The organism is Agrobacterium tumefaciens, assembly GCF_013337285.1.
Taxonomy (GTDB): Bacteria; Pseudomonadota; Alphaproteobacteria; order Rhizobiales; family Rhizobiaceae; genus Agrobacterium; species Agrobacterium burrii.
In genome coordinates, this window is the sequence record NZ_SUPW01000008.1 from 1 (window position 1) to 57671 (window position 57671).

The following is a 57671-nucleotide window of genomic DNA, read 5'->3' on the forward strand; positions in this document are numbered from 1 at the left end:
AGACGGATCGATGAGTTTTCCGGTCTGGTCGGCGAGGTTTCCGTAAAGGCCGTTATCGAGGCGATAGACCTTTTCGAACCAGCTCAAGCCATGCAGGAGCGCGTCTTTCCATGGCCCCTGCCAGCCATGCTGGCCGGCAGCGGCGAAACAATAGGCCTGGCGTGGCTGAACGCGGGCGCGGCGGTCATCGGAAAAAACCGGTTTGGCATCCTGGCCAAGGCGCTCGTAAAAGCCGCCATCCGGACGGGCGGAACCCGCCTCCCACCACAAGGGCAGGGCATCTTCATCCAGCCATTTCCGTAATGTTCCGACCTCTTCGGCAAGCGCCTGAGCGGCACTCGGAAATTGCACTGTCATACGTCAACTCTCTGTTTTTACAGGTTAATAAAAGATAGATCAATAAAATACGTGATTATAGAAGCAAGTAGACCATGGGACATATTGCGCTGCAACCGTAAAATCATCGACCTCACGCTGAGCCAACCCGTGCCAATGCGATTGGTTCCACCGTCTTGTATGGCAAATAACGCGTCCAAGGTGATTCGGAATCCATAAAGTGTCAGAAATTACAACGAAAATTTGAGATTGCTTATTCGTAGTCCTCACGTATTTCGTAGCAATGGTCTCGTCACTAGTGATTCGGCCTCTTTTTAATCTGGGCGGCGTTGGGGCAATAGAGGGGCACAAGGCAGTGAAATTTTCTGCCTATACTTCATTGCTGTTCTCGATTGCGGTTCTTTCGGGCTGCAATACTCCCGCGGGCGTTCGTTCGTTCGGGGGCGCGCAGATGTTGTCTCCGTCGCAGGCGCTGGTTTTCCCGCCACCCGGTGGTCCGGAAGTCGTCACCGTGGTCAATCACACCTATTCCAATGCGGTGGCGCAGCAGATCATATTGCGCTCCGAGGCCGCGACACCCGGACAGAATTATATCAAGGCAGAGTTTTTCGGCCCGCAGCAGGCCGGCGATACCGATCGCGATGCTCTTGGTTTCAGCGGTTTTAGGGCAGCCTCCGTCGCGCGGGAAATCCGCACGGAGTTTCCGGGTCAAAACATCGCCATGTCGGCAAATTACCTGCAGAACGGCTATGGCGCGTTTTCTTATGCCGCCGGCAGCGGCCGGGGCGACGATACCTGCCTTTATGGCTGGCAGGATATACGCTCACCGGAAAGCATGCGGCAGGATTTCCGCAATCTCGGCCGCATCAAGGTGCGGCTGCGCCTTTGCCAATCCGGCGCGAGTGTCGAGCGGCTTCTGGCGGTCATGTATAATTACACGATCACCGGCACCTATGCCTCGGAAAGCTGGAACCCTTACGGCACGCCGCAGGGGGTGAACGCAAATCTCGGCCGCCCGGGTAATCCGGTCTATCCCCTGAAGACAAACGAGGTGCCGATGCGGCCCGGCGGCGAAGTGACCGGGAGCGTGCCGACAACGCCGCCGGTCCGTCGCGCTGTCGCCGTCGCACCGGCTCAGCCGGAACCGCAGCCGCTGCCTCCGGTCGCGGCGGTCAGCATTCCGTCGCCCTCGTCAGTCGGATCACCCGTCCAGTCCGCAAGGCCGACGATGGCAGGCAGGCGGGCCGGTAACACACCGGTGGAGGGCGGTCAGCCGCCATCGCAGGTTCCGCAGGTCGCCATTCCGTCGCCCGCATGCCTGTCCGGTTCGGGAGGGGTTCAGGGATGCTGATGATCTGTGGAGCCGCAGCGAAAGAAGATGTCGAGGCGCAGGTCGCCCACATTCCGGGCGTTAATGCCGGGTGGGGAAGAGAACGGAAAGTTGTCGGATGAACAAGGCCATCACAGTCATTGTCTGGTTGCTTGTGTCGCTTTGCGTTCTGGCCATCGTCACGATGCCCGTCAGCCTGCAGACGCATCTGGTCGCCACCGCGATCTCGCTCGTTCTTCTGGCGACCATCAAAGGATTTAACGGGCAGGGGGCCTGGCGTCTGGTGGCCCTGGGTTTCGGCACGGCCATCGTTCTGCGTTACGTCTACTGGCGGACCACCAGCACGCTGCCGCCCATCAACCAGCTCGAAAACTTCATTCCCGGCTTTCTGCTTTATCTCGCGGAAATGTACAGCGTCGTCATGCTGGGCCTCAGCCTCGTCATCGTCTCCATGCCGCTGCCGTCGCGCAAGACGCGGCCCGGCTCGCCGGACTATCGGCCGACTGTCGACGTCTTCGTGCCGAGTTATAATGAAGATGCGGAGCTTCTGGCCAACACGCTGGCGGCAGCCAAGAACATGGATTATCCGGCCGACCGGTTCACCGTCTGGCTGCTGGATGATGGCGGCTCGGTGCAGAAGCGCAATGCCAGTAACATCGTTGAGGCGCAGGCGGCGCAGCGCCGCCACGATGAGCTGAAGAAGCTTTGCGAGGATCTCGACGTGCGTTACCTGACGCGCGAGCGCAACGTCCACGCCAAGGCCGGCAATCTCAATAACGGTCTTGCCCATTCGACCGGCGAACTCGTCACGGTGTTTGACGCCGACCATGCGCCTGCCCGCGATTTCCTTCTGGAGACGGTTGGTTATTTCGAGGAAGACCCCCGGCTCTTTCTGGTGCAGACGCCGCATTTCTTCGTCAATCCCGATCCCATCGAGCGCAACCTGCGCACCTTCGAGACGATGCCGAGCGAAAACGAGATGTTTTACGGCATCATCCAGCGCGGTCTCGACAAGTGGAACGGGGCATTTTTCTGCGGTTCCGCCGCCGTGCTGCGGCGCGAGGCGCTGCAGGATTCCGATGGCTTCAGCGGCGTCAGCATCACCGAGGATTGCGAAACGGCGCTGGCGCTGCATTCGCGCGGCTGGAACAGCATTTATGTCGACAAGCCGCTGATCGCCGGTCTGCAACCGGCCACATTCGCGAGCTTCATCGGCCAGCGCAGCCGCTGGGCGCAGGGCATGATGCAGATCCTGATCTTTCGCCAGCCCTTGTTCAAGCGCGGCCTCTCCTTCACGCAGCGCCTTTGTTACATGTCTTCGACGCTGTTCTGGCTTTTCCCGTTCCCGCGCACGATCTTCCTGTTCGCGCCGTTGTTCTACCTGTTCTTCGATCTTCAGATTTTCGTGGCCTCGGGCGGGGAGTTCCTCGCCTATACGGCCGCTTATATGCTCGTGAACCTGATGATGCAGAACTATCTCTATGGCAGCTTCCGCTGGCCGTGGATTTCCGAACTTTACGAATATGTGCAGACGGTTCACTTGCTGCCCGCCGTCGTTTCGGTGATCTTCAATCCCGGCAAACCGACCTTCAAGGTGACGGCGAAAGACGAATCCATTGCCGAGGCGCGGCTTTCCGAGATCAGCCGCCCGTTCTTCGTCATCTTCGCGCTTCTGGTAGTGGCGATGGCTTTTGCGATCTGGCGCATCTATAGCGAGCCGTACAAGGCCGATGTGACGCTCGTCGTCGGCGGCTGGAACCTGCTCAACCTCATCTTCGCAGGCTGCGCACTCGGTGTCGTCTCCGAGCGCGGCGACAAGTCGGCATCGCGGCGCATCACCGTCAAGCGGCGCTGCGAGGTGAAGCTCGAAGGCAGCGATGCATGGCTGCCGGCCTCCATCGATAACGTCTCGGTGCATGGCCTGCTGATCAATCTGTTCGATGGCGCAACCGCTGTTGCCAAGGACACGACGGCGATCGTCCGGGTCAAGCCGCATAGCGAAGGCGTGCCGGACACCATGCCCGTCAACGTGGTCCGGACGGTTCGTGGCGAAGGGTTGGTTTCCATCGGCTGCACCTTCTCGCCGCAGCGCGCCATTGATCACCGCCTGATTGCCGACCTGATCTTCGCCAATTCCGAACAATGGAGCGAGTTCCAGCGCGTGCGCCGCAAGAACCCCGGACTCATCCGCGGCACGGCGATCTTTCTGGCGATATCGCTGTTTCAGACGCAGCGCGGGCTCTTTTATCTGGCCAAGGCGCTGCGACCTGCCGCCAAAAGCGTCAAACCTGCCGGAGCTGTAAAATGACCGGCGGCAGAAAGATCAGGGGTTCGCTTATAGCATTGATGTGGAGCGCCGCCGCAACCGGTGCGATGGCGCAGTCCTCACCCTTTGATATGTCGCCGGAAAGGCCCGCGCAGACTGCGCCTGCGCCGGTGCCGCCGCCCGTTGTCGTTCCTCCCGCTGCGCCCAGCCAGCCGTCGCCGGTCCAGCCTCCGGCGATACCACCGGCGCAGCCGCCCTTTGTGGTTCAGCCGGCGCCAATGCCGCAACCGCCGCAGCGGACCGCCGTTCCGCCTGCATCGGTTCCGCCCGTTCCCGTTCCTCCGCGTCAGGAGGGAGCAAGACCAGCCACGGCGCAGGCCCCCTTATCAGCTGCTGATAGCCGCCGACGTTATATATTGCCCTATGAGAAGCTCAGCCTTTCCGGCGAGATGGCCCGGCGGCAATGGGGTATCTATCTGACGCCCGAACAGGCCAATGCCGCCGTTTCGCTTAATATCGGTTATCAGAACGCCATTGTGGTCGCGCCTGAAAGCTCGAATTTTCAGGTCAGCCTGAACAATGTTCCACTGGATGTGGCGCGCATTGAAGCGCCTGACGGTGAGGGCAATGTCTCCCTGAAAATACCTCCCGGCGTGTTGCAGGTCGGCTCAAACGTCGTGACGCTCGGCGTGCAGCAGCGGCACAGGACGGATTGCACGATCCAGTCCACCTACGATCTGTGGACTGACATCAACCCGGCGAATACCTACATCGGCTTCAACGCCGATGTTGCCGGCGCTTTCGCCAATATAGACGACATTCAGGCGACTGGACCGGACGGCAAGGCGGCGACTTCGATCGAGATCGTTGCGCCGTCGCTCGGTAATCCGGCATTTGCGGATTCACTCCTGCGCCTTTCGCAGGCGCTGGCGCTCAGAACCCAGATGCCCAACCAGACCATCCGCTTCGTGACGGCCCCTTCCTCCGAGCGCAAGCCCGGAACACTGACGGTTCTGGCAGGCACCGCCCGTGAGATTGCGGGTATAGCCGGGGCGTTGCCGCCGGAAGCATCGGCGGGCGCCTTTGCCGGTTTTGGCAGCGTCGCGCCAGGCGGCTTCTCGCCGCTTTTCGTCAGCGGCCCCACTCCGCAGGCGGTGCAGGCGGCCATAGAGACGCTGTTTTCGTCAATATCGCGTGCGCCCGGCGCCCAGCGAACGGCTTTTTCGACCCGCAGCTGGCATGCGCCGGATGTTCCGCTCATCACCTCGGACCGCCGTATCGCGCTGTCCGAACTCGGTCTCGAAAGCAGCGAATTTAGCGGACGCCGTTTCCGCAACGAGTTTTATATCGGCATGCCCGCCGATTTTTATGCCTCGGCCTATGGCGAGGCATCGCTGCTGCTCGACGCGGCCTATTCCTCGCAGGTCTTGCCTGGCAGCCATATCGACATCTACGTCAATGACGAGATCGCTTCGACGGTGCCGATCTCCAACAATGGCGGCGGTATTTTCCGGCATCTACCCATCAACGTCACGATGCGCCACCTGAAGCCGGGACCGAACAAGATAACAATCGAGGCGGTGTTGATGACGGCGCAGGATCAAGCCTGCGCGCCGGGTGCGCCGGCCAGCACGACCCCGCGTTTTGCCCTGTTCGACACCACCGAAATCCATATTCCGGATTATGCCCGGATCGGTCGCAAGCCGGATCTCGCGGCGATGGCCGGGGCTGGCCAGCCCTACAGGGCTGCCGGAAGCCCGGTTGCGCTCTCGCTGGACCGGTTTGATACCGACACCATGTCGGCGGCGGCAACCCTCGTCAGCCGGCTTGCGAGTGTTGCCGGACATCCGATCAATGTTGAGACCGTCGCCTCGCCGCTGGTGATCGGTGATCGGGATGCGCTGTTTGTCGGAACGATTTCGCAATTTCCGCAGGCGCTGATCAGCCAGTTCAATCTCGTTCCCTCCAGCCAGATATCCTGGAAAGTCGGAACCGGTGTTCAGCCGCCCGCGCAGAGCAGCGAAACCTTGTTCAACGACTGGCGGGAGAGGGTCGATGGCGGCGTCTGGGAGGGGCAGGTCTCGTCCTTCGAGGATTGGATGAAGCGGAATTTCGACCTGAGTTCGGAGACGCTACGCTTCCTGCCGGCGGCCGAGCAACCGTATGCCCCGCCCGCCAATGTCTCCTTCATGCTGGCGCAGGGGCTTAGCCCTTCCGGCGAAGGCGTCTGGACGCTTGCCACCGCGCCGACGTCGGCCGAACTTCTCGACGGCATGTCGGCGATAACGCGCGAGAACCGCTGGGGCGACGTCACCGGACGGGTTGCCGCTTACGATGCGACTGCGGAAAAGGTCGAAACAGTCGAGGTGGAGCGGCCGTATTTTTATATCACCGGAGCGTTTTCGCTCTCCAACTGGAGACTGATCGCTGCCAACTGGCTGTCCTCCAATGTGCTTTCCTATTCGCTGGCATTCATCGGTTTCGTGTCGCTTCTGGGTTTCGCCACCTTCGTGATGCTGCGGCTGATGGGACGACATCGATGACGGGCGGGATTTCGAAACTTGCCCGCATTATCTGCCTGTCCGTGATGGCATTGGTCGCCAGCATCTCCATCGGCCACGCCGCATCGGTGTCACCGGAAGCGTGGTCTGCGTATAAAAACGCCTTTCTCGATCCCGGCGGGCGCATCATCGATACCGGCAACGGCAATATCAGCCACAGCGAAGGGCAGGGTTACGGCATGTGGCTTGCCGTGCTCTCCGACAACCTTGCCGATTTCGAACTGATCTGGAGCTTCACCCGCACGGAGCTGCTGGTGCGTGACGACGGGCTTTCCGCCTGGAAATGGGATCCGCGCACCCGGCCGCACGTCACTGACATCAATAACGCGACCGATGGCGATATCCTGATCGCCTATGCGCTGGCGCTCGCCGCCGGCCAGTGGAACCGGCAGGATTATGCCGAAGCGTCCGCAGCCATCGCAAACGCCATCCTCAAAAAAACAGTGGTGCAGCGTGGTGGTAGAACGCTGCTTTTGCCGGCTGGCAGCGGGTTTGGTGAAAATGACAGGGCCGATGGCCCGGTGGTCAATCCATCCTATCTGATTTTCGAAGCCTTTCCGGTGCTCGACCTGGTTGCGCCATCACCGCTCTGGAAGGCGCTTGCCGATGATGGCGTGGCGCAGGTCGGCGCATTCGCCTTCGGCGACAGAAAATTGCCGGCCGACTGGGTATCGGTGAAAACGAAGCCGCAGCCGGCGGCGGGTTTTCCTGCGGAATTCGGTTATAATGCGGTGCGCATACCGCTTTACCTCTCAAGGGCGAAAATGGGAGTACCGGAACTGCTGGCGCGGCTGAAAGACGGCATGGCGCTGGAAAGCGGTGCGGCCGGAACCTTCGATCTGAAGAGCGGAGCGGTCAAGGACGTGCTGTCGGACCCCGGCTACCGCATCATTCCGGCACTGGCGGCCTGCGTTGCCGGCGGTCCGGCCATTCCCGCCGAACTTAAAAGCTTCCAGCCAACACTTTATTATCCTTCCACATTGCATCTTCTGGCATTGTCGTTTCTGGCGAGGAATAACGGGGAATGCCGATGAACAAGCCACTGTCGACTTCGGCTCTCATCCTGCTTCTGATTGCGCTTGCCGCCTTCCACTGGCGCGACAGCATTCTTGGACGAGTGTCTGATGTGCACACCTCGGCGGTGGGCGACAACCGCGCGGTGCCACGTATGTCTCCGACAGCGGCCAATCCGGCGCAGATCAACGCCTTCGTCAAAAATCGCGAGATGGCGCAGGTGACGCCGCCTGTCACGGTGCCGGCCGCAACGCCGCCGGTAACGGTGCCGGCGATGGACCGCCCGCCGCAGGCCGGCTGGCAATCACCACAGCCGCAAATGGCGCAGGCTCCCACTCCCCGCGCGGCTGAGCCGGCTGCGGCCAATATGCCCGAGGTCGATCTCAGCGCGCTGCGTTATTTCGCTGCGAGGGGCGATACCCAGCGCCTTCAGGCCGAGATTGCCCGGCTACGCACGCTTTATCCGAACTGGACGCCACCGGCCGATCCGCTCGCCATTCCAGAAAATGGCGATCCCAAACTCGATGCCATGTGGCAGCTTTATACCGATGGCCGCTACGCCGAAGTGCGAAAGGCGATTGCCGACCGCCAGCAGGCGGAACCCGGCTGGCAGCCGCCAGACAATCTGACCGGCATGCTTTCGCTTGCCGAGGCCCGCCAGCGGCTCGTCAATGCGTCTGATCTCAAGCAATATGCGACGGTGGTTGATGCGGCCGCCAACAACCCCGGTCTGCTGACCTGCAGCGAAGTCGATGTTTTGTGGCGGGTGGCGGATGCCTTCGCCAATACCGACCGCATGGGGCGGGCGCGGGACGCCTATCTCTATATTCTCAACAATTGCACGATGCCAAGCGACAGGCTTGCGACGGTGCAGAAGGCGTCGGCGCTTTTGCCGGCGGAGATGATGAGCGAGCTGCTGACCAAGGAAAAACCCGGCGCCGATGGCCAACTGGAATTCGAACCGGTCAAGAACGATCTCGCCCGCCAGTTCGTGGCGAAGGCGGGGGAGAAGGAGGGCATTTCCGTCCCTTCCGCTTACCTGATGCGGCTTGAAAGACTTGCCGAAACTGACAAGCTGGCCAGCGACGCCCTGCTGCTCGGCTGGTACAATATTCGCCAGAAGAACATGGCGGAGGCGGAAAAATGGTTCCGCAAGGCGCGGGAAGAAGAAGACAGCGCTTCTGCTTCGCAAGGCTTGGCGCTGGCCTTGATCGACCGCAACGAGCCGCGTGAGGCCGAAGACGTCATGCATAAATGGCGCACCTCCTCCGATGACGCGCTCGCCACCTATCTTGCCGCAACGGCCAATCTTCTGGCGCTTGAACCGCCTGTCGTGCTGCCGCCGGATGTGCTGCAACGCATCGCTGCCGAAACGGTGGCGCGCAAGGATGCGGCGACGGCGCAGCAATTCGGCTGGTATTCGCTCGCCTTCCGGCAGACGCCGCTTGCCTTGCAATGGTTCAGTACCGCGCTTGGCTGGAAACCGGATGACGAGCCTTCGGCCTATGGCGTGGCGCTCAGCTATCATGACCTGCGCAATCTGGCCGGTCTGCGCGGCATCCAGCAGCAATGGGCAAGCCGCTCGCAGCGCATTGCCGATGTGGGAACCGCACGCATGGTGGATCAGTCCGGGCAACCGCTGACGCCGGTAACCGCACCGCCTGTTGCCGCAGTCTCTCCGACGACAGCACCGGCACCCTATGCGCCGCAGGCGGAGACAGCGGTGGTGTACAGTCAACCAACCGTTCAGCAATCGGCTCCGGAGCCTTCGCGCAAGCAGGCACGCCGCCCGACGCAAGCGCAACGGGAAGCCAGCGCCGCATCGCGCCCCCGTTCCTGCGCAGCCTATCCCGATCCGCAGCGACTGCCGCCGCAGCAGGCGCTCGATCTTGGCTGGTGCCTGATGGAGACCAACCGGCCGGCGGAGGCCCTGAAAGCCTTCGAATCCGCCATTGAAGGCGGCCAGTCGACGGTAAAAAGCGATGCGGCCTATGGCCAGAGCCTTGCCTATCTGCGCATGGGGCTGACGGACCATGCGGCCGTTTCGGCGACGAAATCGGGCATGGATCGCCCGCGCGCGACCGAGTTGCAGGTCTCGATCCTAGCGGACAGGGCGGTTTCCGCCTTCCAGTCGAAACGCTATGCGGAAACGCTGCTGCTGCTCGATCAGCGTTCACGGCTTGCTGATGAGCGCGCCGATCTGATGGTGCTGCGCGGTTATTCCTATCTTGCCATGCGCCGTTACGGTGACGCCGCGCAGATTTTCGAAAGCCTGACGTCGATCGGCAATAAGGACGGCATCCGCGGACTGGCCGCGGTGCGCGCCGCCCGGCCGAGCAACGGTCCGCAAGGGGGCTAAGTTACGGCGGCCAGAGAATGGCCGCTTCTATCCCGCATCCGTCAGGTTGCGGATGATGCGCATGAAGATGCCAGCGCCGATGCCGATCAACGCGTCCGGAAAATCATAGTCGGGATTGTGCAGGTTGGGGTAGTCCTTGCCCGCGCCCAAAAAGAACATGGCCGATGACGAGACGGCACGGAAGCGGCCGAAATCTTCGGAAGCGCGCATGGGCAGCCCTTCCGAATTGTGGGAAATTTTCTCCTCATCCAGCGCCCTCAGGATGTGATCGACTGCGTCAGGCGCATTTTCGCAATGCAGGAAGATATCGTCGTAAGTGATATCGAGCGCCAGTTTCTGTTCGTCCGCCAGCTTTTTCGCGAGCGCTTCCGCAGCCGTGCAGAGCTTTTCCATCCGGTCGTCGGTGAGCGTGCGGAGCGTCGCCCAGACTTCCGCGTCGGCCGGGGAAATGCCGAAGGCCGCTTCGCCCATCACCGCATGGGTGATCGTCACCATCGAAAAATCGGGTTCTGGCGGAAAGCCGGAGCCAAGATCGGTCAAGGCCGGCATCAACTGCGATATCGCCCGCATCGGCGAAACGCCGTGTTCCGGCGAAGAAGCATGCGCCGTCTTGCCGGAAAGGCGAATCTTGATGCCGCGGGAGGCGCAATTGACCGGGCCTTCCACCACGCTGACATGGCCGAATGGCAGACCGGGAAGATTATGCAGCGAGAAGGCGTAATCCGGCGCTATCTCCTCAAAGCGCGGATCGGCGATGACGGCGGCGGCACCCGAGCCGGTTTCTTCCGCCGGCTGATAAAGGAGGATGACGCTGCCGGTTTGCGGTCGGTTGCGGGAAAGGCCAAGCGCCAGCGCCGTCAGAATGGTCGAGTGGCCGTCATGGCCGCAAAGATGGCCCTTGCCGTCGGTGCCGGAGCGGTATTCGGCCTCGCTTTTTTCGTGAATGGGCAGCGCATCGAGTTCGGACCGGATCAGGATCGCCGGGCCGCTTTTGCCGCTGTCATAGACCGCTGCGACGCCATGGCCACCCAGATCGGCAAGAAGCTTGTCAGGTTTTGCCTGTTCGAGGAAAACGCGGATGCGTCGGGCTGTTTCCTTTTCTTCGCCGGAGATTTCCGGATGCCGGTGCAGATCATGGCGAAGCTCGACGAGGTCTAGCATGTCCTTATTGGTCAGAAACATAAAAATCCCTGCAGGTTGCGGCCGGTTTTTCCTGCCGCAACTTACAGATCATTGCCTTCAATGCAAAACCTTTGGCGGGTGCCAGCGTTTGCCCGTTGTCTTGGTTTTGGCGGCAAGCGTGATGACATCGGCAGGCAAAGCGACCTTTGGTTTGGCCAGTTCCAGCCGTGCAAGGGCCGCGCGCGCTTTCTCGGCATATTCCAGATGCGCGGCGTCGTCCGAATGATAGTGCTGCAGCCTGTCGAGGATTTCTGCCCCTTCCACCGCCCTTTCGGCGGCGATGAGGGCGACGGCGCATTTATAAAGCGCCTCGCGGTGGAAGGGCGCGCGATTGGTCACCTGCCGGAAAGCCTCTGACGCCTCGTGATAATGTTGTTGCGCCAGCCGCGCCTCACCGATGCGCATCCAGAGCAGCACCGGGTCCTGACCGCTGGCAAGAAGCGCCAGAAAGGCGATTTCCGCCTCCCGAAACTCACCCCGGTCGAAAGACAGGTTGGCGAGACCAAATTGCGCGCCGGAATGGTCGGGTGCTGCCGCCAGCACCTGGGCAAAGGCGATGTTGGCGGCCGGTTTCTTGCCGGTCTTGTAAAATTTGAGACCCTGCTCATAGACGAAGCGGACGCTGCGCGGGTTGAGCGTGCCGCCGAGATTTTCGCCCGAGCGGGTGCGGAACAGTGTGCAGCTGAGTTTCTGCTCCTCCGGTCCGAAGAAATACTTATACGGCTCGTTGCCGCGCAGGAAGTCATAGGTTTTTAAACCCTGGTCGATGGCCCGGCGGATGCAGTGCCCGTGCAGCACGAGGCCGGGCGAGGGGGTCTTCCAGTTTTCATCGCGGCCGGTGATGTAGAAAAGCACCGACTTTTTTTGCCGGTCGATGATGTTGGCCAGCGCCCCCAGCGGCTGGTCGCCAAACCACAGGACAGGCACTTCCAGATCGCCTCGGATATAGACATCCATCAGCATCTGCCGCGTCGCGCCGATCAAAAGTTCCGTGCGCTCCTTGCCTTTGTGGGGCGCCCAGCGAATACGCCAGAAATCGAACAGGATATCCATGTCCCGCTTGATCGTTTCCCGCGTTGCAAAGGTGATGCGATATTCATCGCCGCCCTCCACTTTCCGCAGGAAGCGCCTGAGCTTCTGGCGGGTCTGGCTGCTCATATGGCTGTCGAGATAGCCATCGAAAGTGTCGGGCAGGGTGACAACCGGGCAGATGCAATTGTTGATGTTATAGGGGTTGGTCGGCATGTTGTCGCGGAACATGACGAGCGGTCCCTGAAGTGCGCGGACCATCGCACTGTGCCGTTCCGGCGGGCCGGAGAGGTAGTCGAGCTTGAGTTCGGTCCAGTTCTGCTGGCGAATGAAGGAGCAGAAACCGGCGACGGCGTGATTTTCATAGTCCGGCAGGGTGATGAAGCCGGTGTAATCGGCGGCCGCATTGCCGGCCATGACGATGCTGTCGTGGAAGCGGCCGGTTTTCTTGTCCGGCTCGGTGACGAGGCGCAGCGGGAAAAACGCCACATAGGGTGAGCCTTCCGGGCGTTCACGCAGAGCCAGAATGAACCAGCGCTGGCGGTGCGGCATATAATCCCTGAGCCAGCCCCAGGAGAGGAAATGCCGGGCATGGGGATCAGCGATGTACACAGCTTCCCAGTTTTGCCGGATCGCCTCGAAGCCGGCCTCGGTGTCGATGATGTCGATACGCATTCTTGCCCCCTCCCAATACAGATCACACATTCGGGAGGTTTCATTTTATGGGCAAATGGCCGGCTTCAAATATTCCCTTCGGGTGAAAGGCGCCCATCAAATGGGATTAGCCCGTGGCGCGTTTCCCGCCGGTACGCCGCGACAAAAAAGCCCTTGTCCACCTGTTGTAACTCTCTAACATGCGGGCTGAATGTTCGATCGGCTCAACGGTCCGCATGGCACGGGAGTTCTTATATGGCAGTTCCTTTTATGCTTCTGACCGGCGCAAGCCGTGGAATAGGACATGCCACCGTCAAGCTGTTTCAGGAGAAGGGCTGGAGGATTCTCACCGTATCGCGGCAACCTTTCTCAGAGGAATGCCGCTGGCCCTCGGCGCGGGAGAGCCATATCCAGGCGGATATTGAGGATTTGTCCAGCATCGAAGATCTGGCGGCTGAGGTGCGTTCGCGCCTGCCGGAAGGAAAGCTTGCCGCCCTTGTCAACAATGCCGGTATCTCGCCAAAGGGCGAAGGCGGCAGCCGTCTCGGTGTCGCCGACACCACGGCTGACATCTGGACCCGGGTGCTCAACGTCAACCTCGTCTCCACGGCGCTGCTCGCCCGCGCACTGTTGCCGGAACTGGAGGAGGCGAAAGGCTGCATCGTCAACGTCACCTCCATTGTCGGCTCGCGGGTGCATCCTTTTGCCGGCGTGGCCTATGCCACATCGAAGGCAGCACTGGCGGCGCTGACGCGGGAACTGGCGCATGAATTCGGCCCGCGCGGCGTGCGCGCCAACGCCATAGCGCCGGGTGAGATCAACACCGCCATCCTCTCCCCCGGAACCGCAGAACTGGTTGAAGCCCAAGTGCCGCTCGGCCGGCTGGGCACCACGGCGGAGGTGGCGCAGACCATCTATTTCCTCTGCTCGGAGCAGTCGAGCTACATCAACGGCGCGGAAATTCACATCAATGGCGGCCAGCACGTCTGACGCCTCAGCCCATCCAACCAACGGAGCCTTTACCGATGACCATCCTGCCGAATTCCGTCGAGGCACGCGATATCGCCTATCAGATGCACCCGAACGTCAACCTGCGCAAATTCGAAAAGACCGGCGGTCTGGTGATCGAAAGCGGTGATGGCATCTATGTCACCGACAGCAGCGGCAAGCGTTACATCGAGGCGATGGCGGGGCTGTGGTCCGTGGCGCTTGGCTTCGGTGAGCAGCGGCTGGTGGACGCGGCGACGAAGCAGATGCAGAAGCTGCCCTATTACCACACTTTTTCCTACAAGACGCATGGCCCGTCCGTCGATCTTGCCGAGCTGCTGATCGAGCTTTCACCGGTGCCGATGTCGAAGGTGCATTTCACCTCTTCCGGCTCCGAGGCGAATGATCTTGCTGCGAAGATGGTTTGGTATCGCTCGAACGCGCTGGGCAACAAGAACAAGAAAAAGATCATCGGTCGCATCAAGGGATATCACGGCGTCACGATCGCATCCGCCTCGATCACCGGCCTGCCGCGCAACCATGAAAGCTTCGATCTGCCGCTGGACCGCATGCTGCACACGGCCTGCCCCTCCTATGTGCATTTCGGAAAGGATGGAGAAAGCGAGGCGGATTTCACCGCGCGTATCCTGAAAGAACTGGAAGACCTCATCCTCAGCGAAGGCCCCGAGACCATTGCCGCCTTCTGGGGCGAACCGGTGATGGGCGCCGGCGGTGTTCTGCTGCCGCCGGAAGGCTATTGGGAGGGCGTGCAGGCGATCCTGAAGAAATACGACATTCTGCTTGTCGTGGACGAGGTGATCTGCGGTTTTGGCCGCACCGGCAAGATGTTTGCCTGCGAGACCTATGGCATCAAGCCGGATGTGCTGGTCGTTTCCAAGCAGATTTCGTCGTCCTACATGCCGCTTTCAGCGATCATCATGAATGATAGTTTCTACCAGCCGATTGCCGATGAGTCCGATCGTATCGGCTCCTTCGGCCATGGTTACACCGCTTCCGGTCATCCGGTCGCGACGGCGGTGGGGCTGGAAAACCTGAAGATCATCCAGGAGCGTGATCTGGTCGGCAATGTCGCCCGGCTGGAAGGCAGGTTCCTCGATCATCTGAAGGCGCTTGCCGAGCATCCGCTCATTCATTCCTCACGCGGCGTCGGTCTTCTCGGTGCGCTGGAAGTGAGGCCATGGGAAGGCCTCAAGCCCGGCGATACGACGCTCGCCATTGCCGCCGCCATCGAGGAAGAGGGTGTCATCACCCGGCCGATCGGCGAATCCATATGCTTCTGCCCGCCGCTGATCATCACCGCCGAGCAGCTGGATGAGCTGTTTGCCGGCGTGAAACGCGGTCTCGACAAGGTCGCGGCTACACGCGGTTGAAGGTTTTATAGTTAGCGTCGGCCGGTTTATCCGGCCGGCCTCATCTTATCCCCTGTAGGCCACAAGTACGGCGCCGCAGGCGATCAGCACCACGCCGAGCCAATTGGGCAACGACAGCCTTTCCCCCAGAAACAGCACCGCAAAGACGGCGACGAAGACGACGCTGAGTTTGTCGATGGGCGCGACGCGGGCGGCATCGCCGATTTTCAGCGCCCGGAAATAACATATCCACGATGCGCCGGTCGCCAGACCCGAAAGCACGAGGAACAGCCAGGTGCGCCCCGAGACGGTGGAGGGCTGCTGCCAGTTGCCGGTGACATAAACCATCAGGCCCGCGGCGGCGAGAATGACGATGGTGCGGATGAAGGTGGCAAAATCGGAATTGACGTTTTCGATGCCGACTTTCGCAAAAATCGCGGTCAATGCCGCGAAAGCCGCCGATAACAGCGCCCAGAATTGCCAGGCCAGAAACAGGTTCTTCATGTGGGGCCTACTCCGTTCTTCGCATTCGCTCTGTCTGGCTTTACAGCATCGGCTTTGCGATAAGAACCGTTTTCGCAGATGTGCTTGAACGAAGAAAGCCGGCACATCGAGCGAATGCGCCGGCTTTCATGTGAGAGCCTGTCCGGACGGAGCCGGGACAGGCCGGACCTTGGGAGGTCGTATTATTCGGCGGGCTGAACCGAAGCCGGCAGCGAATCCACATCGGCGATGCCGGAGATTTCTTCCTGGCCACTCAGCACGCGGGCAAGCTGTTCCTCATCCAGTTCGCCTTCCCAGCGGGCGACGACGATGGTGGCGACCGCGTTGCCGACGAAGTTGGTGAGCGCGCGGCATTCCGACATGAAGCGGTCGATGCCGAGGATCAGCGCCATGCCGGCAACAGGAACCGAAGGCACGACCGAGAGCGTGGCTGCGAGCGTGATGAAGCCTGCGCCGGTGATGCCGGCCGCACCCTTGGACGACAGCATCGCCACCAGCAGCAGCAGGATCTGTTCACCGAAGGAGAGGTGGATGCCCGTCGCCTGCGCGATGAAGAGAGCCGCCAGCGTCATGTAGATGTTGGTGCCGTCAAGGTTGAAGGAGTAACCGGTGGGAATGACGAGGCCGACGACGGAGCGCTTGCAGCCTGCCTTTTCCATCTTGCTCATCAGGCCCGGCAGCGCGGCTTCCGAAGACGAGGTGCCGAGAACGAGCAGCAGTTCTTCCTTGATATAGCGGATGAGCGCGACGATGGAGAAGCCGTTATAGCGGCAGACGGCGCCCAGAACCACGAACACGAACAGGGCTGACGTGATATAGAAAGTGCCGATCAGCATGGCGAGGTTGGTGACGGACGAAATGCCGTATTTGCCGATGGTGAACGCCATGGCGCCGAAAGCGCCGATGGGTGCGGCCTTCATCAGGATCGCGACCAGCTTGAAGATCGGATACATCATGGCATGCATGAAATCGGTGACGGGCTTGCCCTTTTCGCCGACGATGCCGAGCGCGATGCCGAATAGCACGGAGAAGAACAGCACCTGCAGAATATCACCGCTGGCAAATGCGCCGACGATGGTGGTCGGGATGATGTTCATCAGGAAGCCGGTGATGGTCTGCTCATGGGCCTTGTCGGCGTAGGTCGCGACAGCCTTGGCATCCAGCGTGGAAGGATCGATGTTCATGCCCGCGCCCGGCTGTATGGTATTGGCGACGATGAGGCCGACAACGAGCGCGAGGGTGGAGAACACCAGGAAGTAGATCATGGCCTTGCCGGCCACGCGTCCAACCTTCTTCATGTCGTTCATGCCGGCGATGCCGGTTGCGACGGTGAGGAAGATGACGGGAGCGATGATCATCTTGACGAGGCGGATGAAGCCATCGCCGAGCGGCTTCAGCTGCTCACCGAAGGTCGGGTAAAAATGGCCAAGCGCGATACCGGCGATGATGGCGACCAGAACCTGGAAATACAGGTGTTTGTAAAATGGCTGCTTGGCGTGGCCTGCGGCCACGGCTGTGCTATCGATCATGTTTTTTCCTCCTCGGCCTCACCCTGCCTTTATTGGCCTCCCGGGATCGCCGTGACGTTGACGGCTTCGCGCCGATTGCGGAGTCATGTGCAATACGCATGCCAGACTTGTTTATTTGTCGTAACTGACTGATTTAAAAAGTAGTTTTTATTGACGCTTTGCCGGCTCGCGCGCATTTGTGCGGAATTCCGGACAAATTCTCTTGCGGTTTGTGCGGAAATCCGCACAATTAACGCATGACCTATCAGGATCAGGCACCTCATTCTCAGGCGAAACGTCGCGCACAATGGCTGGCGCTGGCCGGCCTGTGGCTGCTCGTCAGTCTTGGCGCCCTGCTGGTGGCCGATGAATTCGCCCGTCATCAGGCAATGCGAACGGCGGGTTTCGAGGCTTCCACCGATGCCGAACTGAAGATTGCGTTGCTGAATGTCGCGCTGGAGCGGCCGCGCGCCATCCCGCTGGTTCTGTCAGGTGATCCCGATCTTGCCACCGCGCTGGATGGCGGGGACGCCGTTGCCGTCGACCGGCTGAACCGCAAGCTGGAGGGGCTGATCGAAGGCACGCAGTCGTCGGTCATCTATGTGACCGGGCCGACCGGTCTGACCATCGCCTCCAGCAACTGGCGACAGGACGACAGCTTCGTCGGCTCCAACTATGCGTTCCGCGAATATTTTCAGGCGGCGATGAAGACCGGCATGTCCGAACATTATGCCCTCGGCAATGTCAGCCGCCGGCCGGGTCTTTATATTTCCCGCCGTATCGATGCCGCGGACGGAAGACCGCTCGGCGTTGTCATCGCCAAGGTGGAATTCAATCGTCTGGAATCGGACTGGAACATTGGCGGCAAGCCGGTTTATGTGGTCGACAGAAACGGCGTCGTGTTGATGACGAGCGTGCCGGAATGGCGCTTCAAGACCGTTGCACCGATTGACGAGGCGCGGCGAAAGGTCATTTCCGAAAGCCTGCAATTCGGCAATGAGACGCTGGCGACCCTGCCGTTCCGGCCGGCCCGCTCATCAGGCGATGATGTTCCGCTGATCCATGTCGATGAGCCGGGACGGGAGCGCGGCGATTATCTGCGGCTGGAAACGCCGGTGCCGACGACCACATGGACCCTGCATTACCTGCAACCCGTAGCACCTGCGCTGAACGCCGCGATCCGCGAGGGCAGGGTGGTGGCGCTGGCGACGCTGATGCCGCTGATGGGTCTTTCGGCCCTGTGGCTGTGGCGTCGGCACAAGACGCTCAAGGAAAAGGAAGAGGAACAGCGCGCCCGCGCTGAGCTGGAAACAAAGGTGCAGGAGCGGACCCGCGACTTGACGAAGACCCGTGACCATCTGCAGGCTGAAATCGCCCTGCATGAAAAGACAACAGGCGAGTTGCGCAATGTGCAGCATGAACTGGTTCAGGCCAACCGTCTCTCTATTCTCGGCCAGGTGGCGGCGGGTGTGGCGCACGAGATCAACCAGCCGGTGGCGACAATCCGCGCCTTTGCCGACAATGCCCGCACCCTGCTGAAACGTGACCGCATGTCCGAGGCAAACGAAAATCTCGAAAACATCGCCGCGCTGACCGAACGCATCGGCACGATTACCGGCGACCTGAAGATTTTGGCTCGCAAGGGCCGCACCGCCGCCGAGCCGGTCAGCCTCAAACTGGTCATCGAAGGCGCGGTCATGCTGTTGCGCAGCCGCTTTTCCGGGCAGATGGACGCGCTGGATATCGCATTACCGGATCAGGATTTGAAGGTGCTGGGCAGCCGCATCCGGCTGGAGCAAATCCTTATCAACCTTCTGCAAAACGCGCTAGAAGCCACTGAAGAGATTGGCGCTGCCCGCGTCGAGGTGCGCGTGCGCGATGAGGGCGACATGGTCGTGCTTTCGGTCAGCGACAATGGCGGGGGTATTCCCGAGGCCATCCGCGCCCAGCTGTTTTCGCCCTTCAACACCTCAAAGGAAAGCGGCCTCGGTCTCGGCCTCGTCATCTCCAACGATATTGCTTCCGATTATGGCGGGCGTATCGAGGTAACGAGCAGCGGGGCGGGCACGGCTTTTTCCGTATATCTGAAGCGAGCATGACATGACGGTGGATGGAACCATATTCCTGGTGGACGATGATTCACAGCTGCGCAAGGCGATGGTGCAGACGCTGGAACTCGACGGATTGTCGGTCATCTCCTTTTCCCGCGCCGAGCAGGCGCTTGCGGCGCTGAACGAGGATTTTGACGGCATCATCATCACGGATGTGCGCATGCCGGGCATGACGGGGCTGGAATTCTTCGACCATGTCCGTAAGATCGATGCCGATCTGCCTGTCATCCTCATCACCGGCCATGGCGATGTGCCGATGGCGGTCGATGCGCTTCATAACGGAGCCTATGATTTCATCGCCAAGCCCTTTCCGGCCGAGCGCATGGTGGAAAGTGCCCGCCGTGCGCTGGAAAAGCGCCGTCTCGTACTGGAAAACCGTGCACTTCGCCGCGCTGCCGGGCAGGCGGAAGACGATCTGCCGCTGATCGGACAGACGCCGGCCATGGAGCGGCTGCGCACTACGCTCAGGCACATTGCCGATACGGATGTGGATGTGCTGGTGGCGGGCGAGACGGGCAGCGGCAAGGAAGTGGTGGCGACGGCACTGCATCGCTGGAGCAAGAAGCGCTCGCGGGGCAATTTCGTGGCGCTGAATTGCGGTGCGCTGCCGGAAACGGTGATCGAAAGCGAGCTTTTCGGCCATGAGCCGGGCGCTTTTACCGGCGCGCAGAAGAAACGTGTCGGCCGCATCGAACATTCGAGCGGCGGCACGCTGTTTCTGGACGAGATCGAAAGCATGCCGCTTGCCGTGCAGGTGAAGATGCTGCGCGTGCTGGAAATGCGTGAGGTCTCGCCGCTGGGTTCAAACGACGAGCGGCCGGTCGATATCCGCGTGGTGGCGGCGGCCAAGGTGGATCTCGGCGATCCGGCCGAACGTGGCACGTTTCGTGAAGACCTCTATTACCGGCTGAACGTGGTGACACTGTCGATACCGCCGCTACGGGAACGCAAGGCGGATATTCCGCTGCTATTTTCCCACTTTGTCACCAAGGCCGCCAACCGCTTCAATATGGCCGTGCCGCAGATCAGCGCCGGCATTTCCCGCCGCCTTCAGGAGCATGACTGGCCGGGCAATGTGCGTGAACTTGGGCATTTCGCCGAAAGAGTGGTTTTGGGGCTGGAAACGGAAGCGGCGGCCGCACCTGTTGCACAGGCTGCCATTCCCGCATCCGGCACCTTGCCCGAACGCATGGATGCGATCGAGGCGCGGATCATTCGCGAAACGCTGGAGCAGTCGAATGGTGATGTGGCGGAGACAATCGCCACGCTCGGCATTGCCCGCAAGACGTTTTATGACAAGCTGCAACGCCACGGTATCAACCGGGCGGATTATGTGAAGAACTGAGGGGGCGTGAAAGAGCCGCAACGCTTTTGACGGCTTTCCCACACTCGGTGTCATCCTCGCCCTTGAGGCGAGGATCCATCGGCGTTCGAAAGTGTGGATCCTCGCCTCAAGGGCGAGGATGACGGAGGAGGCATTGGCGCGCATCGCCAGTATGACGCTCAGCTACTCTGCTATCGCTCCTGCTGGAAGCCGCTGCCGCGATTAGCCCGCAACGCAGAAATGACGCTGGCCGTCATAATCCGTGTAGGTGCCGGTGCGGGTGTTGAAGCTGCGGTAACGCTGCGAGCAATAGTCGTACCAGGCGTTGGTCCACGGCTCGATGGTGCGATAGGTAGCGCGCTGACCATAGACCGGGCGGCTGTCATAAACCGGCTGCGGGCGATAGACCGGTGCCGGACGATAGACGGGAGCGGGACGGTAGACGGGAGCCGGGCGGTATTCCTGGTAATCCGGCTCGTCATAGACATAGCTCGGCTCATAACGGCGCGGCGGGTCGATATAGACGCGCTCATCATCCACCGGTGCCGGGCGGGAAAGGGCAGAGCCGACGGCGACACCGGCGGCAAGGCCGAGTACGCCACCCAGAATGGCGGCATCGCGACGGTCGCGACGGCCCCAGTCGTCGGCAGACGCCGTGTTGAAAGGAACGATGGTCGCGGCGGCAACGGCGACGGTCAGAACGGTTTTAGCTGCAAAGGACGACATGGTCTTTTTCCATCCAGAACGGCAGGGGCGCTGCCAGTTGCAAATTCGATGGTTAAAGAAATATAGCGCTGCTGCTGAACGGGCGCTGAATGAATTGTGGCGTGTTGACGGCCGAAATTCGAGCGGGGCCAGCGCGTTTTCGCAAGCCGCGCCGCCGGGTGGCGGCGCGGCTTGCGTTGATCATGCGGCGTAACGGCTGATCGCCAGATCGTGCGTGTCGATCTGCGGCTTGGTCCCGCTGATGAGATCGGCAAGCACGCGGGCGGAACCGCAGGACATGGTCCAGCCGAGCGTGCCGTGGCCGGTGTTGAGGTAAAGATTGCTGTAGCGGGTAGCGCCGATGACCGGCGTGCCGTCAGGCGTCATCGGGCGCAGGCCGCACCAGAATTTCGCCTGGCTCTGGTCCCCCGCGCCACCAAACAGGTCTTCCACCGAATGGGTCAACGTCCCCTGCCGTGCGGCCGGCAAATCCTTGCTGAAACCGGCGATCTCCGCCATACCGCCGACGCGGATACGCGAGCCCAGCCGGGTGATCGCCACCTTGTAGGCCTCGTCCATCACGGTGGAGACGGGCGCGCGCTCCTCATTCACCACCGGAACGGTGATGGAATAACCCTTGACCGGGTAAACCGGCAGATTAAGTCCGAGCTGGCGCACGAATTGCGGAGAGTAGCTGCCAAGTGCAGCCACGAAAATATCGGCCTCCACCAGCCCTTTGGTGGTTTCCACGGCCTTGATGCGACCGGCCTCGACGATGGGACGCATGATGCCGGTATCGTAGATGAAGGTAACACCGGCTTCTTCCGCCATGCGGGCAAGCTCGGTGGTGAACATGAAGCAGTCGCCGGTCTCGTCGCCGGGCAGACGCAGGCCGCCGACGATTTTTTCTTTGGCCGGTGCGAGACCGGGTTCGATGGCAGCGCAGCCGTCGCGGTCGAGAATTTCGAAGGGCACACCGCCGGCCGTCAGCACGTCGACATCCTTGCCGATGCCATCGAACTGCTTCTGGGTGCGGAAAACCTCCAGTGTGCCCTGCATGCGCTGGTCATATTGAATGCCGGTTTCGTCGCGCAGCGCCATCAGGCAATCGCGGCTATATTCGGCGATGCGAACCATGCGGCTTTTGTTGATGGCATAACGCGCCGAGGTGCAGTTGCGCAGCATCTGGCTCATCCAGCGCCAGGCCGCCGGATCGGCGGTCGGGCGGATGATCAGCGGCGCATGTTTCATGAACAGCCATTTCATCGCCTTCACTGGAATGCCGGGGGCAGCCCATGGCGAGGAATAACCGGGCGAAACCTCACCCGCATTGGCAAAGCTGGTTTCGAGCGCTGCGGCCGGCTGGCGGTCGATCACCGTCACCTTGTGTCCGGCTTTGGCCAGATACCAGGCGGAGGTCACGCCGACAACGCCGGCTCCGAGGATAGTGACGTTCATGATCGTCTCACTTGTGATTGACTGATGTTGAGGCGGTTGCCGGGGTTTCTCCCGGCTGAATATAGCTGCGGCGGTAACGGCGTCCGAGGCCGGTCAGGATTTCATAGGCGATCGTGCCCGCATCCTCGGCGATGTCTTCCAAAGTCTGGTCAGGCCCGATCATCTGAACGAGGCTACCCTGGGTTAATGTTCCCTCGGGCAGGGCCGATATGTCTAGAATGATGCTGTCCATCGAAACACGCCCGGCAATTGGCAGACGAATTCCATTGTACCACGCCGCCCCGCGATTGCTGAGCGAGCGTGGCAGGCCATCGGCATAACCGGCGGCGATTGTCGCAAGACGTGTGGGGCCTGCGGCTTCGAAAGAGCCGCCATAACCGACCAGCGAGCCTGTTGGCACGGTGCGGGTCTGGATGACGGCGAGATCGAGACGCACGACCGGTTTCATCGGGTTGGGCCGGGCAACGGACGGCGCGCCGCCATAAAGCGCGATGCCGGGGCGCAGCAGGTGGTTATGGTAGTCATTGCCGAGAAAGATGCCGCCGGAATTGGAAAAGCAGACGGGCGCATCGGGGAAAGCGTTGGCGGCCTTTCGCATCACCGCAAGCTGGGCGGCATTGGAGAGGTGTTCCGGCTCGTCGGCGCAGGCGAGGTGGCTCATCACGAAGGCGATGTCGAGACCTTCGAGCAATTGCGGCCGAGAGGCGATGATTTCAAGCTCTGCCGGGGAAAGGCCAAGGCGGCACATGCCGCTATCGATCTGCACCGCCGCCGGTAGCGTCTTGCCTAGATGGCGCGCATGGGCCGACCACTGCGCGATCTGCTCCAGCGAGTTCAGGACCGGGGTGATGGCCATGGCGGCGCAGGAGGTCTCGTTGCCGGGCTGAAGGCCGTTCAGCACGAAAATCCGCGCTTGCGCCGACAGACGAAGCCGAAGCGCCAGCGCCTCATCGATATGGGCGACGAAGAAGTTGCGACAGCCTGCGTCGAACAGGGTTTGCGAGACGATATCCGCGCCGAGGCCATAAGCGTCTGCCTTGACGACCGCTGCCGTCTGCGAAGCCGGGGCCATGGCCGCAAGCGTCAGGTAATTGTCGCGTAATGCGCCGAGATCGATGCTCAGATGGCCGCTTGCACCACCGGCTGCCTGCTGGCGGCTGATCTGCATGTCCATGGTCGTTCACCCTCATTTTTATCCCATGAGAGTATTGCAACGATTATCGAATTTCTTGGCGATTGTTCGAAGAAAATGCAATAGAATTGAAAATGACGCAATTTTCTTTGTCTGATTGGAATTTTCTATGTCGTCACTTGATGCGACCGACCGCCACATCATCCGCCTGCTTCGGCTCAACGCCCGCATCAGCAATGCAAAACTGGCAGCGGAAGTCGGGCTTTCGGCTTCGGCCTGCCTGCGCCGGGTCGATATTCTCGAACGGGAAGGCATTATCCGCGGATATACGGCGCTGACCAGCGGCCTTGCGGGCGGGGAAGTGATCTCGGTCATCGTGCAGATTACGCTGGATCGCCAGACGGAGGATTTTCTCAACCGGTTCGAGAATGCGGTGCGGCGTTATCCGGAAATCCGTGAATGTTACCTGATGACGGGCGGATCGGATTATTTCCTGCGCTGTGAGGCGGAAAGTGCGGGGGATTTCGAGCGGATTCATAAGGAGATACTTTCGAAACTGCCGGGGGTTTCGCGGATTCATTCGAGTTTTGCGATCAGGAATGTGTTGGCGACGCCGAAGGCGAAGTAGCGTCGAGGTTGGGGCTTACCCCCCTCTGTCCTGCCGGACATCTCCCCCACAAGGGGGGAGATCGACAAGTGGCTTGCTCGCCACATTGAGTAAGCAATGGTATCAGCAGTGAGACGGTCGTAAGAGGCCGAGCGGCCGCCCCATCCAATCTCCCTCCTTGTGGGGGAGATGTCCGGCAGGACAGAGGGGGGGTAACCCCACGCTCCGCCCCTCTACGTCACCCCCACCACCGATAAAAATGATGCACCGGCCCCCGCCCATTCCCAACGGCAAGCCCGCGCCCAGCCTCAAGCGCCCCGTTCAGATACTCCTTCGAAAGCCCAACCGCCTCCCGCAGCTCACACCCCTTGGCAAGATGAGCCGTAATCGCCGCCGCCAATGTACAGCCGGTGCCGTGGTCGTTCTTAGTGTCCACCCGCGGTGCGGCAAGCGCCAACATGGTGCCATCAGCAAACAGATAATCCGTGCTCTCAGGCCCATCGCCATGCCCACCCTTGATGAGCACGGCTTTCGCGCCGGCCTTGAGGATCGCCTGGGCCTGACGGGTGATTTCCTTGTCGTTGGTGGCGATCGGCGTGCCGGTCAGCAGCGCCGCCTCGGGCAGGTTCGGCGTGACGATGGCGGCGAGTGGCAAAAGCTCCCGCCGCAAGGTCTCGATGGCGTCCTCATGCAGCAGCCGGTCGCCTGATGTCGCCACCATGACCGGGTCGAGTACCACCGGTTGCGGCTGCTGCCGAAGCCGTTCCGCGATGGCGGCGATGGTTTCGATGCGCGAGACCATGCCGATCTTCACCGCATTGACGGCAAGATCGGAAAAAACCGCATCCATCTGTGCGACGATGGTGGCCACGGAAATATCCTCAACCGCGGTGACACCTCTGGTGTTCTGGGCGGTGATGGCGGTGATGACGCTGGCGGCATAGGCGCCGAGTGCGGAAAAGGTCTTGATATCGGCCTGAATGCCGGCACCGCCGCCGCTGTCGGAGCCGGCAATGGTCAATGCAATTGATGTCATGGTTGTCTCGCTTTCAGCGCCGCGTCAATTGCAGAGCGGAAGTCCCTGGTTGCGCTGGCAATATCGCCTGCCCGGAAGATGGCGGAAATGACTGCGACACCATCCGCACCGGCCTCGATGACAGAAGGCGCGCGGGCAAGGTCGATACCGGCGATGGCGCCAACAGGCATATCCGGCCGCCATTCGCGCAGCAGGGCGCGAAGCGTCGCAAAACCATCGATACCGACGGGTTTGTCTGGGTTCACCTTGGAAACCGTTTCGAACACGCCGCCAATGCAGGCGTAATCGGCAGGCATGGAGGCCGCCCTTTCGGCATCGGCGTGGTTCTTGACGGTGAGACCGATGATCGCTTTTTCGCCGAGAATGCGCCTTGCGGTCTTCGCATCCATATCATCGGCACCGAGATGCACGCCATCAGCGCCGGAGGCGAGCGCCACATCCACACGGTCGTTGATAACAAGCGGCACGCCGGTGCCGGCGATGGCCTCGTGAATGGCGCGGGCGTTGTCGATCATTTCGCGCGTCGAGCCGTGCTTGTCGCGATATTGCAGAATGGTCGCACCGTTGAGTGCGGCCGCCAAAGCAAGCTCGGGTAAGGGTGCGACATCGGCAAGACTGGCATCGACCAATGCGTTGAGGCGGTAATCAACCTTGTTCATGCTCTATCCTCGCGTGATTGATGATGTCTTCGGCCGAGATTTCGGAAAGCGCATCCAGAAACACCGGTTCGAAGGTGCCGGGGCCTTTGGCCTGTTTCGCAGCCAATTCGGCGGAAACGCCTGTGACGGCGAGGGCTGCGGCTGCCGCCGTCAGGGCATCTTTCTCCACGGCCATGAAAGCGGCGATGATGCCACCCGAGAGACAACCGGTGCCGGTGACCTTCGCCATCCATGGATGACCGTTGACGATCCTGACGCCACGGGTCGTGTCGCGGAGATGATCGACCGGTCCGGTTTCGATCCGCACCGCATCCGGCACATCGCCGATCAGGCTCATTTCGGCGCGGTTACCGCGCACGATGGTCGGGGAAAGGGCGATGAGTTCGCGGGCAAATTCCAGACGGGAGGGCGAATAGTCGCAATGTACGGGGTCGACGATCCACGGCTTGCCGGATGCATTGGCAATCTTGATTGCCAGCCGGATGACCTTGCGCCGCTCGGCATCCAGCGTGCCAAGATTGACGGTCAATGCGTCCGCCTTGGTGACAAAGCTCTCGATTTCTTCCAGAGAAGTGGTCATTGAGGGAATGCCACCGATGACGGTGATGCCGTCGGCGGTAAATTTCTGTACCACGGTGTTCATCAGGCAATGCACGCGCGGGCGGGTCTTGCGCACCCGCTCCAGAATGTCGGCGGCTTTCGCCGCTGTCGGAAAAGTGCCGGTCATGGCTGCTGCAGCTCCACGGCGATATCGTCCGCCTTCGGTGCCTGCTTGATCAGCTGCATCTCCTGCATGAACGCACCGAAACGATCATAGCGGGTGCGATCAAGCGCGGCGGGGCGCTTGGCGAAGCGTGGCAGCGTGTCGAAGAAGGCCTGTTTGTTCAGCGCGTCGTCAAGGTTCGGATAGGCCTTGATGAAAAGCTGCCAGGATTCCTGCGGGTGGTTGGTGATGAAGATCGCGGCCTGCTCGACGGCGGAGAGGAAACGCGGCAGGCGGCTGTCTTTTACGAGATCGCGATGGGTGACGAAGATCAGCTCGTCATAGGCCGGCACACCATGCTCCTCCGGGAAGAACGAGCGGCTTTCATGGCCTTCGAGCTTCATCTGCGTCAGTTCGAAATTGCGAAAACCGCCGAGCGTTGCATCCACCTTGCCGGCAATCAGCGATGGCGAGAGCGAGAAGTTGACGTTGATGAGTTCGACATCATCCTTCGTCAGCCCGTCCTTTTCCAGCATGCGCTTCAGCATCGCATCTTCAAAACCGGAAACGGAAAAACCGACCTTCTTGCCCTTCAGGTCTTTCAGGCTCTTGATCGGCCCATCCGCGAGAACCGTGACGGTGTTGAGCGGGGTTTCGACCAGCGTGCCGAAACGCACGATTGGCAGACCAGCATCGTGATCGAGATAGAGGTTCGGCTGGTAATGCACGCCGATATCGGCCTGTTTTGCCGAGACGAGGCGCGGCACGGCGGAAGGGTCGGCCGGCGGAACCAGTTCCACGTCCAGTCCGGCATCGGCAAACAGGCCGCGTTCTTTCGCGATCACCATCGGCGCGTGATCGGGGTTCACGAACCATTCGAGCAACACGTTAAGCTTGTCGGCTGCCTGTGATTGCATGGGGGCAAGCGCGCTTGCTGCCGCGACGACGAGGGAAAGAAGCGTTCGTTTCATGGTGCCGAAAGTCTCCGTAAATATCTGAAAGGAATGGCGTGTTCTGTTTCCTTGGCCCAGGGGGCCAGATTGGCGGTCGCCCGGTCGACGATGAGCCGCAGCAACACCGCCATAACGGCGAGAATGGCCATGGCGGCAAACATCGTGTCGGTCTGCATGCGGGCATTGGACTGGATCATGACGAAACCCAACCCGGCTGAAGCACCCACCCATTCGCCGATGACAGCGCCGAGCGGGGCGAGCGGCGCGGCCACCCTCAGCCCGGAAATGAGCGATGGCAACGCCAGCGGCACGCGCAGCCGGGTGAGGGTCTGCCAGTGGCTCGCCTCCGTCAGCGAGGCGGCGTCGAGAATGGCGCGATCCGTGCGGTTAAGGCCATCGGTGAAGGAGGAGGCGACGGGGAAGAAGATGATGATCGCGGTCATCACCACTTTCGAGGCCATGCCGAAACCGAACCAGAGCACGAGAATGGGGGCGAGCACGAAGACCGGGAAGGCCTGCAATACGAGAACCATGGGCCAGACGAGGCGGCCAAGACGCGGGATGGCGGCGATCGTGAAGGCGACGAGGATGCCGGCGGCGATGCCTGCCGCAAGCCCGAGCGCCATTTCGCCGGATGTCACCATGGCTTGGCCGAACAGGAAGCCGGGCTGACGCCAGAAGGCGGCGGCGACATCGGCTGGCGACGGCAGGATATAGCGCGGCGGCGCAAACAGCCACGTGCCTGCCTGCCACAGAAGCAGCAGGAGACCGATACCGTTCAATGCATGGGTGGCACGCATGAGCCGGACCTCAGGCGCAAACGCACCATGTGCGAAGGACAGAAGGTTTCAGCATCATCATTCAGTCTCCAGATGTGACAATCACGGAGATCATGGCCAAGCGGAGAAGAGAAAGGGCAGCGCCTGAAGGGTGCGACAGTTTCCGTTCCTACGCCGGCATGACCCGGATCAGGTTCAAGGGTCCGGCTCATCGCCATCTCAGCACCGTGCGGTGCTCCCCTCGGAATGCGTCGGAAACTGTCGCTTTTTTAGCTGGCTGTCAACGGCTCAGATGCTGCGAAGCTGTTCAAACAGGGCGATATGGCTGCTATCGGCACGATAGAAAACCGCGGGCTGGCCGAGCGGCGCTTCGATGGTGACTTCGCGTCCGCCGGGATGGCGCGCGCCGCTCCACAGGTGCACCCATTCGCCATTGCCCGGAAGATAGAGCGTGCGCTGCGTTTCGCCCGCTTTCCAGACCGGCGCAACCAGCATGTCGGCTCCATAGAGATAGCTGTCCTGAATGGCGTAGGTCTGCCGGTCGTCCTCATAATGCAGGAAGAGCGGACGTTGCACCGGCAGGCCAGTCTCAGCCGCCTCTGCGGAAAGCGATTTCAGATAGGGGGCGAGCGCGACATAGATCGCCGTCATGCGGGCGAAATGGGCAAGAACCGTGTCGTCCTGATCGATCTGGAGATTGTCGCGCGGGCGATTGCCCTCATGGGTGCGCATCACAGGCGTGAAGGCGGCCATTTCCGTCCAGCGCATGATGAGTTCCGCCGTCCTGACATTGCCGAACAGGCTGGTGTAACCGCCGATATCGGAATGGTGGTAGGCGTTACCCATGAGGCCGGAGGACAGCGCGCCGCAGATGACGGTGACGAGGCCGTCATGGCGGGAGAAATCCACCGACTGGTCGCCGCCCCAGATCAGCGGGCAATGGGCCTGCACGCCGGTGAAGCCTGCGCGCATGAAGAACAGCGCCTCGCCGGTCTTGCCCCGGCTTTCGACGGCTTTCGCGTTAACCTCGGCCCAGAGGGTGGGCCAGGCATTGTGCATCAGCTTGGCATCGACGCCGTTGGAAAGGTTGATATCGATCGGCAGATATTCGCCAAAATCGGCCATCCAGCCGGAAAGGCCGAAATCAAGCATGTTTTTGCCGATGATCTCTTCGGCAAACCAGTCGGCGGCGGCCGGATTGGTGAAATCGACGACGCCGCAGTCGAATTCGCCGAAATCCACCAGCGCCGTCTTGCCATCTGCGCCGGTGGCGAAATAACCGGCGTCTTCGGCCACGGGGAAAAGCGGGCCGTCAACGCAGAGATAGGGGTTCACGTAACCAAGAAAGCGGATGTCCTGATCGGCAAGCTCGGCAATTTTCTGGCGCAGATGCGGATAGCGCGTGTCATTGGCCTGCCAGTCCCAGAACAGCCGCGCACCAAAGGAGGTCTGGCGAAGTCCGACCCAGTCCTCGCACCAGAGGCCGGAAACCTTCGTTCCGGCGGCACGAATTTTCTCCAGCCGGGAAAAGGAGTTGACGCCGTCCTTTAACCCGATGATCGCGCCATTATAGACCCATTCCGGCAGTTCCGGCTGACGTCCGAACCGCAGCGACAGGGCGGAGACGATATCGGTGAAGGCATCGCCCGCGAAGAACTCGATCTTTTCCGGGATCGCCCATATCTCGATTTCGTGGAAATCGCTATTGCGGAAATCGAACACCGAATAGGCGCTGGTTTCCACATGCAGCGCGTATTTGCGCGACGAGAGGTAGGTCGGCTGCGGGTAGTTGGTGTTGTAATAATCGCCACCCGCTTTGCCGCTCACATCGGCCTTGAAGGTAAGCTCCGAGGTCTTGTCGCGGCCGACGCCGGGTTCAGAAGTCCAGAGCGGGAAACGCCGTCCGCGCATGTCGAAATAGGACATCTGCTCGCCGCCGCCCCAGACGTGCTCGTCCGTTTCCGCGACGACGCGCAGCCACAGGCGGTTGATGGTTTCATCCAGCGCCGCCAGCCTGATAGCGTTGCCGTCCAGCGTCAGGCGAAGGCGCGGCGCCTGTCCGGGTGCGGAGGAAAGCGTAACGCTGCCACCGTCGATCTCGGCATGGCGCAGGGCAGTTCGCTCGATGACATAGTCCTCGATGTCGAAATTGCCGCGATACATGTCCATCCGCTCGCGGCCACAACCGGCGAAGAAGGCCGGGTTTTCTGGCGAATGGGACAGGATGGTGCGGCCGTCGATTGCGAGCGTGAAGCCGTCTTTGGTCTTTTCGAAATGCATGACTGTACCTGTTTAGCCCTTGAGACCGCCGGCGGTGAGGCCGGAGACAACCCGTTCCTGAAAGATGACGATCAGGATCGCGACCGGCACGATGCCAACCACCAGCGCCGCCGAAATGACTGGCCAGGGGAAAGCGAATTCACCCTGATAAAGCTGGATGCCGACGGGCAGGGTGCGAAGGGCCGGATTGGAATTGAAGGAAAGCGCCAGCAGGAACTCATCCCAGGCATTAACGAAGGCGAGAATGCCGGCGGTAAAAACGCCCGGTGCGCAGAGCGGCACCACCACCTTGAACAGCGCCCCGATGCGGGTGCAGCCATCGATCATGGCGGCATTTTCGAGATCGCGCGGAATGCTTTCGAAGAAGGATACCAGCATCAGGGTGCAGACCGGCAGCGACAGCACGGTGTAGGGCAGGATCAGCGCCGTCCAGCTGTTGAGCAGGTTGAGCGCCCGCATGATCTCGAACAGCGGCACCAGCAGCGTCACCAGCGGAAAGGTGGAAACGGCGATGATGAGCGAGAGGATCAGCGCCCGGTATTTGAGGTTGAGCCGCGCCAGCGCATAAGCCGCCAGCACCGAAATCAGAATGGTGAGCGCGGTCGAAAGCAGCGCCACCATGAAGCTGTTGAACAGGAACAGGTGCAGCGGCTGGTCGGAAAAGGCCTGCATGTAGTTTGCAAGCGTCGGCGTATGCGGAAACCAGGTGATCGGCTTGACCGTCAGTTCCGCTTCGGTCTTCAGCGAGGTGAACAAAATCCAGATCGCCGGAAACAGACCGTTGACCAGAAGGATGGAGGCCGCGATGAAGCGCAGCGGCTTGCCGGAAAAGAACGAGGACAGACCGGAATTTGCAACGATGCTCATGGGATCAGTCCTTCGTCCTGATGATGCGGAGATAAACGGCGGTGACGCACATGGAGAGCGCAAACATCATGACCGCTAAGGCCGAACCGTAACCGAGATCGAGGAAGGAAACGGTATTCTGGTGAATGTACATGGCAAGCGTCGTGGTGGATGTGCCGGGGCCGCCGCCGGTCATCATGTAAGGAATATCAAAGGTCTGCAGCGCCGTGATTGTGCGGAAGATGAGGGCGACGACGATTGACGGCTTGAGAAGCGGCAGGGTGATCTCAAAGAACTGCCGGATTTTGCCGGCGCCATCCACATCCGCCGCCTCATAAAGCGAGCGCGGAATGGTCTGCAGGCCGGCAAGGATCATCAGCGCCATGAAGGAGGATGTCTTCCAGATGATGGTGAGGCAGATGGCCGCAAAGGCCCAGTTGGGAGAATTGAACCAGATGATGCCTTCGAAACCCAGACGGTTGAGCACATCATTGACCACGCCATATTCATAATGGAAGAACCACGCAAAGATCAGGCCGGCAAAGGACAGCGGCAGCGCCCATGGAATGAGCAGCGACAGGCGCATCGGCCATTGCATGGAAAAGGGCAGGTTGGCGAGGAGCGCGAGGCCGAGGCCCATAAACAGGGCGCCGGGCACGGTAATCAGCGTTATCAGAACCGTGTTCCAGGTCGTTTCCCAGAAGATCGGATCGTCGAACATCGCCGTATAGTTTTCAAAGCCGATGAATTCCGCCGGCAGGCCCGATGTCAGCGACAGGCTGAAGAAACTGGTATAGACGAGCCGCGCCACCGGATAGACGATGATGAGCGACAGAAGAATGGCGGCAGGCGCCAGCAGAAGCACGGCAAGCGAACGGTCGCCGAGATCGAGCCACCGCGTCCAGCGCGGCAGCTTCTGTTCGTCCACCCGGACCATGGTTCTTTCCGGCATTGTCACACCTGCCACTCCCGCAACTGGATTCACGTCATCGTCTCCCGATCGGACCGGTTCATATCCGGCCCGTTTATCGCGCCGCCCGGGCGCGTTTATTCTTATTCACTCGAAGCAACCGGAAAGGGCATGAAACCACGCCGCTTTCCGGCCTTGAAGCTTAGCGCAGAACGCGCCGCAGACGGCTTTCCATCTGCTTTGCGCCGTCCTCCGGCGTCATGACGCCGGCAAGCACGCCGTTGACGGTGGTGCGGATCGTCTCGCTGACCTCGTTGTAACGCGGCGTCACGGGACGGGCCTTGGCGGTTTCAACCACGGGCAGGGCGTCGGCGAACCACGGGATTGCCTTGGTCACGTCGGCATCCTTGTAAAGCGCGGCATAGGTCGGCAGCAGCGTGGCGTTGATGGCCATGAACTTCGATACATCCTGACCGGAGAGATACTCCACCAGCTTCTTGGCTTCATCCTGCTGCTTGGAATAGGCGGAAACGCCGAATTCCCAGCCACCGAGGCAGGTCGTCTGCTCACCGCCCTTGACGGCCGGCAGGCGGGCGACGCCGACCTTGTCGTTCACCTGCGATTCCTTGCCCTGAAAATGGGTCCAGGCGTAGGACCAGTTGACGGCGAAGAGAACCTTGCCGGCCTGGAATTCCTTGCGGGTGTCGTCGGTCGCGACTTCGGAAATGTTCTTCTTGGAAATGCCTTCATCGACAAAGCTTTTCCAGAGCTTCAGCGAATCCACGGCCGCCTGATTGTCGAAGTTCAGCTTGCCGTTTTCGACCAGCGACTTGCCTTCGCTCCAATAGGGCAAGAGGAAGGTGCAGACCGCGCCTTCGATCGCCTTGCCCTGGAAGGACAGGCCCTGAAGATCAGGGTTCTTTTCGCCCTCCATCACCTTCCTGGACGCTTCCTTCAGTTCGTCCCAGGTGGTCGGCGGCTTGATGCCGTATTTATCCAGCAGATCCTTGCGGTAATAAAGGAACATGGAATCGGCGAAGGCGGGCAGCGCCACGACCTTGCCATTGACGGTGTTCGCTTCGGCATAGGTGGGCAGATAGCCCGACAAATCCTTGCCGGAGAAATCGCTGGTCCAGCCGGCGGTGGCGAATTGCGCCGGGCGGATGACGTCGAGCATCAGCACGTCGAGGCTCGAATCCTTGGCCGACATCACGGTGTTGAGATATTGCGCCTGCATTTCCGAGGTGTTGCCGCCGGTCTCGATGACGACTTTCACGCCCGGCGTCTTCGCCTCATATTGATCGAGCGCCTTGCGCCAGACATCTGGCTGATGCTGGCTGGAAACGAAGATTTTCAGTTCGGCATCGGCAAAGGCCTGTCCCGAAAAGGTGAGCATGGTTGCGCAGAGCGCTGCCCCGGTTATGGCTTTGAATTTCATGTGTTCCTCCCGTTATTAAATCCGTTGGCCGCAGCGTTTCCACGCCCGGCAATCAGTGGATAGAGCGCTCCGTCGCGGCGTCGAAAAGATGGACCTTGGACGGATCGAGACCGATTCTCAGCTCCTCGTTCGGCGCCGGGCGAAGCTGCGGCGGCATTCTGGCGGTCAGCGCCGCATCGCCGAGGCTGAAATGCACCAGCGTATCGGAACCCAGCGGTTCCACCACCTGCACCTTGACCGCAAGCTGGCTGTCGAAGCCCTCGGCCGGGCCGAAATGTTCCGGGCGAATGCCGACAATGACTTCGCGCCCTTCGAGGCCCGTTTCACGGGCTGGCCGGATGGTCGCCATCGGCAGGGAATTGCCGTCGGAAAATGTCAGCCGGTCGCCGTTTACCCTGGCGCGGGCGAAATTCATGGCGGGAGCACCGACAAAACCGCCGACAAAGACGCTTTCCGGACGGTTATAGACCTCGTCCGGCGTGCCGACCTGCTCGATATCGCCGCCACGCAGAATGACGATGCGGTCGGCCAGCGTCATGGCCTCCACCTGATCATGAGTGACGTAGATGATTGTCGTGCCGAGCTGCTGGTGCAGGCGCTTGATTTCCGTGCGCACCTGTCCGCGGAGTTTAGCGTCGAGGTTGGACAGCGGCTCGTCGAACAGAAACACCTGTGGACGGCGCACGATGGCGCGGCCCATGGCCACACGCTGGCGCTGGCCGCCGGAAAGCTGGCCGGGCCGGCGGTCGAGCAGATGCTCGATGCCGAGCATCTTTGCCGCCTCATCGATGCTGGCATTGGCCTGCGACGCGCTCACGCCGCGTACTTTGAGGCTGAAACCCATGTTCTCACGCACGGTCTTGTGCGGATAAAGCGCATAGTCCTGAAACACCATGGCGATGTCGCGTTCGCGCGGCGGCAGCCGGTTGACGACGCGGTCGCCGATCATGACCTCACCGCCGGTAATGCTTTCCAGACCCGCGACCATGCGCAGCGTCGTGGATTTGCCGCAGCCGGAAGGGCCGACGAAAACCACGAATTCGCCATCGTTGATTTCAAGGTCGATGCCCTTGACGATGCGCAGGGCACCGTAACTCTTGTCCAGCTTGCGCAGGCTGACTGAAGCCATATTTTCCTCCTCACAACCGACGCGTCCAAAATCCCGATGGACGCAAAAGCCGGTATCAACCTTCAAGTTCCACGTATCGCTCTGTCGAAAATCTGTCCCGATTATCCGGCGATAACGTGGGATGGCGAAACGCCTGTCTCCCTAATTCCGTGATATTACCTTTCACAAAAAGGAAATCAATAGTGTATCAATTTTATTTCTGACAGAAATCAAAAACTATTAAGTCGTTGATTTAAAGAAGTATAGTGGCGAAACTCGCCGCAAGGCAGGTCGCCGCTTCCTTGCCTCCCGTCAAATTCTTATCCTCATGTGGATCACGCGAATATGCGGTGATCTCAACGTATGCGAGAAACGTAGCGGGCGACCGTATGGTCGAACCATGTCCATGAGACTTCGGCCACTGCGCCATCCTGCGCCTGGCTGAGACGCAGCACGCGCGGCACCGGCGCGCCCGGCTTCTGACCGAAGGCCTCGGGTGCCCATTCGGGTACATCGCCCAGATCGATGCGGTCTTCCGCCTTCGATATCCAGAGATTGAGGCGAGTACGGTAATAAAGATAGAGGGATTCCGACATGTTCTCGATGGAGATCGTGTCGACATAAGATCCATCCAGCCAGATCTCCTCGATGGCAGCCGGTTTGCCGGCAATGCGCCGGAGGCGGCGGATGCGATGCCCTTCGGCGGAAGTGCCGAAAGCGGGCAGGGCGGCGGGTTTGGCAAGCCGCGCCACATCCAGAACCTCCGCCGTCGGCAGGCCGCCACCCTCGATCATCTCAAGGCGGAAAAAGGCGTAAACGCTTTGCGGATCGCTGACGGCGCGAATGTAATTGCCCGATCCCTGCACGCGCTCCAGCAGGCCACGCTCCTGCAATTCGGCGAGTGACTTGCGAAGCGTGCCGACGGCAATGCCGAGATCGGCCGCCATGTCGCGCTCCGGCGCCAGCTTTTCGCCGTCGATCAACCGGCCCGCCGCCACCTCGCGCACCAGCATTTCGGCGATCTGCAGATACATGGGCAGGCTGCCGCCAGTGTGTTTCATGATGCCGTTTCCTCCCCGAAACAAAAATTGATACATCATTGATTTACATATTTCTTGATGTTATGCAAGAAAAACAAGAGCGGCCCTGAGGAGGAATTGCATGACCGTCGTACCCGTTACATCCGCTGATCTCGATGCTGCCGAGGTCTCCTGGTTTTCCGCTTTGTGCTCCGATGATTACGCCTATCTGGGCGTGCCTGACGGTAGCCTGCGTTCCAGCTTTGAACATTGCTCGGATATCGTCAAAAAGGCCGAAGAACTGGGTTTTCGCAACATCCTCTGCCCTTCGTCCTATCAGGTCGGGCAGGATACGCTGAGCTTTGTCGCCGGCTGCGCGCCGATCAGCGACCGCATCAATTTCCTTGCCGCCATTCGCTGCGGCGAGATGCAGCCGATCATGCTGGCGCGCACGGTGGCGACGCTCGACCACATGCTGAAAGGCCGCCTGACGCTCAACGTCATCAGTTCCGATTTTCCGGGTGAAGTGGCCGACAGCGCCTTCCGCTACAAGCGCAGCCATGAGGTCGTAGAAATCCTGCGGCAGGCCTGGACGCGCGACACTATCGATCACGATGGTGAAATCTACCAGTTCAAGGGCGTCTCGACCGAACCGGCACGTCCCTACCAGCAGAATGGTGGGCCACTGCTTTATTTCGGCGGTTATTCGCCGGATGCGCTCGAACTCTGTGGCGCGCAGTGTGACGTCTATCTGATGTGGCCGGAAACGAAGGACCAGCTGGCGGACCGCATGCGCGCCGCCAATGAACGCGCTGCCGCCCATGGCCGCACGCTGGATTACGGCCTGCGTGTCCATATGGTGGTGCGCGATACCGAACAGGAAGCCCGCGAATATGCCGAGCATCTTGTCTCGAAGCTCGATGACGAATATGGCCAGCTGATCCGCAACCGCGCCCATGACAGCGGCTCGCTCGGCGTGTCGCATCAGGCGCGCGCCCGCGAACTGGCCGACAAATTCGGTTATGTCGAACCCAATCTGTGGACAGGCATCGGCCGGGCGCGCTCCGGTTGTGGTGCGGCACTTGTCGGTTCGACGGATCAGGTTCTGTCGACGCTGGAAGAATACCAGAAGATGGGCATTCGCGCCTTCATCCTTTCCGGTTATCCGCATATTGATGAGGCGGAACACTTCGGCACCAAGGTTCTGCCGCAGATGAAAACCTGCTCCCTGCCGCATGCCTACGGCCGGGTGCCTTCTGAAACGCCTGCCACGCCGCTCGGCAACGGGGAACGCCACTGATGGAACGCATCGCTCTTTCTGAAACATTGCAACTCAGCCGCATCGTTTACGGCATGTGGCGCATCGGTGACGATACTGACACCTCGCCCGCCCATGTGCAGGCCAAGATCGAAGCCTGCCTGGCGCAGGGCATCACCACCATGGATCAGGCCGATATTTACGGCGGATACACGGCGGAAGCCATTCTGGGTAACGGCCTCAAGGCTGCTCCGGGACTGCGCGACAAAATAGAGATCGTTACCAAATGCGGCATCGTCGCACCGGCCGGACGTCACTCCGCCGCCCGCGTCAAGCATTACGATACGACGGCTGGCCATATCAATGCCTCGGTCGAGGCATCGCTGCGCGACATGGGAACCGATTATGTCGATCTCCTGCTCATTCATCGCCCTGATCCGCTTGTTGATGCGGAGGAAACCGGCAAGGCGCTCGACGCACTGGTGGCGTCGGGCAAGGTGAAGGCCGTTGGTGTCTCCAACTTTCGGCCATGGGATTTCTCGCTGCTGCAATCGGCCATGAAAAACCGGCTGGTCACGAACCAGATCGAAATGAGCCTGCTTGCCACGGATAGCTTCACCAATGGTGATCTCGCTTTCCTGCAGGAAAAGCGGGTTTCGCCGATGGCCTGGTCGCCGCTCGGTGGTGGCTCGCTGTTTTCGGGTGCGCATGGTGGAACGATGGCGGCGCTACAGCGCATCGGCAAGGAGCAGGGCGTCGATGCCACCGCCGTTGCCATTGCCTGGCTTTTGCGCCACCCGGCAAAGATCGTGCCGGTGCTCGGCACCAACAATATCGAGCGCATCAAAACGGCGGCTGACGCGTTGAGCGTCACGATCGACCGCCAGACATGGTTTGAGCTTTATACACTCGCAATCGGAAACGAGGTGCCGTGATGACAGTGGCAATGGCAGAGGCGATCAAAATGCCCAATGAGCATGTATTTGTTCCCGGCGGCGAAAACAGCCGCAGCTTTCGCAACGCGCTTGGCGCTTTCACGACAGGGGTTACGGTGGTGACGGCAACGACGCCGGACGGACCTATCGGCATGACGGTCAACAGCTTCGCATCGGTATCGCTCGATCCGCCGCTGGTGCTGTGGTCGCCGGCCAAGAACTCGTCACGCTATCCGGCCTTCAGTGGCGCCACCCATTTTGCCATTCATGTGCTGAGTGCCGATCAGGATGTGCTGAGCGCCCGTTTTACCCGCAACGGTCGCGCCTTCGATGATCTGGACTGGGAAATGAACGATGAGGGCGTGCCGGTCATTCCCGGAACGCTCGCCCGGTTTGAATGCCGGCAGGCCGCGGCGCACGATGCGGGCGACCACACCATCATCGTCGGCGAGGTTTTGCGCGCCGCCCATCGTGATGGTGACCCCCTGTGCTTTTCAGGCGGAGCCTTTGGCCGGTTCTCCCGGCAGTAGTAGAAGCTGCCCGGGTTCCCCTTCGGCCCCCTGCAAAAATCCTATTATTCAAACAATCTTTTCATTTGTTTCGCGGAGCGCGCCCGTCGCGCTCCGTTTTTATATTTGGGCAGGCGTCCAGAGCATTTTTTTATGCTCTTTATACTACCAATTATCCTTCGGAGTGAGCTAATTGATTTGTCTGGAAGAGTGATTCGCCGGATCAGGGCAGAGCGGCGCAATGCGCCGGTAAGGGAGCTTGGATGTCCGGTTGGTTCTGTGGTGTTTCTGAAGGGAAAGATCCGCAGAAAACCCGCATAAGGGTGGCGTCCCTATCCCGGCATTTTCTGCGCGGCTCAACGGGCCTTTTCGCCGTGATGTTTTCCGCCGCACTCTCGCCATCCGCTCTGGCAGACACGATCGTCTGGGTTGGATCATCCACGGATGACTGGTTTTTAGCCTCCAGTTGGTATGGCTATACGCGTGTTCCCGGCGCAAACGACACCGCCAGCTTCAATTCCGAGGGACCGACGATTGCAGCCGGAACACATGCCAACGTCTCTGGCCTGGCTATCGGGCTAGACACTGATGCCTCGCTTTCGGTCAATGGCGGTCTGTCGACAACTTACAGCGAAATTGGTGCCAACGCTGGTATTGCCGGAAAATTGATTTTTTTCGGAGGAAACTGGTCGAATGACGGCAATATATTCGTGGCCAGAAACGGCGTTGGAGACCTTGATGTCAGTGGGAGTTCGATCACTTCTCTTGGCCATATCTATATAGGCGAGGATGGGCTCGGGTACGGTACGGTTAAACTGGACAATTCATCCAGCCTTGAAAATTCCGATACGGTTTTCGTGGGCTATGGCGGTTTCGGTTCGCTGGAGGTGCTGGGCGCAAGTGAGCTTAAAACCGGTCGATTGGTTGTCGCCGGCGGGGTTGGTTCTATGGGGACCGTGACCGTCGAGGGTGCCGGCAGCACACTGACAAGTTCCGGCGATATGGTCATCGGCGGCGATGGTTCAGGCTCTTTCGTCATCGCTGGCGGCGGCGTGGTGATCAGCCAGGGCAACATGGTCATCGGCGACTTGGCGTCATCGGGTGGAAGTGCGCTCAAAATTGATGGCGCTGGCTCCATGTTGGAAACTCAGGGCACGCTGATTGTCGGCAATGACGGTGCGGTCACCATGTCTGTTGGTACAGCCGCGATGGTAACCAGCGGTGCCGTCACGATTGGCCGCAATTCGGCTGGTGTGGTCAATGTGACCGGTGGCGGCACGAAATGGACCACAGGCGACCTGCAGATCGGCGGCGATGCGCTGGCGGCGGTTGGAACACCCGGTTACGGCATGCTGAATGTCTATACGGGCGGCAGGGTTGAAAGCGTGTCTGCACGTCTCGGCAACGTCGCGGGTGCGACGGGCAGCGCGATCGTGGATGGCAGCGGCTCCGTATGGACGGTCGGTAGCGGTAGTCTCGGCGTGGGCGTGGATGGTGCTGGCTCATTGGTGGTGACCGGCAGCGGCGTGGTTGAAACGGCGGACACGGTTCTCGGCGTAAATGCCGATGGCGTCGGCTCTCTCCGGGTCTCCGGTTCCGGAAGTGCCCTGCGCAATTCCGCAAACCTCTATGTCGGTAATGCCGGCAAGGGCTCGCTGCAGATCGATGCAGGCGGTGCAGTCACCAGCGGTGCCGGATATGTCGCAACACTCGGCGGTTCGCGATCTTCCGTGACCATTGCCGGTGGTGGGTCAAGCTGGACGGTGGCCAGGGCCCTTGTCGTCGGATATCAGAATGACGCCGTTGGAGAGGTCTCGGTCGACACCGGCGCCGGCATTCAGGCGGGGCAGGTAACGCTGGGCGAGCTTGCCGGCTCCTCCGGGATATTGATGATCGAAGGCACGGGTTCGAATGTCACGGCTGAGGTCGACAATAATCTTGCTGATTCCGGCTCCATGAATATCGGCCGCTCCGGCACCGGCCAGGTGACGGTACTCAATGGCGCTTCCCTAAATGCCAATCAGCTTTCTCTCGGTACGGAGGCCGGTTCGGACGGTGCATTGCGGATCGTCGGGGTGGGGTCGCACGCGGAGATCGGCAACACCCTAGTTATCGGGAGAAGCGGCGGCGGCACGGTGGAGGTGACGGGTGGTGGTTCTGTTGCCGCAACGACCGTCGTGATCGCATCGGCTGCGGGTTCCACCGGTGTCTTGAACATTGGCGCCGCTGCCGGGCAGACGGCGCATTCGGCAGGCGAGGTGGAGGCGGAGGCGATTGCTTTCGGTGCCGGCAATGGCAGCATCGTCCTGAACCACTCGGAAAACGATTACGAGCTTTCCGCGGATATTTCCGGTGCTGGCCGGATCGATGCCGAAAACGGTGTGACGACGCTTGGCGGCAACAACAGCTATTCCGGCGGGACGACAATTTCGGCCGGTACGCTGAAGGGAACCGCCACCAGTTTTGGTTCGGGCGAGATCGCCAATAATGCGGCGCTGGTGGTGGATGGGGCCGGCAGGCTTTCCAATGTCATCAGCGGTTCCGGTTCGTTTGAAAAGACTGGTAGCGGTAATCTGATCCTGACCGGAAACAGCACCCATAGCGGAACCACCGAAGTTTCCTCCGGCAAGCTCAGCGTCAATGGCTCGCTTGCAAGCGTGATTTCAGTCGCCAACGGCGCGGCGCTTGGCGGCTCCGGCACCATAGGCGGCGTAACGGTTCAGTCCGGCGGCACACTTGCGCCCGGCAATTCCATTGGCACATTGACGTCCACCGGCAACGCGACATTTGCCAGCGGCTCCGCCTATGCGGTCGAAATCGACAGCTACGGCAATTCCGACAGGCTTGCTGTCACCGGCACTGTCACCATAGCCAATAATGTCAATCTCATCGTCACACCCGTGACGGACAGTCTGACCTTTGCTTTCGGTGCGAAATACGTGCTTCTGACGGCAACGGGGGGGGTGAGCGGGGCATTTGCCGATGTGGTTGGAAATCTTGATTATCTGAAGACCGCTGTCACGAAGAGTGGCGACAACAATACGGTCTACCTTCTGCTGAAACGCGAATCTTTCGGGCCGGGATCTTTTGCCGCCTCGACCTCGACGGGCAATGCGCGTTCCGCTGCCAACGCGGTCGAGGCGTTGGGGGAAGGATCGGCACTTTACGATGCGGCTTATTATCTTCAGCAGGCAGAGACCCAGACAGCGTTTTCACAGCTTGCCGGCGAACTGCATCCCTCGCTTGCCATGGCGTTGATAAACCGCAGTCAACTGACCCGTGATGTTATTCTCAGCCGGCTGCGCAGCGCCTTCAAGGGTATCGATGCGCGCTCGATCCTGCCTGCCGTCGGCAGGATGGGCGCACCGGACCCGATGAATATCGATGAAGGCTCCCTCACTTTATGGTCCAATGGTTTCGGGTCGCGCGGACACATCGATGGCGATGGCAGCGGCTCGTCGGTCAATATGAAAGGCGGCGGCGTCTTTTTTGGTCTCGATGGTGATTGGGGTGACGGCTGGCGCGCCGGTGTTGCTGCCGGCTATGGTCGTGATGTCATCAGCCAGAAGTCCCTGTCGGCAGCGGATGTGGACAGTTATTATCTGGCCGCCTATGGCGGAGGCACAATCGGCCCGGCCTCGCTGCGTTTTGGAGCAGTCCATGCTTTTCAGGATGTCGTAACCCGCCGGACGGTATCTTTTTCGACATTGCATGAAAATCTGACCGCCGGCTATGACGCCTCCACCACGCAAGTCTTTGCCGAGGCCGCCTGGCGTTTCGATTTTGATCTGACACAGTTCGAACCCTATGCCAATATCAGCTATGTGAATACGAAGACGGATGCTTTCGGCGAGAAGGGCGGTATCGCCGCCGTTTCTTCCGGCTCTGCCAGCCATGACCAGCTCTATTCAACGCTTGGTGCGCGTTTCAGCCGTGATATCGCATTTGATGGCATGGCTGGGCAGGCGATGTTCGATATCGGCTGGCGTCATGCCTACGGCGATCCGGTAGTGGGGAGCACCTTGTTCTACACGGGCGGCAGTGGTTTTTCCGTCGCAAGTGCGGCGATGGCGCAGGATGTGGCGCTGCTCAATCTGGGACTGAGCTACGATATCAACCCTTCCGCCACTTTGACATTCCGTTATGGCGCGGTTTTCGGGGCGGGCGTCTTGGATCAATCCGCATCTGCCGAACTGGGAGTCCGTTTCTGATGAGGCGTGGTCAAAACATGCTGTGGAACGCGACCCTTGCTGTTTCTCTCTTCGTCGGGTTGGCGACAAACGCGCTTGCGCAGGAGGCAGCCAAGATTGCTGCGCCCTTGCATGAGGTTTATGGAAGCTGGCAGCTCGCCTGCGCGTTGCCTGCGAAAAAGGACGAGGCCGATCCGAACGCCTCAGTAGTGGCGGAAAAGCCGGTCTGCGCCATAGCACAGGTGCAGCTTGAGGAGAAAACCCGCAAGCTTGTCGTCTCGGTCGAATTCCGGATTGATGATCCCAAAATGCCGGACAGGCTCTCCGGCACCTTCGTCATGCCTTTCGGCCTTGCTGTCACAAAGCTATTTTCAGTGAAATCCGGAAATGTGCGGCTGCAGGAAGTGCAGGTCAGCACTTGCCTGCCCGTCGGCTGCATCGTGTCCTTCACACCCTTTGTCGAGCTTGTCTCTGCGCTTGAGGCGGGAAAGACGTTGGCGATCGAAGCCCCCGATCTGCAGGGCCGCACGGTGTCGTTCCAGTTGCAGGCGGCGGGTTTTTCTGAGGCGCTGAAGCGCCTCGGAAACCTGCGTTAGAGCGTTTCCAGTAAAAACGGAAACCCTTTTACGTCCGGACAACGCGTAAAATCAAAACGATCTAGGCAGCGACGGAATCGGGCTGATCTTCGCCCTCCGGCTTTTGCGGCTCGGTGTGCTTCCCGGCTGATTTCTTGCGGGAAAACAGACCGGTGAGGAAATTGCCGAACCGGTCCATCTCCACGAAGATAACAGGGGTGATGAACAGTGTCAGCAATTGCGAGACGATAAGACCGCCGACCACCGCGACGCCGAGCGGCTGGCGCAGTTCCGAACTCGCGCCTGAGCCAAGCGCAATGGGCAGCGCGCCCAAGAGCGCGCAGAAGGTCGTCATCATGATCGGCCGGAACCGGCGAACGCAGGCTTCGTGGATGGCGGTGACGGCCGGTTCGGCCTTTTCGCGCATCAACTCCACCGCCACGTCGATCATCATGATCGCGTTTTTCTTGACGATGCCGATCAGCATCAACAGGCCGATAAGCGCGATGAGCGAAAAATCCATGCCCATCACCTTCAACGCCACCAGCGCGCCGAAGGCGGCCGCTGGCAGGCCGGAAAGAATGGTCAGCGGGTGGATGAAGCTTTCATAGAGAACGCCGAGAACCACATAGATGGTCAGCACCGCCGCCAGAATGAGGATGCCGGTATTGCCCTGACTCTGTTGGAAGATTGCCGCCGTGCCGCCATAGCTGGTGAAAACGTCCTGCGGCAGGCCGATTGTGCTCTTGAGCTGATCGATCTGGCTGGTGGCATCGGAAAGCGCCACCCCATCCGGCAGGTTGAAGGAAATCGTCGTGGAGACGAGCTGGCCCGTCTGGTTGATGGTGACCGGCGCCTGGGTCCGGGTGAGGCTGGCGAAATTGGACAGCGGAACCAGAACGCCAGACTTGGCCGAGAGAATGTTGATATCGCTCAGAAAATCATCATTCCACTGTTTGGAGCTGTCGAATTCCACGATCACGTCATAGCTGTCGCCGGTGGACTGGATTTGCGCGGCCGTATAACCGCCGAAGGACATTTCCAGCGTCTTGCGCAATTGGTCATTGGTGATGCCGAAGGCGGCCGCCTTTTCCGGATCGACGGAGATCGTTGCGGCGATGGCGCCGTTCTGGGCATCGGAGGTGACGGCGGTGAATGTATGGTCGCGGCGCATCGCCTCCATCAGCTTGTTCGACCATTCATTCGTGGTGTCGGCATTCAGGCCCTGAACGACGAGCTGGTACTGGCTGGCGGAGCTGCGTCCGCCAAAACGCAGGCTCTGCTGCGGATTGATATAGGTGCGGATGCCGGCCACTTTTGATGTGGCCTGCCCCAGTTCCGCCAGTACCTGGCTGAGCGGCGCGCGTTCTTCCTTGGACTTCAGTTCAACGAACATCGAGCCGTTGTTCAGCGGATTGCGGGAATTGCCGCCGACAATGGAGGTGACATGCACAACGGCCGGGTTCTTGCGGATCTGGTCGGCAACCTGGGCCTGAAGGTCGCGCATCGCAGTATAGGAAATATCCTCGCGCGCCTGTGTCGATACTGAAAGACGGCCAATATCCTCCTGCGGGAAGAAGCTGGATGGCAGGGTCTCGAACAGATAGAGCGAGGCGGCAATCGAGGCCAGAAACGAAGCCAGAACCACACGGCGGTGGGAAAGGCACCAGCCGACGGCACGGCCATAACCACGCAACGTGCGCTCGAAGCCGGCATCGAACCACCGGACGATGGCTGGCGGTCTGGACGAATTGCCGGAAAGACGCGAGGCGAGCATCGGCGTCACCGTCAGCGACACCAGCGCCGAGGCCATGATCGCGAGCGTGACGACCATGCCGAATTCGTTGAAGAGCCTGCCGATCACCCCACCCATCAACAGGATGGGAATAAACACGGCAACCAGCGAGATGGACATGGACAGGATGGTATTGCTGACTTCCGCCGCCCCCTGAAGGGCAGCTTCCCGCATGGTCAGGCCTTTTTCATGCAGGCGTAATATGTTTTCCAGCATGACGATGGCATCGTCCACCACCAGCCCCACGGACAATGTCAGCCCCAGCAGTGAGATATTGTCGATGCTGTAACCCAGCACATACATGGCGCCGAAGGCTGTGATCAGCGACAGAGGTACGGCAAGGCCTGGAATGATGGTCGCCGTCAGGTGGCCGGTGAAAAGATAGATGACCGCGACCACCAGACCGATGGTGAGGAAAAGCGTGAACTGCACATCGGAGATCGCGTCCGTGATGGCCGTCGAGGCATCATTCATGACGTTGATATTCACCGAGGGCGGCAATTGCTGGCGAAGTGCCGGCAGCTTGGCCTTGATGGCATCGACCACATCGACGGTATTGGCGTCCGGCTGTCGCTGTACGGCAAGGATGATCGCCTGTTCGCCGTCAAACCAACTGCCGGCATTGGTGTTGTCGATGCTGTCGGTGACGTTGGCGATATCGCCGAGATGAATGGCTGCGCCGTTATTCGTCGCCACGACCAGAGTACGGAAGGCCGCCGCATCCGTGCGCTGGGTATCGGCCTCGATCGTCAGGCGCTGGTTGTCGTTCTGCAATGCGCCAACGGGCACCTGATTATTCGCCTGCGCTATCGCATTGGTAACGGTATCGACGCCGAGCCCGCGCGCCTGAAGCTGCGCCGGATCGAGGCCGATGCGCACGGCATAGGTCTGCGCCCCATAGACACTGACCTGGGCGACGCCGGAAATGGTGGAAAGCAGCGGCGAGATGATATCTTCCGCGATCTCATCCACCTTGCTGGTCGGCAGTTCCTTGCTGTTGATGGCCAGCAACAGCACCGGTGCATCGGCCGGGTTGGTCTTGCGGTAGCTCGGCGTCGTCGTCATGTTGCTTGGCAATTGCCGCTGCGCGCGCGAAATCGCGGCCTGAACATCGGCAGCCGCCGCATCGATATCGCGGTTGAGGTCGAATTGTAGCACGATCGAGCTGTTGCCCAACGTATTGGTGGCGCTGATCTCGCTGACGCCCGGAATGGTCTCGAACTGTTTGACCAGCGGGGTGGTGACCGATGTAGCCATGGTCTGCGGCGAAGCGCCTGATAGCGACGACGAGACGCTGATCGTCGGAAAATCGACCTTGGGCAGGGCGGCGACGGGCAGCAGGCGGAAACCGGCAAGCCCGGCCAGCACGAGGCCTATGGCGAGAAGAGTGGTTGCGACGGGCCGGTTGATGCAGAAATTCGAGATCATGGGGTGCCAGCCTTTTCCTGCGGAACATTGGCGGCAAGATTGCCGTCTGCGCCACCCTTGTCGGAAAACTGCTCGACAACCTGCTGGCCATCGGCGAGTTCCGACTGGCCTTCGATGATCACATGTTCTCCACCGGACAGGCCGCTGGCGATGGCGGTGAGATCGCCGTTCGAACGGGCGACTTCGACCGTCGTCATATGAACACGGTGGTTCTCATCGACGGTATAGACGAAACTTCCCTTCGGTCCCGGTCGAACCGCGACCGTCGGCACGACGATCATCTCCTCATCCGAGACGAAGTGGGCTGTGACGTTGACGGACTGGCCGGGCCATAAAAGGCCGCGGTCGTTCTTGAATTCCGCTTTCACCAGCACGGTACCGGAGGTCTGGTCCACCGTATTGTCGTAAAAGCGCAGCACGCCCTGCATGGCTTCGCCGCCGGTTGCCGCCGGGTCCACATCCACAGTTGCGCCCTTCTCGAGGCCTTCGCGCAATTGCGGCAGGTAACGTTGGGACAGGCGGAAACTGACGTCGATAGGATCATATTTCGTGATCGTCACGATATTGACGCCGGCGCTGAGATAAGCGCCGGGGCTGACGCTGATATCGCCCAGCCGACCGTCAAAGGGCGCACGGATCTCCATATTCTCGAGCGCCACCTGGTCGGCGGCCAGTGCAGCGCGGTCAGCGCCGATCTTGGCGCTGGCCGAATCCCGCGCCGCCTTGGCCAGATCCAGCACCTGCTGGGCTTCGGCATTCTGCTTGACCAGATTGGCGGCGCGCTGGAAAGCGGCCTCGGCCTGATCCAGCGTCGCCTGATCGGCGGCAATATTGGCCTTGTCCTTGTCGACGGCGGCGCGGGCAATGCGGTCATCCATTTTCAGGATCAGATCGCCGGCCTTGATATGCTGGCCGTCCTTTGCCGCGATTTCGGTGACGAGACCGGCCTGAAGCGGGGCGATATTGGTAATATCGGCCGCAACCGCCCAACCTGTCGCCATGGCATCCATTGGCAGCGTCGCCTTGTCGACGGCGATGGTGCTGACGGTGGGCGGTCCGCCATTGCGCCGCCCGCCGCCCTGTCTTTGGCCCTGTTGTGGGGCGGGCTGGCCGTTTTGTGCGTGCTGTGCCCTGGTGTCAGTCGTGGCAGGTTCCGCCTGTTGCGAGACGCTGGCGAATTGCTTGAGATAGGGAATTTGATCGAGCGGCAGGCGATCCCTAAAATACCACGCGCCGATGGCTGCGATGGCAAGAACGCTGAGAGCGGTCCAGAAACGTTTCATCTGACGGTTCCGCATAATGAGAGCGAATACATGTTTCCCGAACATGTGCGGCAAGCCTTGGGAGCAGCTTGCCCCCAGAAGATACCCATTGCGCTGCGAAATCACCTTAAACTTTTGTAATGGCGGCGACAATGTCTGCGGCAGTGTTGCCTTGCGGATCAGGGGATGCAGCGGCTTTCGGCCTATGCCGATCACTGAGCTTACCGCACGACAGCCGCCGGCCGCGCTTCGGGCTGCGCCGCAAAGATCGGCTTCTGTTTCCGCCGGGCGCTACGAGTTGATGGAAAAGCGGGCTGTCGCCGATAGTCATCTTGACCGGCAGGCCATGCCCCCTGTTGGTTTCAGCCAAAGAAAAAGCCGCCTCGTTTCCGGGGCGGCTTTGGCGTTAGCGCGGCGATGCCATGGGTCAGAAGGCCCGGATGGCGTTGCGCGTCGCAAGTACATCCTCGGCCACATTGCCCGTCGTCGCGGGAACGGAGCCGACGAGATCGAGGAACTTGTAAAGTTCGGTTGCCTGCGAATTCGTGACGTAGATGATGTCGCGATCCTGCATCGGGAACTTCGTGCTGGCGAAGAAGGTGGACGGATCGCGCAGATTGGCGCGGAAGATGACCGGAACGTCCTGCCCTGGGAATTTGGACGTATTGATGCCGAGTTTGACCAGAAGCTCGCGCTTGACGGTACGATAGACATAGACCTGGGCCGGGTCGGCACGCGAATCGAGCAATCCGCCCGCCTTGCCAAGCGCATCCGAAAGCTTGAGATCGGCGTCCTCGAACTCGAAACGACCGTTGAGGCCGGAAGCGCCGAAGGCCAGATAGGTACGGCGCTCCCGCTCCACCATGATCGTGTCGCCCGGAACCACATAGATGTTCTCGGTCGGCGTGCTGACGAGGTGATTATAATTGACGCGCGCAGTCTTGCCGCGGCGGATCAGCGTCACATAGGATTCGATATTCGGGGCGCTGAGGCCCTTGGCATAGGAGATCACGTCAAGAACGCGATCGCCAGCTTCCGACAACTGGACCTTCGTCGGCTCCTTGACGTCGCCAAGCACGGAGGCCTGCGCCGAACGGCTGGAAATCTTGGTGATGAGAACCTGCGGTTCGATAGCGCGGTTGGCAAGCCGCTCCTCGATTTCGCTCTGCACATCCTCGACATTGCGGCCGGTCGCGCGGATCTTGCCGGCATAGGGCACGCTGATATTGCCTTCCCGATCCACCGTCTGGTTTGGCAGGCTGATAAAGTTACCTGGGCGGCTGCCCGCATCGCTCGGAATAAACAGACCACCCGCCTGGCTTTCGAAGATCGCCACCTGCACCACGTCGCCGACACCCATCGGCAGCGCAGGCACACCGCCCTTGCCACCGCCGAAGCTGCCGAGCAGGGTGGTCGTCGTGGTGTCGCCGACATAATTCAGAACGGAACTGTTTATATCGATCAGCGCGTAGTCAACGCCCGCGGTTTTTTGTTTGTCCCTGGAACCGAATTTGACCGAAGCGTTGGATTCGATTGACGCCGCATCAGGCCCGGATGCCGCTGTGACCGTACAGCCCGCGAGTGCTGCGGAGGCAAGCAGAATCGAAACAATCAATAAACGCATTTGGTCCTCAAAATGAATTTCGTCCGAAAAGTAAAACAGTCCGGACATCGTATAATTTTTAAAAAATAGACACGTCGTAAACAGAGCCGGTAAAGAAACCTCAACCGGTATTACATTCCTTAAGCAGAATCGTATTTAGAAACTGCTTCTGCCCGCATCAGGCATATGCCCAATTCCAAGCGATGCTTCAAGTTTATTCACCGATCATCTGTGCCAGAAAGCTGCAATCGCGCACATTCGTGGTTCAGAGGAGCGTTGATGTCTTTGCTTTTAATATTCAGTCAGAGCCATAATCTCTTCGATTGCTGCATTGCGCTAGTGCAGTTTTGTCACGCTTGCGAAGTTTCTTTATGTCTTGATGTCACGAATTGGTAATTATTTGTTTTACGAATGTTTTTTCAGCTTTTTATGGATGCGTCCGAAAGACGGTGTGATGTCGTTTGATCTTCTATGGGCCGAGGCGGGCAATGCCAGCCACTCATGGATGCCAAGGCGGATGGCGGCCATTTGAACGATGGCCGGCAGCGCAACACCGATGATTGTTGTGATTGCCAGAAGGCTTGCCATATCTGTCACCTGAAACAGTTTGACTGCGACAGCCCGGCCAAAGCCGATGGCGATGATGTGCATGACATAAATGCCGACGGACAGTCTTCCAAGCGTTTCAAATAAGGACGATATCGCGTTTTCGGTCCTCGCGAGAATTTGCGACAGTGCGATCACCAGAAAGATGCCGAGAACGGCGGAGATAAAAGGGAGCCTCTCGGGAATCTCGGCTTGCCATGACAAATAGGCTGAAATGGCAAAGGCGACGAGAAGTGCGAGAAATGAGCGCGCATCGTATTGTCTCTGCTGAAAACCATATTGTTTTGCGACGATGCCGAGTGTGAAATACACAAAGCCGTAGGCGATATCCCACAGGACGGAATGGCCGAGTGAATAAAGCAGCGTGAAAACAACGAGTGCGAACGCCAGGCGGATAAGCGCGGATACCTGTCTTAACACAAAGGATGCGAGCTGGCAGAAAAACAGCGCATAGAGAAACCAGAAGGGACTGATCGGATTCCACAGGATTTCGAGAATTCTGGTAAAATCAATGACCGTATTCGTGAGGCCGAGACGACCCATGGCGACCATGAGGCCGCCGTGCACGAGTGACCAGAACAGATAGGGATAAGCGATATTTTTTCCCAGCTTGCCGAGGAAATCCCTGGGGTCTGTTGTTTTGCCGGATGAGAAAAAAAGCCCCGAAACGAAGAAAAAAAACGGCATGTGAAAAGTATAGATCGTGTAATCGACAAATCCCAGAAGGCTGAATTGCGGTGGTGTGCCGGAAGCGCTTAATCCCCTTTCCGCGTGACCGAAGACCACGAGGATCATGCACAGGCCTTTGGCGACATCATAACTATTGTCGCGTGACTTTTTCTGTTCCATGCCGGTGCTCTAAAAAGTTTTTGATAAAATTTAAAAGTTCAAAAGAGAATGAAAAATTCAGGACGAAAAAATCGTGGTCCGGATATGCGGTCCGGACCACGATCATTTTAGGCAATGGCGCTGCTAATGCAAATTCTCTTTGAGAGAATTATGCGGTGAACCAGTCGCTGCCGGTAAGGTGAACACCCGAAACGATGATCTTCTCACCCTTGTGTGCGCCGTCCACATTGTAGCTGAGGATGGTGTCGTCATCAAAGTTCGACAACGTCCAGTTCGAGATCGTCGTGCCAACCAGCTTGAGCTTGTCCATGCTGGCGTTGAAACCAGTGATGGAGTCGGTGGCAAGGCTCTTGGCCATGTCGCCGAGATTGAACACGAAAGTATCGGCGCCGCCGCTGGCGACGATGTGATCGATACCCTTGCCGCCGGTTACCAGCGACGAAGCAAGCTTGACGCCGCTCAGGTCGATAGAGTCGTTGCCGTCGCCAGCGTTGATAGTGACTGTGGTTGCGCTACCGTCGGTGATGCCCTTGCCGCCGTTTACGACATTGGTACCGGCAGCAACGCCGCCTGCTCCCGCCGCAGACAGATCATTAAGTGCAGAGCCCGCCTTGACGATGATGGTGTCGTTGCCGGCACCGGTATCGATGTTGAAGGCGTTTACCCAGGATTTGTCGTTCGAAAGAAGAGAGACAGTCACCGTGTCGTTACCCGAGCCGGTGGAGATATTACCACGTTTGGCGTTGAGAACTTCAACGGTGGAAGCGGTGGTGCCGCCAAGATGAACGTCAACCTGCACGAAATCCTTGAACGAAAGGTTTTCTGCGGAGTCGGACTTGGCGAGAACGTTTTTCACCGAGTTCCATGCCGACGTCACGTCGAAATTGAAGCTGTTGGTGCTGGCGTCGTATCCGACATCGACCTTGCCGCCCGCACCGCTGCCGGGAACCGAAACAGCGCCGACATCAACGATGCCGGAATTGAGCGAGGAGCCGTTCTTGGTCTGCGTCGTCGATTCCGTGAGGAGCTTGTAAGCTTCCTGATCAACGAGATTGGTGAGCGACGAAACCGTCGAAGCGCCGCCATTACCGAAAGTGACAGTTAATGCCATGTTACTCTCCCATAAATTTTTGAGACTGAAATGAATTGAAATTTAATCTAGACTTAGCAATGCGTGCAATATTTAATCCATAAAAAATAATAAAACAAGAGACTAATTTACGCTTATTTTTAAGTATATTGAGTGTCGATCCGCATATTTTATGAATGTTTTCATTTAGATAATTTGCGGGCTAAAGACGCTCATTCCTGTATGAAGGTTTTATTAATCCTGTCCTGAAACGGTTTTACGAAATAGGATAGAACGCTTCTCTCGCTCGTCTGTATGAAAACTTCCGCCGGCATTCCAGGGTATAGTTTTCCGCCCGGAAGATGCTGCATACCGATTTTATCCGGTTTGATTCGCAGAGTATAAAAGGATGCTCCGGTGCGGGAATCCATCTGCAGATCAGGAGCGACGACGGCGACTTCGGCAACGACATCGGGCGTCGTGCTTTGATTGAAAGCAGTGAACCGGATGGTGACCGGCTGGCCGACGTAAATCTGGTCAATGTCTCGCGGAAGTATGTCGGCTTCGATTGCAAGATCGTCCTTCTCCGGCACCACCAGCATCAGCACTTCACCCGGCTGAATGACGCCGTTTATATTGTGCACTGAAAGCTGATAGACGCGCCCGGCAATCGGTGAACGAATATCAAGGCGATCCAGCTGATCGCGGGTTGCGGCAAGCCGTTCTTCGTATTCGGCGACCGTTGCCTCGACCGATGTCAGGTCTTTGGTCACTTCGGACTTGCGGTCTTCATCTAGCTGAAGCAGCTGCAGGTCCATTTCACTCATCTTGCCCACCGTCTGGGCGCGGGCCGCCATATATTGGCCCTGCTGACCTTCGAGGTTGGAAAGCTGCCGCTTCAAAAGATTGAGCCGCTGAAGCGTGACTAGTCCCTTGCTGTAAAGCTCCTGCGTCTTGGAAACATCTTCCTTGACGATGGTAAGCTCGTTTTCGGTTGCCGCAACCTGAACGCCCATGCCTCGCGCCTCATCAAGAAGTTGATCCTTGCGCGTTGCCAGCTGTTTTTTCATGCCGGTCAGCGCACTGAGGCGGCTTTTGAAAAGCCCCTGTTCGCTGTCGATGAATGTCCTGGCGGCCTTCGGATTGGTCAATTCCACCAGATCTTCCGGCACGGTGAAAGACGCGGCCTCGGTAATTTCGGCGCGCAGGCGGGCACGGCGTGAATAAAGTTGCGCCAGCGTGTTCTCAACGATGGATAAATTGGCCTGAACGATCGTGTCGCTCAGCCGCAGCAAAGTCTGCCCTGCATCGACCCTGTCGCCTTCGGCGACCTTGATCTCACTGACGATGCCGCCGGAAAGGTGCTGGATTTTCTTGGAGTTGCCTTCGACGACGACCCGTCCCGTGGCGACGACTGCGCCGGCAAGCTTTGCCATGGCCGCCCAGCCACCCAATCCGACGAGCAGGCCGATGGCGAGAACCATCACCGCCGCGGAATGCTTGACGAGAGACGCATTGGTGACACCGGCTTTTTCCTGCTCAACCATTTTCGCCCACCCGGTTTTCGATCCTGCGCGTTTCTTCCTCTGCGGCCGGCACCTGATGCAGGTTTTGCCGCAGGATTTGCGCCAGCACCTCTTCCTTGGTGCCGAAGCGCAGCATCCGGCCGCCGCTCATGACCATCACGAGATTGACGCTTTCGATGGCGCTGGGACGATGGGCGATGACGACAGCGATGCCACCCCGCGCCCTGATGTCGCCGATTGCATTGCGCAGCGCCATCTCGCCTTCGCTGTCCAGATTGGAGTTAGGCTCATCGAGAAGCACAAAAAACGGCTCGCCGAAAAGCGCGCGTGCAAGGCCGATGCGCTGCTTCTGCCCGCCCGACAAGGCCTCGCCGCGATCGCCGATATAGGTGTCGTAACCGCTGGGCAGGCTCAGGATCAGGTCATGAACCTGAGCGGCCTTGGCCGCGGCAACGATTGCTTCCGCTGTCGCATCACGGTCAAATCGCGCGATATTCTGCGCCACGGTTCCCGCCATCAACTCCACCTGCTGGGGCATGTAACCGATGGATTTGCCGAGAACCTCAAAATCCCATTGGTTCAACGCTGCGCCATCGAAGCGCACGGAACCGCGGTCATAGGGCCAGATCCCCGTCATCAGGCGCGCCAGCGTTGATTTTCCAGAGGCGCTTGGGCCAATGATGCCAAGCCCATCGCCAGCATTCAGCGTAAAGGAAATATCTGCAACCGTGTCGCGCGCGGCACTCAGCGGCCCACCCGTCACGCGGTCGACGGCAACGGTATATTGCGGCCGCGGCAGAGAAAGCGGTGGCTGTGGCTCCGGCACCAGTTCAAGAAATTCGTTGATGCGTTTCCAGCCCTGTCGCGCCGTCATGAAACTGCGCCAGTTGGCTATTGCATGTTCGACTGGGCCGAGCGCCTTTGCGGAGAGAATTGAACCTGCGATGATGCTGCCCGCGGAGGCATTGCCCTCGATGACCAGCACGGCGCCGATTGCCATGACGCCGGATTGCAGCAGCAGGCGGAATGTGCGCGATATCGCGCCAAGCATGCCCGCCGTATCGGAGGTCGAGAGGGTGACGGCACGATATTGGGAATGCAGATCGCTCCACATCGAGGTCACCGCGCCCATCATCCCCATGGTTCTAATGGATTCAATATTACGCTGACTGTTGCCCACGAGCGTGTTTCTCTGTCCACGTGCGGCATAAGCCTGTTTGGTCGCTTTTTCGGTGAGCCAATTGGTCAAAAGCGTCAAAACGACAAGAATGACGGCGCCGCCAAGCACGGCAAAGCCGATCCACGGATGCAGGGCAAAACAGATCAGCAGATAGATGGGGAGCCAGGGAATGTCGAAAAATGCGCCCGGCCCCGGACCGGACAGAAACTGACGTATCTGGTCGAGATCGCCGACGATCTGCAATCCGTCGATCTTTGCAGAGGCAAGGAGAGGAGCACCGATCGATGCCCTGAAAAGCTTCTGATTGAGCGCGTCGTCGATATTGTCGGCGATACGGGCCAATATCCGGCTGCGCAAAACATCAAAGCCCATCAGAAAGGCGTAAAGGATGATGAGGAGAACGACCAGTGCCACAAGCGAAGGGATGCTCTTGCTGGGCAAAATGCGATCGTAGACCTCCAGCATGAAGAGCGAGCCGGAAAGATTAAGGATGTTCATCAGCGCACTGGCGAGACCGACAGCGAAAAAAGCACGCTTATTTTTTGTTAAAAAAGAATTAAATATAAACATATCAACACCTAAAACTGCACGAAAATCGCACAATAAATAAGATTAGGCAATGCTATTTGAGAATGAACTGTAGGAATTGATTAACACGTCTTATGGATAGTGCCATTGGCGGCAATCTCTAGTAATAAAGCCGGCTAATAATTCAGGTTGGCCTTTGTGTATTCATCCTCAATATTTTAATGCAGGCGAGATCACTAATGCGGATCTGCCTCGGCGTAGTCGTTAATGCGTGCCGCCGGCCGAATACTTCGCATTGTCGATCCGCAGGGTTTACGGACAGGTTTTCAGCCGCGCAACGGGTCGTTGACGCTCAGGCTCGTTCCGCCAGAGCAAAGTTCACGGTATCGGCAAATTCCCGCAGGAAACGTTCGCGTGAGAAGCGGGCGGCATTGTTGATGCAGGCATTCTTGTCGAAGCGCTCGGAATTATCGACGAATTCCTGCACGGCCGCACAGATTGCTTCCGGGGTCTGCTCGCCGAAATAGAGGCCCGTCGGCTGGTTTGAAGCGCCGAGCGGAATGACGGTCTCAAGCACTCCGCCTTTGCCATAGGCTATGACCGGCGTCCCGAGCGCCTGCGATTCGACCGGCACAATGCCGAAATCATCTTCTGCCGCAAAAACGAAGGCCCTGGCTTCCGCCATGTATTTGTGAAGCTCCTCATTGCCGACGAAGCCGAGGATTTCAACGTTGGGCGTGGCGATGTCGCGAATACGTTTCATATCGGGTCCGTCGCCGATGACGACGAGGCGTTTCTCGGGCATCTTCGCAAAGGCTTCGACGATCAGGTGCACCTTTTTGTAGGGCACCAGCCGCGACGCGGTGACGAAATAGTCGCCTTTCCGGTCGGAGGGGGAGAGGTGTGTGGTATCGACCGGCGGATAGATCACGGTGGAATCGCGTCCGTAACACTTGCGCACACGGCTGCGGATGAATTTGGAGTTGACTGTCATCAGGTCGACGCCATTGGCGGTGCGGATGTCCCACATGCGGATATAGTGGAGAATAGCGCGCGCGATCCAGGAGGTGAAGCCGCGATTGAGCTTGGTTTCCTTGAGATACTGGTGCTGGAGATCCCAGGCATAGCGGATGGGGCTGTGGATGTAGGAGACATGGAACTGGTTGGGACCGGTGATGACGCCCTTGGCGACGGCGTAGCTTGAGGAAATCACCAGATCGTAACCGCTGAGATCGAATTGTTCGATGGCGAGCGGCATCAGCGGCAGATAGGAACGGTATTTCTTTCGGGCGAAGGGCAGTTTCTGGATGAAAGAGGTGTTGACCGGACGCCCGCCGAGAAAACCCCGGTCGCGCTCGCTCATGAAATCGACCAGGCAATAAAGATCCGCGTGAGGATAGATTTCGAGAAGGTTGTGAAGCACCTTTTCAGCCCCACCTCTGTCGGTGAGCCAGTCATGGACGATTGCCGTCTTCATAATTTCCTCAATAATTTCAACGTAATAAAAATTTATAATCCGCCCTGGAAAAACTCGGCGGTGTAGAATGTCCGGCGTGTCTCCAGTCCTAAAAAAGCGGCTACCGGAGACGGAATGATATAAAAATAATAGGGATGCTAAGCGATTCAGGTCGAAATCTGGTCTTGTTACGATCTCTAATAGCAGTTTGTTCGCAGATGCGAAATATCCCGGCCTCTTAATTCTCCTCCTCCGTCTCCCGGAAGGCGTGGCCGCCATTCCCGAAAGCTCAGTTTTAACGCCCGACAGAGATTTCCTGCCGGTTCATCGATCCATGAATCCCGAGATCTCGCCCGGAGGTCATTGACAAGGCGTCTTATCGAGATATTCTGTTATAAAGATGCATATAACATAATAATGGAACATCGAGTTGGAACAAAGAGCTGGGAGCTTGACCATGAGACGTAAAATTGCATTTCTTGCCACCGCCGCGCTGTTGCTGGCGCCGGGTGTGATGATGGCCGCGGAGAAGGGTGGCGTCATCAATGTCGCGACGATCGGCGAGCCGCCGACACTCGACCCCATGGCCTCGACCGCCGATCTGGTCGGCATCGTCACGCAGCATATTTTTGAAACGCTCTACACCTTCGACAAGGGTTGGAAGGTGACGCCGCTTCTGGCTGAAAGCCTGCCCGAGATCAGCGCGGATGGCAAAACCTACACGATCAAGCTGC

43 protein-coding genes and 1 riboswitch (1 of these 44 running past the window's edge) are annotated in these 57671 nt (G+C 59.5%); of the genes, 16 read left to right on the forward strand and 27 right to left on the reverse strand.

The window, feature by feature from the left end; all coding sequences use genetic code 11:
• Window positions 1–357, reverse strand: a 357-nt coding sequence (locus FCH38_RS19155; protein ID WP_174374772.1) for an AGE family epimerase/isomerase, incomplete at its 3' end; no start/stop codon positions are given.
• A gap of 334 nt (window positions 358–691) precedes the next feature.
• Between FCH38_RS19155 and bcsN the strand changes: the two genes are divergently transcribed.
• The 5 genes from bcsN (at window position 692) to FCH38_RS19180 (ending at window position 9866) form a co-directional block, all read left to right on the forward strand.
• The gene (gene bcsN, locus FCH38_RS19160; RefSeq protein ID WP_336510814.1) at window positions 692–1687 is read left to right on the forward strand and encodes a cellulose biosynthesis protein BcsN; all 996 of its coding nucleotides are present in this window, start codon (window positions 692–694) and stop codon (window positions 1685–1687) included.
• Window positions 1688–1784: 97 nt separating this feature from the next.
• The gene (gene bcsA, locus FCH38_RS19165) at window positions 1785–3974 is read left to right on the forward strand and encodes a UDP-forming cellulose synthase catalytic subunit (protein ID WP_174374774.1); all 2190 of its coding nucleotides are present in this window, start codon (window positions 1785–1787) and stop codon (window positions 3972–3974) included.
• On the forward strand, window positions 3971–6475 hold the full coding sequence (locus FCH38_RS19170) for a cellulose biosynthesis cyclic di-GMP-binding regulatory protein BcsB (RefSeq protein ID WP_149899169.1): 2505 nt from the start codon (window positions 3971–3973) through the stop codon (window positions 6473–6475). Before bcsA ends, FCH38_RS19170 begins: the two co-directional genes overlap by 4 nt.
• Window positions 6472–7527, forward strand: coding sequence for a glycosyl hydrolase family 8 (locus FCH38_RS19175; protein WP_174374775.1), 1056 nt, complete (start codon window positions 6472–6474; stop codon window positions 7525–7527). The genes FCH38_RS19170 and FCH38_RS19175 overlap by 4 nt, the downstream gene beginning before the upstream one ends.
• Window positions 7518–9866, forward strand: a complete 2349-nt coding sequence (locus FCH38_RS19180) for a cellulose synthase (RefSeq protein WP_174374776.1) — start codon at window positions 7518–7520, stop codon at window positions 9864–9866. The genes FCH38_RS19175 and FCH38_RS19180 overlap by 10 nt, the downstream gene beginning before the upstream one ends.
• Window positions 9867–9893: 27 nt before the next feature.
• Here the strand turns inward: FCH38_RS19180 and FCH38_RS19185 are convergent, their stop codons facing one another.
• Both FCH38_RS19185 and FCH38_RS19190 read right to left on the reverse strand, forming a co-directional pair.
• The gene (locus FCH38_RS19185) at window positions 9894–11048 is read right to left on the reverse strand and encodes an amidohydrolase (protein ID WP_174374777.1); all 1155 of its coding nucleotides are present in this window, start codon (window positions 11046–11048) and stop codon (window positions 9894–9896) included.
• A 57-nt stretch (window positions 11049–11105) separates the two neighbouring features.
• On the reverse strand, window positions 11106–12752 hold the full coding sequence (locus FCH38_RS19190) for a GNAT family N-acetyltransferase (RefSeq protein ID WP_174374778.1): 1647 nt from the start codon (window positions 12750–12752) through the stop codon (window positions 11106–11108).
• Between the two features lie 234 nt (window positions 12753–12986).
• Between FCH38_RS19190 and FCH38_RS19195 the strand changes: the two genes are divergently transcribed.
• Together FCH38_RS19195 and FCH38_RS19200 are read left to right on the forward strand one after the other, a co-directional pair.
• Window positions 12987–13721 carry an SDR family NAD(P)-dependent oxidoreductase gene (locus FCH38_RS19195; RefSeq protein WP_174374779.1) on the forward strand — a complete coding sequence of 245 codons (735 nt, stop codon included), beginning with the start codon at window positions 12987–12989 and terminating at the stop codon, window positions 13719–13721.
• A 35-nt stretch (window positions 13722–13756) separates the two neighbouring features.
• The gene (locus tag FCH38_RS19200; RefSeq protein WP_174374780.1) at window positions 13757–15109 is read left to right on the forward strand and encodes an aspartate aminotransferase family protein; all 1353 of its coding nucleotides are present in this window, start codon (window positions 13757–13759) and stop codon (window positions 15107–15109) included.
• A 45-nt stretch (window positions 15110–15154) separates the two neighbouring features.
• Here the strand turns inward: FCH38_RS19200 and FCH38_RS19205 are convergent, their stop codons facing one another.
• Together FCH38_RS19205 and FCH38_RS19210 are read right to left on the reverse strand one after the other, a co-directional pair.
• Window positions 15155–15592, reverse strand: coding sequence for an EamA family transporter (locus FCH38_RS19205; protein ID WP_149899164.1), 438 nt, complete (start codon window positions 15590–15592; stop codon window positions 15155–15157).
• A gap of 182 nt (window positions 15593–15774) precedes the next feature.
• The gene (locus tag FCH38_RS19210) at window positions 15775–17121 is read right to left on the reverse strand and encodes a dicarboxylate/amino acid:cation symporter (RefSeq protein WP_174374781.1); all 1347 of its coding nucleotides are present in this window, start codon (window positions 17119–17121) and stop codon (window positions 15775–15777) included.
• 236 nt (window positions 17122–17357) lie between these two features.
• Between FCH38_RS19210 and FCH38_RS19215 the strand changes: the two genes are divergently transcribed.
• On the forward strand, window positions 17358–19199 hold the full coding sequence (locus tag FCH38_RS19215) for a sensor histidine kinase (protein WP_174374782.1): 1842 nt from the start codon (window positions 17358–17360) through the stop codon (window positions 19197–19199).
• 1 nt (window position 19200) lies between these two features.
• Window positions 19201–20556: a sigma-54-dependent transcriptional regulator gene (locus FCH38_RS19220; RefSeq protein WP_174374783.1), complete on the forward strand. Its 1356-nt coding sequence runs from the start codon at window positions 19201–19203 to the stop codon at window positions 20554–20556.
• Between the two features lie 201 nt (window positions 20557–20757).
• Here the strand turns inward: FCH38_RS19220 and FCH38_RS19225 are convergent, their stop codons facing one another.
• The 3 genes from FCH38_RS19225 to alr all read right to left on the reverse strand — a co-directional run bounded on the left by FCH38_RS19225 (window position 20758) and on the right by alr (window position 23872).
• A complete protein-coding gene (locus tag FCH38_RS19225; protein ID WP_174374784.1) occupies window positions 20758–21261 on the reverse strand; it encodes a BA14K family protein in 504 nt (167 codons plus the stop codon).
• Window positions 21262–21441: 180 nt separating this feature from the next.
• Entirely contained in the window at window positions 21442–22698 is a 1257-nt protein-coding gene (locus FCH38_RS19230) for a D-amino acid dehydrogenase (RefSeq protein ID WP_174374785.1), read from the reverse strand.
• A 7-nt stretch (window positions 22699–22705) separates the two neighbouring features.
• Window positions 22706–23872 (reverse strand): alanine racemase, encoded by a 1167-nt coding sequence (gene alr / locus FCH38_RS19235; protein ID WP_174374786.1) that lies wholly within the window; start codon window positions 23870–23872, stop codon window positions 22706–22708.
• A gap of 127 nt (window positions 23873–23999) precedes the next feature.
• On the opposite strand from alr, the gene FCH38_RS19240 reads away from it, so the two are divergent.
• Window positions 24000–24458: an Lrp/AsnC family transcriptional regulator gene (locus FCH38_RS19240; RefSeq protein ID WP_046800773.1), complete on the forward strand. Its 459-nt coding sequence runs from the start codon at window positions 24000–24002 to the stop codon at window positions 24456–24458.
• 217 nt (window positions 24459–24675) lie between these two features.
• Here FCH38_RS19240 and thiD read toward each other — a convergent pair whose 3' ends face one another.
• The 11 genes from thiD to FCH38_RS19295 form a co-directional block, all read right to left on the reverse strand.
• On the reverse strand, window positions 24676–25473 hold the full coding sequence (gene thiD, locus FCH38_RS19245) for a bifunctional hydroxymethylpyrimidine kinase/phosphomethylpyrimidine kinase (RefSeq protein ID WP_174374787.1): 798 nt from the start codon (window positions 25471–25473) through the stop codon (window positions 24676–24678).
• Window positions 25470–26132: a thiamine phosphate synthase gene (thiE, locus tag FCH38_RS19250; protein ID WP_174374788.1), complete on the reverse strand. Its 663-nt coding sequence runs from the start codon at window positions 26130–26132 to the stop codon at window positions 25470–25472. Before thiE ends, thiD begins: the two co-directional genes overlap by 4 nt.
• Window positions 26119–26859 carry a hydroxyethylthiazole kinase gene (locus FCH38_RS19255; RefSeq protein ID WP_174374789.1) on the reverse strand — a complete coding sequence of 247 codons (741 nt, stop codon included), beginning with the start codon at window positions 26857–26859 and terminating at the stop codon, window positions 26119–26121. The genes thiE and FCH38_RS19255 overlap by 14 nt, the downstream gene beginning before the upstream one ends.
• Window positions 26856–27806, reverse strand: a complete 951-nt coding sequence (locus FCH38_RS19260; RefSeq protein ID WP_174374790.1) for an ABC transporter substrate-binding protein — start codon at window positions 27804–27806, stop codon at window positions 26856–26858. The genes FCH38_RS19255 and FCH38_RS19260 overlap by 4 nt, the downstream gene beginning before the upstream one ends.
• Window positions 27803–28588, reverse strand: a complete 786-nt coding sequence (locus tag FCH38_RS19265; protein ID WP_174374791.1) for an ABC transporter permease — start codon at window positions 28586–28588, stop codon at window positions 27803–27805. The genes FCH38_RS19260 and FCH38_RS19265 overlap by 4 nt, the downstream gene beginning before the upstream one ends.
• Window positions 28589–28716: 128 nt before the next feature.
• Window positions 28717–28819: riboswitch (TPP riboswitch) on the reverse strand.
• 36 nt (window positions 28820–28855) lie between these two features.
• Window positions 28856–30847: an alpha-glucosidase gene (locus FCH38_RS19270; RefSeq protein ID WP_174374792.1), complete on the reverse strand. Its 1992-nt coding sequence runs from the start codon at window positions 30845–30847 to the stop codon at window positions 28856–28858.
• Window positions 30848–30859: 12 nt separating this feature from the next.
• Window positions 30860–31714, reverse strand: coding sequence for a carbohydrate ABC transporter permease (locus tag FCH38_RS19275; protein WP_174374793.1), 855 nt, complete (start codon window positions 31712–31714; stop codon window positions 30860–30862).
• Between the two features lie 4 nt (window positions 31715–31718).
• A complete protein-coding gene (locus FCH38_RS19280) occupies window positions 31719–32630 on the reverse strand; it encodes a carbohydrate ABC transporter permease (protein WP_174374876.1) in 912 nt (303 codons plus the stop codon).
• A 175-nt stretch (window positions 32631–32805) separates the two neighbouring features.
• Window positions 32806–34041: an ABC transporter substrate-binding protein gene (locus tag FCH38_RS19285; protein WP_153516647.1), complete on the reverse strand. Its 1236-nt coding sequence runs from the start codon at window positions 34039–34041 to the stop codon at window positions 32806–32808.
• Between the two features lie 52 nt (window positions 34042–34093).
• Window positions 34094–35170 carry an ABC transporter ATP-binding protein gene (locus tag FCH38_RS19290; RefSeq protein WP_149899149.1) on the reverse strand — a complete coding sequence of 359 codons (1077 nt, stop codon included), beginning with the start codon at window positions 35168–35170 and terminating at the stop codon, window positions 34094–34096.
• A gap of 335 nt (window positions 35171–35505) precedes the next feature.
• Window positions 35506–36210 carry a GntR family transcriptional regulator gene (locus FCH38_RS19295; protein WP_174374794.1) on the reverse strand — a complete coding sequence of 235 codons (705 nt, stop codon included), beginning with the start codon at window positions 36208–36210 and terminating at the stop codon, window positions 35506–35508.
• Window positions 36211–36310: 100 nt separating this feature from the next.
• Between FCH38_RS19295 and FCH38_RS19300 the strand changes: the two genes are divergently transcribed.
• The 5 genes from FCH38_RS19300 (at window position 36311) to FCH38_RS19320 (ending at window position 43656) form a co-directional block, all read left to right on the forward strand.
• A complete protein-coding gene (locus FCH38_RS19300; RefSeq protein WP_127755835.1) occupies window positions 36311–37468 on the forward strand; it encodes an LLM class flavin-dependent oxidoreductase in 1158 nt (385 codons plus the stop codon).
• A complete protein-coding gene (locus FCH38_RS19305) occupies window positions 37468–38361 on the forward strand; it encodes an aldo/keto reductase (RefSeq protein WP_174374795.1) in 894 nt (297 codons plus the stop codon). The genes FCH38_RS19300 and FCH38_RS19305 overlap by 1 nt, the downstream gene beginning before the upstream one ends.
• Before the next feature lie 5 nt (window positions 38362–38366).
• Window positions 38367–38891: a flavin reductase family protein gene (locus FCH38_RS19310; protein WP_149899712.1), complete on the forward strand. Its 525-nt coding sequence runs from the start codon at window positions 38367–38369 to the stop codon at window positions 38889–38891.
• A 242-nt stretch (window positions 38892–39133) separates the two neighbouring features.
• Entirely contained in the window at window positions 39134–43081 is a 3948-nt protein-coding gene (locus tag FCH38_RS19315) for an autotransporter outer membrane beta-barrel domain-containing protein (protein WP_174374796.1), read from the forward strand.
• Window positions 43081–43656, forward strand: a complete 576-nt coding sequence (locus FCH38_RS19320; protein WP_174374797.1) for an invasion associated locus B family protein — start codon at window positions 43081–43083, stop codon at window positions 43654–43656. Before FCH38_RS19315 ends, FCH38_RS19320 begins: the two co-directional genes overlap by 1 nt.
• A gap of 61 nt (window positions 43657–43717) precedes the next feature.
• On the opposite strand, the gene FCH38_RS19325 is transcribed toward FCH38_RS19320, so the two are convergent.
• The 8 genes from FCH38_RS19325 to FCH38_RS19360 form a co-directional block, all read right to left on the reverse strand.
• Window positions 43718–46858: an efflux RND transporter permease subunit gene (locus tag FCH38_RS19325; RefSeq protein ID WP_174374798.1), complete on the reverse strand. Its 3141-nt coding sequence runs from the start codon at window positions 46856–46858 to the stop codon at window positions 43718–43720.
• Window positions 46855–48141, reverse strand: coding sequence for an efflux RND transporter periplasmic adaptor subunit (locus FCH38_RS19330; RefSeq protein WP_174374799.1), 1287 nt, complete (start codon window positions 48139–48141; stop codon window positions 46855–46857). The genes FCH38_RS19325 and FCH38_RS19330 overlap by 4 nt, the downstream gene beginning before the upstream one ends.
• A gap of 406 nt (window positions 48142–48547) precedes the next feature.
• Window positions 48548–49744 carry a polysaccharide biosynthesis/export family protein gene (locus FCH38_RS19335; RefSeq protein WP_174374800.1) on the reverse strand — a complete coding sequence of 399 codons (1197 nt, stop codon included), beginning with the start codon at window positions 49742–49744 and terminating at the stop codon, window positions 48548–48550.
• A 384-nt stretch (window positions 49745–50128) separates the two neighbouring features.
• The gene (locus FCH38_RS19340; protein WP_174374801.1) at window positions 50129–51178 is read right to left on the reverse strand and encodes an acyltransferase family protein; all 1050 of its coding nucleotides are present in this window, start codon (window positions 51176–51178) and stop codon (window positions 50129–50131) included.
• A gap of 148 nt (window positions 51179–51326) precedes the next feature.
• On the reverse strand, window positions 51327–52289 hold the full coding sequence (locus FCH38_RS19345; protein ID WP_174374802.1) for a rhizobiocin: 963 nt from the start codon (window positions 52287–52289) through the stop codon (window positions 51327–51329).
• Window positions 52290–52480: 191 nt separating this feature from the next.
• Window positions 52481–53794, reverse strand: coding sequence for an HlyD family type I secretion periplasmic adaptor subunit (locus FCH38_RS19350; RefSeq protein WP_174374803.1), 1314 nt, complete (start codon window positions 53792–53794; stop codon window positions 52481–52483).
• On the reverse strand, window positions 53787–55523 hold the full coding sequence (locus tag FCH38_RS19355; protein WP_174374804.1) for a type I secretion system permease/ATPase: 1737 nt from the start codon (window positions 55521–55523) through the stop codon (window positions 53787–53789). The genes FCH38_RS19350 and FCH38_RS19355 overlap by 8 nt, the downstream gene beginning before the upstream one ends.
• A gap of 310 nt (window positions 55524–55833) precedes the next feature.
• Window positions 55834–56958: a glycosyltransferase family 4 protein gene (locus tag FCH38_RS19360; protein WP_149899137.1), complete on the reverse strand. Its 1125-nt coding sequence runs from the start codon at window positions 56956–56958 to the stop codon at window positions 55834–55836.
• A gap of 436 nt (window positions 56959–57394) precedes the next feature.
• Between FCH38_RS19360 and FCH38_RS19365 the strand changes: the two genes are divergently transcribed.
• On the forward strand, window positions 57395–57671 hold the 5' end (the start) of the coding sequence (locus FCH38_RS19365; protein WP_174374805.1) for an ABC transporter substrate-binding protein. Its footprint extends 1250 nt past the window's final position; only the first 277 of its 1527 coding nucleotides appear in the window; it begins with the start codon at window positions 57395–57397; its stop codon lies off the right edge, out of view.

What these genes read in the sequence shown, in the direction of transcription:
- bcsA (WP_174374774.1), top strand. Translation starts at nt 1,785, where the DNA reads ATGAACAAGGCCATCACAGTCATTGTCTGGTTGCTTGTGTCGCTTTGC.
- FCH38_RS19170 (WP_149899169.1), top strand. Translation starts at nt 3,971, where the DNA reads ATGACCGGCGGCAGAAAGATCAGGGGTTCGCTTATAGCATTGATGTGG.
- FCH38_RS19175 (WP_174374775.1), top strand. Translation starts at nt 6,472, where the DNA reads ATGACGGGCGGGATTTCGAAACTTGCCCGCATTATCTGCCTGTCCGTG.
- FCH38_RS19180 (WP_174374776.1), top strand. Translation starts at nt 7,518, where the DNA reads ATGCCGATGAACAAGCCACTGTCGACTTCGGCTCTCATCCTGCTTCTG.
- FCH38_RS19185 (WP_174374777.1), bottom strand. Translation starts at nt 11,048, where the DNA reads ATGTTTCTGACCAATAAGGACATGCTAGACCTCGTCGAGCTTCGCCAT.
- FCH38_RS19190 (WP_174374778.1), bottom strand. Translation starts at nt 12,752, where the DNA reads ATGCGTATCGACATCATCGACACCGAGGCCGGCTTCGAGGCGATCCGG.
- FCH38_RS19195 (WP_174374779.1), top strand. Translation starts at nt 12,987, where the DNA reads ATGGCAGTTCCTTTTATGCTTCTGACCGGCGCAAGCCGTGGAATAGGA.
- FCH38_RS19200 (WP_174374780.1), top strand. Translation starts at nt 13,757, where the DNA reads ATGACCATCCTGCCGAATTCCGTCGAGGCACGCGATATCGCCTATCAG.
- FCH38_RS19205 (WP_149899164.1), bottom strand. Translation starts at nt 15,592, where the DNA reads ATGAAGAACCTGTTTCTGGCCTGGCAATTCTGGGCGCTGTTATCGGCG.
- FCH38_RS19210 (WP_174374781.1), bottom strand. Translation starts at nt 17,121, where the DNA reads ATGATCGATAGCACAGCCGTGGCCGCAGGCCACGCCAAGCAGCCATTT.
- FCH38_RS19215 (WP_174374782.1), top strand. Translation starts at nt 17,358, where the DNA reads ATGACCTATCAGGATCAGGCACCTCATTCTCAGGCGAAACGTCGCGCA.
- FCH38_RS19220 (WP_174374783.1), top strand. Translation starts at nt 19,201, where the DNA reads ATGACGGTGGATGGAACCATATTCCTGGTGGACGATGATTCACAGCTG.
- FCH38_RS19225 (WP_174374784.1), bottom strand. Translation starts at nt 21,261, where the DNA reads ATGTCGTCCTTTGCAGCTAAAACCGTTCTGACCGTCGCCGTTGCCGCC.
- FCH38_RS19230 (WP_174374785.1), bottom strand. Translation starts at nt 22,698, where the DNA reads ATGAACGTCACTATCCTCGGAGCCGGCGTTGTCGGCGTGACCTCCGCC.
- alr (WP_174374786.1), bottom strand. Translation starts at nt 23,872, where the DNA reads ATGGACATGCAGATCAGCCGCCAGCAGGCAGCCGGTGGTGCAAGCGGC.
- FCH38_RS19240 (WP_046800773.1), top strand. Translation starts at nt 24,000, where the DNA reads ATGTCGTCACTTGATGCGACCGACCGCCACATCATCCGCCTGCTTCGG.
- thiD (WP_174374787.1), bottom strand. Translation starts at nt 25,473, where the DNA reads ATGACATCAATTGCATTGACCATTGCCGGCTCCGACAGCGGCGGCGGT.
- thiE (WP_174374788.1), bottom strand. Translation starts at nt 26,132, where the DNA reads ATGAACAAGGTTGATTACCGCCTCAACGCATTGGTCGATGCCAGTCTT.
- FCH38_RS19255 (WP_174374789.1), bottom strand. Translation starts at nt 26,859, where the DNA reads ATGACCGGCACTTTTCCGACAGCGGCGAAAGCCGCCGACATTCTGGAG.
- FCH38_RS19260 (WP_174374790.1), bottom strand. Translation starts at nt 27,806, where the DNA reads ATGAAACGAACGCTTCTTTCCCTCGTCGTCGCGGCAGCAAGCGCGCTT.
- FCH38_RS19265 (WP_174374791.1), bottom strand. Translation starts at nt 28,588, where the DNA reads ATGCGTGCCACCCATGCATTGAACGGTATCGGTCTCCTGCTGCTTCTG.
- FCH38_RS19270 (WP_174374792.1), bottom strand. Translation starts at nt 30,847, where the DNA reads ATGCATTTCGAAAAGACCAAAGACGGCTTCACGCTCGCAATCGACGGC.
- FCH38_RS19275 (WP_174374793.1), bottom strand. Translation starts at nt 31,714, where the DNA reads ATGAGCATCGTTGCAAATTCCGGTCTGTCCTCGTTCTTTTCCGGCAAG.
- FCH38_RS19280 (WP_174374876.1), bottom strand. Translation starts at nt 32,630, where the DNA reads ATGGTCCGGGTGGACGAACAGAAGCTGCCGCGCTGGACGCGGTGGCTC.
- FCH38_RS19285 (WP_153516647.1), bottom strand. Translation starts at nt 34,041, where the DNA reads ATGAAATTCAAAGCCATAACCGGGGCAGCGCTCTGCGCAACCATGCTC.
- FCH38_RS19290 (WP_149899149.1), bottom strand. Translation starts at nt 35,170, where the DNA reads ATGGCTTCAGTCAGCCTGCGCAAGCTGGACAAGAGTTACGGTGCCCTG.
- FCH38_RS19295 (WP_174374794.1), bottom strand. Translation starts at nt 36,210, where the DNA reads ATGAAACACACTGGCGGCAGCCTGCCCATGTATCTGCAGATCGCCGAA.
- FCH38_RS19300 (WP_127755835.1), top strand. Translation starts at nt 36,311, where the DNA reads ATGACCGTCGTACCCGTTACATCCGCTGATCTCGATGCTGCCGAGGTC.
- FCH38_RS19305 (WP_174374795.1), top strand. Translation starts at nt 37,468, where the DNA reads ATGGAACGCATCGCTCTTTCTGAAACATTGCAACTCAGCCGCATCGTT.
- FCH38_RS19315 (WP_174374796.1), top strand. Translation starts at nt 39,134, where the DNA reads ATGTCCGGTTGGTTCTGTGGTGTTTCTGAAGGGAAAGATCCGCAGAAA.
- FCH38_RS19320 (WP_174374797.1), top strand. Translation starts at nt 43,081, where the DNA reads ATGAGGCGTGGTCAAAACATGCTGTGGAACGCGACCCTTGCTGTTTCT.
- FCH38_RS19325 (WP_174374798.1), bottom strand. Translation starts at nt 46,858, where the DNA reads ATGATCTCGAATTTCTGCATCAACCGGCCCGTCGCAACCACTCTTCTC.
- FCH38_RS19330 (WP_174374799.1), bottom strand. Translation starts at nt 48,141, where the DNA reads ATGAAACGTTTCTGGACCGCTCTCAGCGTTCTTGCCATCGCAGCCATC.
- FCH38_RS19335 (WP_174374800.1), bottom strand. Translation starts at nt 49,744, where the DNA reads ATGCGTTTATTGATTGTTTCGATTCTGCTTGCCTCCGCAGCACTCGCG.
- FCH38_RS19340 (WP_174374801.1), bottom strand. Translation starts at nt 51,178, where the DNA reads ATGGAACAGAAAAAGTCACGCGACAATAGTTATGATGTCGCCAAAGGC.
- FCH38_RS19345 (WP_174374802.1), bottom strand. Translation starts at nt 52,289, where the DNA reads ATGGCATTAACTGTCACTTTCGGTAATGGCGGCGCTTCGACGGTTTCG.
- FCH38_RS19350 (WP_174374803.1), bottom strand. Translation starts at nt 53,794, where the DNA reads ATGGTTGAGCAGGAAAAAGCCGGTGTCACCAATGCGTCTCTCGTCAAG.
- FCH38_RS19355 (WP_174374804.1), bottom strand. Translation starts at nt 55,523, where the DNA reads ATGTTTATATTTAATTCTTTTTTAACAAAAAATAAGCGTGCTTTTTTC.
- FCH38_RS19360 (WP_149899137.1), bottom strand. Translation starts at nt 56,958, where the DNA reads ATGAAGACGGCAATCGTCCATGACTGGCTCACCGACAGAGGTGGGGCT.